Here is a 57,671-nt window from a genome sequence, read left to right on the forward strand (position 1 = left end):
GAGATCGCAGTGTAAAAAAAGCTCAGGGCTCTAAAACTATTCTGCAACAGGGTTTCAAAAGATCGCTAACATCGCCTTTTCGAGGCGTTACAAGCAATTGTTTTTCCGCTCTGCTGATGTTTTCGATGGATTCAATGGACAGGCAGCAGGTAAAACGACGGGATGAAGGGAAGCTGAGTGATTTTGAAATGAAGGCAACACAGTTTGGTGTGGGTGCAACGGTAGGTTTTATCAACAATATCCTCAAGACCCACGCCAATGGCCGGATACTGGGCAAAACCCATCAGGAGGTTTTCAGACAACTGTCAGCCACTGCCGCTAAAAACCCTAAGGTTTTTGCTGCCCAGTTAGCCTATGCAACTGCCATGGGAGGTGTCTTCAATCTGATGTGGAGCGGTACTCTTCAGGCAATGGCTGCTACCCATGAAAAGGTTGCTGAATATTATGCTTCGAAAGATGAAACAGTTCCTCCGGGTTGAGCTGGGATGAATTGAGCATACATTTTTTCGAATACGCCAGAAATGCAACACTTATCAAGATAACCTGTAAAACCCCTGAAAAAATAGTATTATTCCGACAGATTTATAAGGGCAAGAAATTTTCTTTCGGCCCTGACCAGCTTTACTACTATTAATTGTGTGGCTTCCAAGGCAGAGCAGTATTCGAAGCGTGTATCAGCAAACCCTCAGGGAATTTAAAGAGGCTTCTGAAGATGAATCTGTCACCCTACGACCAATGTCGCTGCGATGAAAAGCAATGTAGCATCGGACGCACCTGCAACCTTGTTGCTCTCTTGTTAACCATGGTTCTGATCTCAGGACTGGCTCAGGCTTCTGTCTGAAAGGTTAACAAACGTTTCTGTATCCATCGCCTTTGAAGATGTAGTGATGGGTATAGATTCACTGACAGTCATCGCGCGAATAGCCTTATAATTCACCCTCGATGTACTGAATCAGTTCCCGCCAATATGCTTGATATCGTTCTATACCAGCCGGAAATCCCTCCCAATACGGGGAATATTATCCGACTCTGTGCCAATACAGGCTTTCGCCTGCATCTGATCAGGCCTCTGGGATTCGATCTTGATGATCAACGCCTGAAACGGGCCGGGCTGGATTACCATGAATACGCCAATTTGCAGATTCATGATCACTATCAGGACTTTCTTCGGACAGTGAAACCCACAAGGGTGTTGGCTTTGAGCACCAAAGGCACCACTCGCTATTCGGAACATGCCTTTGAGCCCGGAGACGCTTTGATGTTCGGACCGGAAACCAGAGGCTTGCCAATCGACATTTTGAATAGTCTGCCAAAGGATCAGGTACTGCGCTTACCAATGCTGCCCGAAAGCAGAAGCCTGAACTTATCCAATACCGTAGCCGTTATGGTCTACGAGGCCTGGAAGCAGCTGGAATTTCCCGGAGGGGAGTGAGAGAAGAGTGTGCCGGTCAGTGTCCGGCACTGTTCAGTTCACTATCAGTTAACAGTAGCGTCCTGCTGTTCACGCGCCTGCAGATACAGGGCGTCGAAGTTGACAGGCGCCAGCATCAGCGGAGGGAAGCTGCCACGCAGAACCAGGTTATCTATGGCTTCACGAGCGTATGGGAACAGAATGTTCGGGCAGAAAGCACCCAGCGTACGGTGCAGTTCATCATCACTCAGCCCCTTGACCAGGAAAACGCCCGCCTGCTGAACTTCAGCCAGGAATGCGGTCTCTTTCTCTTCTTCAGTGCCATTCTGAACAGTAATGGTCAGAGACAGTACGACTTCATACATATCATCGTGCAGCAGACGGTTAGTGGTGTTCAGGTCCAGCTTAACTTCCGGCTGCCACTGCGCCTGAAACATTTCCGGAGACTTTGGCGACTCAAAGGACAGATCCTTTACGTAGATTCGCTGCAGCGCAAACTGCGCCTGGTCTTGCTGCTGATTCTCAGCCATTATCATTTCCTTAAAACGTCGGTTCTAAATTCACTTCCCACTTATAATGGGGATAAAAATACCAGTATCAAGTGAGGTTACTAGCAACTCTCAAAAACAGGCTCGCTCCTCAGAAGGTTGAGGAAACGGATCTGTTTTTATCTCAGCAGGTCGTCCAGTTTCCCGGCAGATTCCAGAGCATACAGATCATCACAACCACCTACATGGGTGTCTCCAATCCATATCTGGGGGACGGTGCGCGCACCTGCTTTGAGCGTCATTTCCTGACGAACATCGGGCTTGCCGTCGACGCTGATAGTTTGGTAGCTGACCCCTTTGCTGTCCAGTAGCCTGAGCGCCTGATGGCAAAATGGGCAATAAGCAGAAATATAAAGGGTAACCGGAGCCATTTTTATTCCAGGAATGCTGGCCATGATGCACTCGCCCTCCGGGGAGAGCATCATGGCCTGTTACTTTACTTTTTAACCAGAGGCAGGCTGTCTGCCGTCCAGGTGCCAATTCCACCCTTCAGTCGAACAACCTGCTCAAACCCGGCGTCTTTTAACTGCTTGCCAACGGAGCCACTGTGCTGGCCCATGGCGTCTACGATAACAATCGGCTTGTCTTTGTGTTTGTTCAGCTCACCGATTCGCTCAGCGACTTTGCCAAAAGGCATGCTCATGGCATCAACGATGTGGCCTTTACTAAAATCGGCTTTTTCCCTGACGTCGAGTACTATAGCTCCTTGCTGGTTAATCAGCTGAGTCACTTCCTGAGAACCGACACTCTGACCACCTTTGCGCATCTCGGTAAAGAGCAGCACACACAACAGAGCTGCCAGAGAACCCACCAGCAGAGGGTGGTTACCTATAAATTCAATAATCTGTTCCATACCGAACCAGTACTAATATATGCCTTAACGAGGGGAAAACAGCTTAGCCTCTCACCATTGATGGTGAAAATCGCACCCATTTTCGTGATTAATTGTCGTAATTAATTGCCGTAGGGCGACAAGTATACATTCTGCTAAATAGAGTTACGACTGTGTGCGCTAAAAGAACACGGTAGTGAGCATCAGTGCCGTGGGGCATCAATCAGCATCTTACAATAGAGGAAATCAGGCTTTGACACCAACATCTGTTCTATCCTGCAAATAGTTGATTTCTATCACTCTGTCTCTGGAAACGAGCTGTAAAGCAGGTAGAATTCAAGGCCTTCACCTCTCAAAACAGCCCTGAGCCAAAGATGCTGCTCAATCCGGTTTCTGAGAATAGCTGCAATGTCTCTGAGAGCAGTATTTCAAAGACACTGCTTTTGGCCAATATGCCCAAGGTTTGATCCATGACTGACAAGCGCACCACCACCGCCCTGATCATCCTCGATGGTTACGGTTACCGAAAAGAATCTGACTCCAACGCTATACTGGCTGCCAATACGCCCGTCATGGATCGTCTCCGGAAGGAACATCCTTTCAGTTTTGTCTCAGGCTCCGGCATGGATGTGGGCCTGCCCGATGGCCAGATGGGTAACAGTGAAGTCGGTCACATGAACCTCGGTGCCGGTCGAGTGGTCTACCAGGACTTTACCCGCATCACAAAATCCATTGAGGACGGTGACTTCTTCGAGAACAAAGCGTTTACCGACACTATCGACAAAGCCGTCTCAACGGGAAAAGCGGTCCATATCATGGGGCTGATGTCTCCCGGCGGTGTTCACAGCCATGAAGATCATATCAATGCCATGGTGGCACTGGCTGCCAAGCGTGGCGCTAAAGAAGTGTATGTTCACGCATTTCTGGATGGCCGTGATACACCGCCACGCAGCGCCGAAACGTCTCTGGCAAAAACCGACGCGATTCTGAAAGAAAAAGGTATTGGCAGAGTCGCCAGCCTGATCGGTCGTTACTACGCTATGGATCGTGATAACCGCTGGGAACGGGTGCAGCAGGCCTATGACCTGATGACTCTCGGCAAAGCAGAGTTTTCTGCCAAAACCGCTGTAGAAGGCCTGCACGCGGCTTATGAGCGTGATGAGAATGACGAATTTGTAAAAGCCACTACCCTGGGTGAAAGTCCTGCCACCATTAATGACGGTGATGCGGTTCTGTTCATGAATTTCCGTGCAGACAGAGCCCGTGAAATCACCCGTGCCTTTGTAGAAAAAGAGTTTGACGGTTTCCGACGTACCAAACAACCGGTCATGGCCGGATTTGTCATGTTGACTCAATACGCTGCCAGCATCGACACAATATGTGCCTATCCACCTTTCGAGCTGCCTAATACTCTGGGTGAATACATGGAAAAGCTGGGTAAAACACAGCTGCGTATCGCCGAGACTGAAAAGTATGCCCACGTCACCTTCTTCTTCAGTGGCGGCCGTGAGGAGCCCTATCAAGGAGAAGAAAGAATTCTGGTTCCATCACCCAAAGTAGCCACCTATGACCTTAAGCCTGAAATGAGCGCTCCGGAAGTGACTGACAAGCTGGTCGCTGAGATCAAGAGCGGCAAGCACGACCTGATTGTCTGCAACTACGCTAACTGCGACATGGTGGGTCATACCGGTGTATTTGATGCAGCTGTGAAAGCCGTGGAAGCGGTCGATCAATCCATTGGCAGAGTGATTGAAGCCCTGGATGAAACCGGTGGTCAGTGTCTGATTACCGCCGATCACGGTAACGCTGAGCAGATGGTTAACCCCAAAACCGGGCAGGCTCACACAGCTCATACTTGCGAGCTGGTTCCCCTCGTTTACTTTGGTCCCAAAGCCATTGAGCTGAAAGACGGTATTCTGTCTGATCTGGCTCCCACCCTGCTGGATCTGATGGGTCTCGAACAGCCTGAAGAGATGACCGGTAAGTCTCTGGCAGGCTGATGCTTTCAGAGCATTGGAAAACAGAACAGGACTGGAAGCAGGACGCTACCAGTCCGGGACTGCTATCAGGAAATTGCCAGCAGCTCTACTTCAAAAACCAGAGTGGCGTATGGGCCAATAGCGCCACCCGCGCCCTGGGCACCGTAGGCCAGGTTGTATGGAATAAACAGCTTCCACTTGGAGCCAACGGTCATGAGCTGCAGGGCTTCTGTCCAGCCGGCAATAACGCCGTTAACAGCGAATTCGATAGGCTGACCACGATCCACAGAGCTGTCAAACACAGAACCGTTGAGCAGGGTACCATGGTAGTGAGTGCGAACGGTGGCGTTGGGTCCTGGTTTTTCGCCATTCTCATCACCTGCTACCAGTACTTCATACTGCAGACCTGACTCGGTGACAGTCACTTCATCACGTTTGGCATTTTCAGCCAGAAACTTTTCACCCTCAGCAGACAACTCTTTAGCTTTATCAGCTTCCTGAGCCTGAATGCGCTGGTGCATTTCGTTGAACGCTTCCTGCAAAGCGGAATGCTCAACAGCACTTGGAGCCCCGTTCAGGGAGTCAGCCAGACCGGCCAGAACGGCATCAATGGACAGGCCTTCAATAGGGTTGCTGGCCAGCTGGTCGCCCATTTGACGACCAATTCCATAGCTTACGCGCTCTTCGACACTTTTATATTCAGACATTCAATTATTCACTTTGGGTGAAACTGGTGTAAGCGATTCACATCGCTCAAGGTGACGCCAAAAGCCTGCCTTTTCAGTATTCTCATGGCGAAAGAAGGCCATTGTACCACGAACCTGCCCGACTTCAGACTTAAAACCATAAGTGTTGATAAAACAAGAATGTCGACCGGAAAGGAACTAAAAGCCTGAAACTCCTGTCTAAAATTTGAGTCTTTATGAATTTATAAGGAGTAATTCATGATTATCAGAAAAGTACCCATTTTGTTCGTAGCCCTGTTTACGATAAGCTTCAGTGCCATTCTCCAGGCTCAGGAAGAGCTGGTCTATGTACTCTGGAGCTTGAACTCCCGAGCAGAAATGTATCTGGTTCAGCGTCTGGACAATGACAAACCCAGGGTTCTGGTCTCGATCAAGCGGGACATGAGCATTGACGAGGCTTATCTGGACCATTCCGGAAACATTGCTTCCAAACGAACCCGCAATGTTGTCAAGGCCGGTGGTTATGACCCCTCCCTGAACGCTGCGGCCGTGGCCAGAAAAATGTCCCGGGAAATGCTTGAAGAGCAAAAGCCGGTATTGGCTCAAAGGGGTATAGATCCAGCAAAAACATCCGCTTCATTCCTCTATGCAGTAGCAGGCTTTGATGCCGCCACAGCCAAAGAAGGCGATGAATTGTACATCTTCTTTGACCCGCAGGATGTTATCGACATTCAGAAGCAGGCAGAGACAGCCATTAAAGAGACGTTTCAAAGCGGCGGGATAGCTCTGACTGAAATACAGACTACCCGGGATACCGTCCTGATCGGGGAAGCCATGAAACTGATGCAAGCAGAAGATGAGCTGTTCGTTTTTAAAACCACCTACGATCTGGTGTGCTCCGTGGAACATGGCGAATTAAAAACCGTTGATATGAAAATGCGTTATAAAGATAAAAAGGCGCTTCACGCTGGTAACCTTGACATGCCAATGATTATTCCCAGGCCCAGGCCACCCAAACCACCCAAATCCATTCCCAGTGGTAGCGTTCACAGCATCGGAGCCTTCGCCAGTGATCAATTTTTTTCCAATTTCGAAACAGATTGCAGAGACACATTAGAGAGATGTCAGGCAAAGCTGGCACGATGGGAAGAATACAAGTCCAACCACCAGTTTCAGGAGGTTGCTTTAGACTCATCTGCTTGTCTTGAAGGAACAAAGACCTGTCTGTCAGAGCTGAAAATGAATGCACAAAAGATCCCTGCCCATCTCTATCTGAAACAACACATTGACCCGGAGGCATCACCCAGAGAGTTCTTTGACCGCTATTCCCAGCGCAAGAGAAAAAACGAGCTGGGCCATAGAATCCTGTTACTCAGACTGCAGGACTCACAGGCACCAGCAGCTCTTAAAGATTGGTATGTTGGCCACATGAAAGCCACCATGCAACCTACTCTGGACGAGGTGCAGGAACGTGCTGCAAGCCTGATTGCCAAAGCGGCAGAAAAGGGTAAACCCAATCCGCCCAATGTTTACTTTCTGGGAGAGTACGCCGAAATCATTGAGATTGACTTTGTGAGTACCTTGTTCCGGGAGCGCTTTAAAGAGTGGGGGCTGACCTACTCCTACATCAACAAACAAGAGACCGATCAATTAGTAGCCGCTGGAGCTTTGAAGGCGATGGACTCACTCCGCCAGTCTCATCACTGAGCTCAATAAGCAGGAGAGGTGCCATGTCCATGCAGCTCTCCGGCATTATTCCACAGGCGACTGTTCTCGATAACAGCCACTGATGTGAGTGACGATGACATGACACACTCCACCTTTTTCAGCCGCCTCACCCACCATTCTGGCTGTACTATGCATAAATTGAGGTCCAACTTTTTCCAGAACAGGCTCCGTAAAAGTAGCTTTATGCTGTTGATAAAACAGACTTATTGACAAAAAAGGAACCCACACACTGAAAGTCCAGTCTAAGATTACTGTCCTTATCAGCAGTCAAGAGCGAACCGTGATGTTCAGAAAAGCAGTTCTCCTGTTTGTGGTCCTGTCTTCGATAAGCTTCAGTGCCATCCTTCAGGCTCAGGAAGAGCTGGTTTATGTACTCTGGAGCCTCAACTCCCGAGCAGAGATGTATCTGGTTCTTCGTCCGGGCAATGATAAGCCCGGAGTGCTTCTGGCCTCGATCAGGCGGGACATGAGCATCGACGAAGCTTATCTGGACCATGTTGGGAACATTGCTTCCAAAAGAACCCACACAGCCATGAAGAGCGACGATTATGACCCCTCCCGAAACACTGCGGCTGTAGCCAGAAAAATGTCCCGGGAAATGCTTGAAGAGCAGAAGCTGATACTGGCCCAAAGGGGTATAGATCCAGCAAAAACATCCGCTTCATTCCTCTATGCAGCAGCTGGCTTTGATGCCACCAGGGCCAAAGAAGGCGATAAACTTTACACTTACTATGCCCCACAGGATGTTATCGACATTCAGAAACAGGCAGAAACAGCCATAAAAGAAACCTTTCAACAGGGCGGGATAACTTTGGCTGAAATACTGACTACCCGGGATACCGTCCTGATCGGGGAAGCGATGAAATTGATGCAAGCAGAAGATGAGCTGTTTGTCCTTAAAACCACCTACGATCTGGTGTGTTCTATGGAACAGGGCGAGTTAAAAACCGTTGATATGAAAATGCCTTATGGTGATGACAAGAGGAAAATGCCTTATGTTGATGACAATAGGCTTCCCAATACTGACATTCCTGGCAGCGTCCAGCCCCTTATCCTCATCCAACCGAGACCCGTTAAGAAGCTTCCCAGTGGTAGCGTTTACAGCATCGGAGCCTCCGCCAGTGAACAGTTTTTTACCCTTTTCGAAACAAATTGCACAGACATCATAGAGAGATGTGACGTAACGCTTGCACGATCGGAAAAATATATGTCTGACCATGAGTATAAGGAGCTTGCTTCAGACGCATCTTCTTGCCTTGCCGATGCAAAGTCCTGTCTGGCAGAAGTGAAACTTGAGGCAGGAAAGCTCGCTGCCCTCATTTATCTGAAGAAACACATCGATCCAACAACCTCGGACCAAGAGTTCGTTAACCGCTACGCCCAAGGCAAGAGAATAAACCAGCTGGGCCATAGAATCTTGTTACTCAGACTGCAGGATTCATATCAGGCACCGGCAATTCTCAAAGATTGGTATATTGGCCACATGAAAGCCACCATGCAACCCACTCTGGACGAGATACAAAAACGTGCCGCAGGCCTGATCGCCAAAGCGGCAAAAAAGGGAAAATCCAATCCGCCCCATGTTTACTTTCTGGGGGAGTACGCCGAAATCAACGGGATTGATTTTGTCAATGCCTTGTTCAGAAAGCACCTGCAAGAGTGGGGGCTGACTTACTCCATCATCAATAAAGTGCAAACTTCTCAATTGCTAGTAGCTGGAGCTCTGGAGACGCTGGACTCACTCCGCCAGTCTCATCACTGAGCTCAATAAGCAGGAGAGGTGCCATGTCCATGCATTTCTCCAGCATTATTCCATTCGAGTCAGTTTTCTATCCCTGTCCAGAGCCCAGCAACCGAAATCTTCAGCCAGCTCAACCTGCCCTCTGAAAACCGACTGAGCTTCGCTTCTGAGCGCTTCAACCGATAAGGCAAAATCAGACGACTGTTTTCGATAACGGCCACTAATGTGAGTGAGGATGACATGACTCACTCCACCTTTTTCAGCCGCCTCACCCACCATTCTGGCTGTACTGTGCATATATTGGGGGCCGACTTTTTCCAGAACAGGCTCCGTAAAAGTGGCTTCATGCACTAAAACATCAACACCTTTCATGGCATCTATCAGGAGATCAGGCTGGTCATTATCACCACCAATAATCGCCACCCTGCCTGACCGGAGCGGCTGTCTGACATCTTGAGGATGAACAATACTACCATCTGGTAAGGTGACACTATTGCCACTCTGCAACTCACCCCAAAGGGGCCCCCTTGGCACGTTCAACGCTTCCAGTTTGTCTTGATCCATTGATTGCGTAACAGGCCGCTCCGCAAAGCGATAGGCATAGCTGGGAACGCGATGGGACAGTTCATGGGACGTCACTTTAAAGTGCTGATCCTGAAAGTGAAAGTCCGCTTGATCACTGCGAATAAAATTCAGCTCAAAAGGCATATTACAAACGGCAGCACACTTGAGAGAGTGCCTGACAAAACTCTCTACACCTTCCGGTGCACAAATCGTTAAAGGGTCTTTCCTGCCTTGCATGCTGGCACTGGTGATCAAGCCTGGCAGTCCAAAGATATGGTCACCATGAACATGAGTAATGAAAATACCTGCCAGGCCGGACAGCGTGTAACGGTTCCTGGTTCCCCGATGGCTCTCCATCCGCTGAGAGCTCTCCATCTGCTGAGGGCTCTTCGCCAAAAGTCGCTGCTGAGTTCCTTCACCACAATCGACCAAATACCAGTCTCGACTTTCATCCAGAGCCAGAGCCATTGCGGTCACATTTCTTTCTGCGGTAGGAGAACCTGCCGAGGTTCCCAGAAAAGTAAATTTCATAAAGTTGTCGTTTACCTGCACAGTTTTCCCCCAAAGGGTTCTGCTGTTTTTCTGCTTTTAAAACAGCATAACACGTTACAGGGAACGGAAAATAAATCGGATGCGACCTGAATATAAGTCTCCATCAGTTACTTAATGCCATTTAGGTATGTGAAAGCCTGATTATTCAAGGCATACTGGAACCTCCATCAAAAAAATCAATGGCGCTTGAGTATGAGAATCACGGCTGTAACCCTGATGTTCGCCGTAACCCTGACTCTGTTCAATTTTATGAACAGCAAAACGGCCCACGCAGAATCCGTGGAACAAGAAACTCCCCAGGCTCAGCTGGAGGCGATCAACGTAGACATTGAACATCTGAGAAAACTGCTGGAGAAGCTCAACAAAGAACGCTCATCTGCCGAGAGGCATTTGCAATCCACCGAAACAGAAATGAGCCAGCTGCAAAACTCTATTCGTAAAATAGAACAAGCGCTTGAACAGGGAAAAGCCGACGTAAAAAAGCTTCAAAGCCGTCAGCAGGCGCTGACGGCGCAGAAAAATAACGAAAAGAGTCGCATCGCCAACAGTGTGCGATCCGTTTATCTTGCCAGCCGGGATAACCGGCTGAAGTTACTCTTGAATCAGGAAGATCCGGAAGCAGTATCCAGACACCTGACCTACCTGAGGCATCTCCAGAAAGCTCAGCTGGAAGCTATCGAAGCCTTTGAGAAAACGCTGGTCGATATAGAAGACAACAGGCAACAACAGCAGGCTCTGAATGACAGACTCGAAGGGCAGCAAGCGGACCTTACCCAAAAACAGGACCGTTTGATTAAATCCAGAAGTGACCGGAAACAATTAATCTCTACAATCAACCGTCAATTCAACAGCAATGACCGGGAACTGGACGCCCTCAATCAACAAAAGCAACAGCTGCAAGCGGTATTGGCCCGGCTCGCCGCCAGAAAACCAGCCAGTTCCCCCATCCAACAGTCCAAGGGAAAACTGCCCTGGCCGGTCAAGGGTCGGGTTGTGTATGGTTTCAACCAGCAGCGGCCAGATACCCGAATTCGCTGGCAGGGGGTTCTTATCTCGGTAAAAGCCGGAACCAAAGTCAACGCCATCCATGACGGGACTGTCATTTTTTCTAACTGGCTGAGAGGTTACGGTCAACTCATCATTGTCGACCATGGCAATAACTACCTGTCACTTTACGCACACAACCAATGGTTACTTAAGAAAGAAGGTGATTCTGTTCTGGCCGGAGAAGAGCTGGCACTCAGCGGTCAATCCGGAGGACAGAACGAGCCCGGGGTCTATCTGGAAATCCGACACAACGGTAAGCCCCAGAACCCGGTTCCATGGTTATCAAAATCTTAAGAGAGATCGTAAAACATCGTCCGATAAAAGATTGCAGAAACGATCGGGTGAACCGATAAAACAGAAGGCATCAGGTTTTCTTATCCCCTATTTTTCCGCCGAAACCTGAAGTGGTGACAGACAAAACAACAGCGCAGTCTGTTAAATAAAGCTGCCTATACTTCAATACCGGATAACCCGGGTGCCGGGCCACCGGAGTGCCGGACCACCGGAGTGCCGGGCCACCCAAACCACGGAGATTGTCGCAAAATCAGCAATAGCGGCATTTTCATCATAAATGTGCAGGGAGAATTCATGACAAAATCCTTTTCTACTTCCCGACAGCCAATGCCACAATGGATAAAAGCCGCTGTGTTGGCCCTGGCATCCGGGGTTGCCCTGCAAGGCTGGTCGGCACCGGTTAATCAGGAAGAGAAGCCTGCCCCGGCAGCTGTTGAGCCTGCCAGGCCAATAACCGATGCTAAACCGGCAAAAGAAGAGAAGAAAGGTACACTACCGCTGGAGGAGTTGCGCACCTTCACCGAGGTCATGCAACTGATCAAAACTACCTATGTTGAAGAGGTAGATGACAAAACGCTTCTGGATAATGCCATCCAGGGTATGCTCTCGGGTCTGGACCCACACTCCGCCTACCTCAAGCCAGACGCCTTCAAAGAACTTGAAATCAATACCTCCGGCAAGTTTGGTGGACTGGGTATCGAAGTCGGTATGGAAAACGGTTTTATCAAAGTCATCGCACCCATTGATGACACTCCTGCCCAGAAAGCTGGCGTTCTGGCTGGCGACCTGATCATCAAGCTGGATGACACTTCTGTAAAGGGTATGACTCTGATGGAGTCTGTGGATAAAATGCGAGGCAAGCCCGGAGAGCCCATCAAGCTGACGATTGTTCGTGAAGGAGCTCCCAAGCCCATCACTCTGATCGTCAAGCGCGACATTATCAAGGTGCAGAGTGTCAAATCCTGGATTCTGGAGGACGGCTACGGATACATTCGCATGAGCCAGTTCCAGACTGAGTCCGATAAGGAAGTGGTTGAACACCTCAACAAACTCAAAAAGTCTCAGAACGGGAAACTAAAAGGCCTGGTACTTGATCTTCGAAACAACCCCGGTGGAGTTCTTCAGGCAGCAGTGGGGGTTGTAGACGCCTTTATCAAAGACGGACTGATCGTCTACACCAAAGGACGTGCTCCCAACCCACAGCTGAGCTTTAAAGCCAACAAAGATGACCCTTCCGAAGGTATTCCTCTGGTAGTGCTGATCAATGGCGGTTCGGCTTCGGCTTCTGAAATCGTCGCTGGCGCCCTGCAGGACCATAGCAGAGCCGTTCTTGTCGGTACCGAATCTTTTGGCAAAGGCTCCGTTCAAACGGTAATGCCCCTGAGCAATAATGATGAGAAAGGTCTGAAACTCACCACGGCCCTTTACTACACTCCCAGTGGCCGATCAATACAGGCCGAGGGTATCAAACCTGACATTTTTGTACCAAGAGCTAAAGTGACACCTGAAGAAGACGTATCCGATTACAAGGAAGCGGACTTACAGGGTCACCTCACCAACGGCAATAAACAGGCAAAAAAAGGCAAACAAGAAAAGAGCAAACAAGAAAAAGGCATGCAGCAGAAAGGCAAGCAGAAGGAGGAATCTCGTTCACTGGCCGAGCAGGATTATCAGTTAAGTCAGGCTCTGAATGTTCTTAAAGGTATCCACATCAATGCTATCCGGAATGAGAAAAAGCCCTCCGCGATAGCCAAAGAACCTGAAGAGGCTATGAAGACAGCAACAACTCTTTAAGATTCATAAGAATACAAAAAAACCGTCTGGAGCCATCCAGACGGTTTTTTTGCGCCCTCAAAAATGAGCCAACAAAATATATAGCTATATAGATTCAACGCATTTCAGAACCTGAATTCAATCCCCAGACTTATGACAGGCTGCTCTTTACTGTCAAACTTGGTGCGTTGCAACAGAGTGCTGGCTGTGGACTCTAAAACAGTACTCTCAGCCACCTCAGGCCCTGTGTCCAGAAAAGTACCAACGTCGACACTGAGATCAACCCGTTTGGCATCATCAAGAAGCTTTTTCCAACCAACACCTACATAGGCTCGCTGCCCTTCACCAGAGAAATAGGCCTTACCCAGTTTCTTCGAGTCCCCCGAAAAAGCCCCTGCAGATACCCTGAAGCCGCTCTCAAAGGGGTAATAATCAATCACCAAACCATTTTTTGTCGCAGAGCTATGGGTATCGGGGGCGGAAAAATCATCGCTAACCATCGTATAAGCGCGAAGACCAAAGGCAGGGCTGCTTGCTTCCTGTTGGGCACTGACAACCTCACCGCCCGATTCTGCCGGAATAATGCCGGAATCATCTGCCAGAGTATTTATGGAAAGCATCATACAGACTGCAAAAATTGAAGGACCGCCGTTCATTATCCTTTCTCCGGGAGTCATGATTCGGAACAGGGATCTTCCCCCTATCGTCTCCGGAAAAGCCGAAGCAAGTCAACCATTCAACGAGTGAATCCTGAAATGAGTTCACGAATTTTCCGTCTGATCATCTGACGCCGTTATTGATAAACTATCTTCTCTTCATGAAAAAATTCTCATCGCCCTCATCAACAAGTGTGATGAGAAATAGTTTCAATCGCTCATGACCCTTTAGTTTGTTCCCTCCCGGATCCTGATATGCAAACCGACAACACCCCACAATCTGGCTGCGTACCTCCTTCTGAGATTGCCCGTATGGCAGAAGATGCTGCTGTGGGTAAAACCAAAAAACACCCTGAGGTGACCTTTGTACTGGCCGTTCTGGCCGGTATTTTTATCTCTCTGGCAGGCATGTTTTATACCATCGTTACCACTGGGGCTGAGGGCCTGCCTTATGGTATGGCAAAACTGGTCGGAGGATTGACTTTCAGTATGGGCCTGATGATGGTCGTACTCTGTGGAGCCGAGCTTTTTACCAGTAACACCCTGTTGCTGATGGGTCGTGCCACTCGTCGCCTCAACATTGCTCAAATCACCAGGAACTGGACGCTTGTCTACTTCGGTAACATGACCGGTGCCTTTTTCATGGTCGCCATGCTGATGGGAGTGAGCCAATACCAAGGCGCTCAGGGTGAAGTGGGTATCAACTACATGTATGTTGCCAATGCCAAAATGGGCCATAATTTTATTCAGGCCATGCTGCTGGGTATCCTCTGCAATCTTGTCGTCTGTCTCACTTATTGGATGACCCTGAGCGCACGTTCTGCAGCCGGAAAAATGCTTGCTTGCATGTTACCTGTTGCCTGCTTCCTGGCAGCCGGATTTGAGCACTCCATTGCCAACATGTTCCTGCTCCCCATGGGCTGGCTGATCAAAAATACTGCTTCGCCCGAATTCTGGGCAGCCACAGGCTATAGTGCTGATTATTTCAGCAATATCACGATCTTCAACATGATTGTCATGAACATCATCCCCGCCACCATCGGTAACATCATGGGTGGTGGTGTCATGGTGGGTTTGAGCTATTGGTTTGTTCACCTTCGTGAGCGTGACTGACCCGTCATTCAAATGTGGCTGCATGGAAGCAGCCTCCCTGATCAACCACAATAAGGCGGTAACTCGACCGGCATTTTTTCTGAATGGTGCTACATTATTTCCTAAGTTGACTCAGAGACTGAACAGATGAACGACAAAGATGATCTTTCGTCTCCTCTGCTGGTAAAAGACTTTTTTACCATGAAAACACTGATAGTTGCGTTTTTACAGTCCCTTCTCTCCTAGCGCGTTCCACCTTTTCATAGCAATTCATGGAAGTGTTCATGAGATCTTTTTTAAAATGCTCTGTTGTCCCTGATGGTTATTCCAAAAAACAACACGAACGTTATTCAAAATTAAGATTGCAAATTCTGATCGGGGCTTTTCTTTCTTATTCGGCCTATTATCTGGTTCGGAAAAACTTTGTCATGGTCATGCCCGACCTGATTTCAGAGGGCTATAGCAAATCTGAACTCGGAGTGGCTCTATCAGCACTGGCTCTCAGTTATGGGATCAGCAATCTGCTCATGGGTTACCTGGCAGACCGGATTGATGTCCGTAAGCTAATGCCCCTGTGCCTTCTGGGCTCAGCACTGCTCTCTCTGTTTCTTGGCTTTTCACCGGTGCTCCAGTTCCCACTGATTATGATAGTGATGACCCTGGCCCTCAATGGCTTTATACAGGGTTCAGGATGGCCGTGCAGTGCCAAACTGATTGCCCACTGGTTCGTCAGGCAAGAGCGTGGCACGGCCATGAGCATATGGAATTTGTCGCATAATGTAGGCTGCGGCCTGCTGGGGCCCATTGCCATCCTGGCAGTCACTCTTTTTGGCACCTGGCAAAGCAAGCTCTACTTTCCGGCCTTTATAGCCATCGTCATTGCTATGATGGGGCACCTGCTCCTGAGGGACAGACCTTCTCAGTGTCATTTACCACCGCCTTCTCCGGAGTTGTCGGAGGAGCTGGAGATAGAACAGCACAAAACGTCTTTTATCCGAACGCTCCAACTCTTCGGCCAGCATTGCCTGACAATGCCCCCGCTCTGGATTCTGGCCATTGTTAACGCCTGCACTTATTTCATTCGCTATGGTGTCATTGACTGGGCTCCGGTCTACCTGACAGAAACCAAGGGCTTTAGTTTCAATGCTTCGAGCTGGGCTTTTTTTGCTTTTGAGTATGCTGCTATACCCGGAACCCTTATTTGTGGCTATATGAGCGATAAGCATTTCAAAGGCAAGCGTGCTCCCATGAATGCTCTCTTTATGGCACTGGTACTCATTTCAGTCATTGCCTACTGGAACTCACCACCGGGTGACACCTCTTATGCCGTACTCTCACTGATTTCGACCGGATTTTTAATCTACGGCCCTGTCATGCTGGTACACGTTCATATCATTGATCTGGTGCCTCTCCCCTTTGCAGCCACTGCAGCCGGTTTCTGTGGACTCTTTGGGTATATTTTCGGAGCCACTTCCGCCAACCTGCTACTGGGAAAAGTGCTTGACCTCTATGGTTGGGATGCCTGCTTCCAACTGTTAGCCGGTGCCAGCTTGCTGGCTCTGCTATTACTCTTACTCCTCTGGCTTTGGGAAAACAGGCACCCTGACCCAACCATCGAGTTCAGCACGACGACACCACAACCCATAAGCCTTCCATCAAAATAAATCAGCCATGAGCGACTGAAACAATTTTTCGTTACCCTCAGATGAAAAATTTTTCACGGTAAAAAAGGTCTTCCCTCACTGAAATCCTCAGAACAAATACCCATAACAATATTAAGCACTCTCAACACTGACTAACGCCAAGGCTTTAGGTACACTAATGAGTTAACGCGCAATCAGACCCAACAAGGATTTCATGCGTAACGACTATACAGCGGAAGCCATTGAGGTACTCAGTGGCCTGGACCCGGTTCGCAAACGTCCGGGCATGTACACAGACACGACCCGGCCCAACCACTTGGCTCAGGAAATCATCGACAACAGTGTCGACGAAGCGTTGGCCGGCTTTGCCAGTAAAATCAAGGTTATCCTGCACAAAGACAACTCATTGGAAGTCATTGATGATGGTCGGGGTATGCCTACGGATATTCATCCGGAACACGGAATAACCGGCATAGAACTGATCCTGACCCGGCTGCACGCAGGTGGTAAATTCTCCAATAAGAACTACCAGTTCTCAGGTGGTCTTCACGGAGTGGGTGTCTCGGTTGTCAACGCATTATCGACTCGCCTTGAAGTCACCGTTCGCAGAGATGCAAAAGTATCCCTGATCACATTCAAGGATGGCTACAAAGATCAGGATCTGCACGAGATCGACACCTGTGGCCGTCGCAATACCGGCACAATGGTTCGTTTCTGGCCCGATGCCAGCTACTTTGATTCAGCCAAATTCTCGGTTTCCAAGCTCAGGCATGTACTGCGCGCTAAAGCCGTACTCTGCCCCGGCCTCAACATCGAGTTTGTTGATCACCACACCGGTGATACCGAGGAGTGGTACTACGAAGATGGCCTGACCGACTACCTGAAAGGTTCGACCCAAGGCTATGAAACCCTGCCGCAGGAACCTTTCACAGGTTCACTGCAAGGTGAAAAAGAAGCGGCAGACTGGGCAGTTCAATGGCTTCCTGAAGGCGGTGAATTGCTGACAGAAAGCTACGTCAACCTAATTCCAACCCCCCTTGGCGGAACACACGTCAATGGTTTAAGAACCGGCTTGCTGGAAGCGATTCGCGAATTCTGCGAATTCCGTAACCTTTTACCCAAAAGCGTTAAGTTGAGCCCGGACGATATCTGGGAAAATTGCTCTTACGTTCTCTCTGCCAAACTGGCAGACCCACAGTTTTCAGGTCAAACCAAAGAACGCCTGTCTTCAAGAGAATGCGCTTCGTTTGTTTCCGGCGTGGCCAAAGATGCCTTCAGTCTCTGGCTTAACCAGCACCATGCAGAGGGCGAGCTGCTGGCAGAGCTGTGTATCAACAACGCCCAGAAGCGGATGCGCAAATCCAAAAAAGTAGCCCGTAAAAAAGTCACTCAGGGACCTGCCCTGCCCGGAAAGCTGGCAGACTGCTCAAGTCAGGATTTGAACTACACCGAGTTATTCCTGGTCGAAGGCGATTCTGCAGGGGGCTCTGCAAAACAGGCACGGGATCGTGAATATCAGGCGATTCTGCCGCTACGCGGTAAAATCCTGAACACTTGGGAAGTGGATTCCAGCGAAGTACTGGCCTCTCGTGAAATTCATGATATTTCTGTCGCCCTGGGCGTTGACCCTGGTTCAGACAAACTCGACGGACTGCGCTACGGAAAAATCTGCATCCTGGCGGACGCCGACTCTGACGGTCTGCACATTGCCACTCTGCTCTGTGCACTGTTCGTACAACACTTCAAAGCTCTGGTAGAACAAGGACATATCTACGTAGCCATGCCACCTCTTTATCGAATCGATGTCGCCAAAGACGTTTACTACGCCCTCGATGAAGCAGAAAAAGAAGGTGTACTGGAACGAATCAAGGCCGAAAAGAAACGGGGCAAAGTCAACGTTCAGCGCTTCAAGGGTCTGGGAGAAATGAACCCGTTACAGCTTCGTGAAACCACCATGTCTGCCGACACTCGTCGTTTGGTTCAGTTGACACTGGAAGACTTTGAACTGACCCGTGAAGAGATGGACATGCTGCTGGCTAAAAAGCGGGCTGGCGATCGCAAGAGCTGGCTTGAGGCTAAAGGGGATTTGGTGGAGATTTCCTGAGTGTGGCTCTTATCAAGCTGTTTGTCTTTTGAACGCTGTGACAGGTCTCACAGCCTTCGACTCCTCGTTATACCGGGTCCTGGTATCCCATAAGTCGCATGCATGCTGGATATTAAGCCAGAACTCGGGAGTATTACCTAAAGCCGCCGCCAGTTTGATGGCCAGTGGTGCTGTCAGCACCGTTCTGTCATTCAGAATATTACTGACAGTATTTCTGTGGACGCCCATGGCTTCAGCCAGATCAATAATCTTCAGTTCCATCGGCTCCATGAATTCCATCCTCAGCATGTCGCCTACGGATACAGGTCTTCTCTTGGTTGCCCTCATAGTCTTATCCCTTGTAAGTGTGTGGATCAAGATGTGTGTCTACAGCCACGCCATCTATCCATTTGAATACCAGGCGGTATTGCCTGTTGACCCGGATTGAACACCATTCGCTGAGGTTGTTGGTCAAATGTTCAAACCGGTTTCCCGGCGGTATCCTTAAATCCGATTCTTTGCAAGCTCCATCCAGGATTTGTATTTTCCTGAATAGCACTGATTCAAGCTTTTTTGGTATCCGTTTGTCCTGCCTGTCATCTTCATAAAAGGACTCTAGCCACTTATCTCTGAACTCAACAGACATACATGCCCTTTACGCATAATATTGTTGTGCATTAAAGGTAAACATATGCACAATATGATTGTGCGTCAAGTGCGTTGTGCTCAATCAAGCCCATCTTCAGGTCAAGAATCCCAGAAGGCTATATGGGCATGAGAACTGCCGATGATCTCATTGTTGAACAATTGAACTACGGGACAAAAATCTACACGGAGTAAAATTTTGGGGTTGGGTGATCTGAACCACTCTCTTTGCATGTGCTTGATGGTGCTGTCATCGGTCAGTGCCAGCAGCGTCATACTCATGTGGAATGGCTGAAGTTTCTTAAACAGATAAATAGGGAAACGGCAAAAGACAAAGAGCTGCACCTGATTTGCGACAACTATGCGACTTACAAACACCCGAAGAAGCGAGAGTGGCTGGAAAAACATCCTCGTTTTCATATGCACTTTACGCCAAAAATCAATGAGTTGGGATCGTTTTCTCACCAGCTTATGGTGTTTCCAACAAGTGTTGCCAATCTTGACGATTACATTCATAAAAAAACAGCGCTGTTGAGCCTATCTTAAAACCTCAACAGCCCCTTGAGTAACTACTTGTCAGGATCTTTCCACGCTCCATGGTACAGCCCCTTTTCATCCTTAGACCCAGCTGTACTGCGATGTGCCTCCGGGTAATCATGATTCCACCAATAGACTGAATCATGTTTCGCTTTTATTTCAGTTGGCATAGAACATATGAAACCCTTGATGTGCCACTTAAAATCAGTGAATACTTTTAACTGAATATCTTTATAGAGTTCACCTGGGCATTTTGGCAGTACCAATGTGGTATCTTGTTTTGAATTTGAATTGCCCAGAATGGTATATCCTTCTTTGTCAAGACGATAAGGCCAAACATCGTACCAGCCCAGTTGGTCTGAAGTTATGTCCCAGACAGGAAGGAAATTGATAACCCGGTCTGGATTTTCAAGCTTGATATCTCTTCTTCCATTGACAACAACATAATACTCATTCTCAAGTTGCTTCGAAAGCATTCTTTGAACTGCCTTACGACCACAGTCGTACTGCCATTTTATATCAGGCATCAAGCCACAATAATCAACGACACCAGTGATGGTTTCATTCAATGAAAGTTTATCGCCGACCGATTTCTTGCCAGCTCTGATGCCACCGACAACCTGCAACAGTTGCTTTTTTGTCATTTGACTTAGCTGATAGTGTCTGGCATGTGCTAATAAGAACTTGCTTCCCTTCTTTATTTTTTGTGCCCATTGGTTCTCGAAAAAAGTCTCTTTATTCATAAAATTAAGAGCTAATTTTTTACGAATGAACGAGTAAATCTGATAATCAACAACTCTATAACTTTTATCAAAACCGCACATTGTCTTCAGTATATCCCTATTTAGTCCTGTGTAATCATCTAAATCAAGGCAAAGACTCCCTATGCCATCACTAGCGGATTCCTGCATAGGAATACCTCGTAGGTTATAGCCTATATAAGTTGCAATGCCTACTACAAAACCTCTGTAAAATAACCTTCCAGTCGCTTCATTCACATACCCTCCTGAGCCTTTTAATTTAGCTTTACGCTTGGTTTTTTTCCCGGTTAACTGATCATTTTCATCTAATCGGTGGCTAAAAGCCTCAATCGACTTTTTTAAATTTTTCGAGGCTTCATTATAGTCTCCAAGGAGTTTTTTATGCCGTTTTTTATATTCTGAAACTTCATTTTGAAGCCATTCATTATCTGCCTGCAAATCGGTATACTTGGTATTTGATACTTCCAATTTTCGTTTAATATCGAGTACTTCAAGATCAAGCTGACTAATTTTCTCTTTATACCCATCAATTTCCTCACTCTTATCTTGGGCTTGATCTTGCTTTATTTTTTTTAGTTGTTGCTCCAGACTTTTTAGTTCCTTATCAAGACTTACATTTTTTTCCTCATAGCTTTTAGCCAGCTTATTTAATGACGCAATTTTTTCACCCATTCTCTTATTAGCAGACCGCCTGTCAGCTATCTCTTTATCTTTCCTCGACAGCTTTTTCTCAAATTCATGAAAAAATTGGTTTCGTTGCTCTTCCTTTTTGGCAAGGCTGATTTCATTAGCTTTTAAAGCATCCAAAACTTTTTGTTTCGAAAGCATTAACTCTTGTTCCTTATTATTTAATTCACGGGTCAGTTCATCAATGCGCTCCTTCATCACTTCAATCCTGGCTGACTTGAAATGAGTACTTCTGTGATTTGGCTGTAATGGTAATTCACCTGACCGCCGATCTATGTCGTCTAAAAGCATGCTGAAGAAATAATTCTTTGAGAAAACCGTTTTCAAATAGAGGGCACGATGCCAATGTTTGCCCTGCTTCCGAATAGAGGTATCGCGCTTAGCCGCATCACCGTTTAGCCCCCTGACGATGCTCTCATAAATAACCAGTTCCTCGGACTGGAAAGTGGCCTGTGACCCGGTAAGCGCCATAGCGACATCCAGGCTTGGGAGGTAGGCGTTTATTGACCCGCCTTCAACCGTAAAATCAAACACAAACAGGTTATAGGCTTCAGGATCAGGCCCCTGCCCGGGGAAAGAAAACAACATTTTTTGGCGGGGTTCTGATACTTTAAAACCATCCAGTTTTGTATCCAGCCACTGTTTTAAATCATCTACTTTGTCGTACGCCATCAGAACATCAATATCATTCGTCACAGGCTCGTTATCCTTGAATTTAAGCTGATGTCCAAACCCGTGTTTGGTTATGTACGCTCTTACAGACTCTCCTCCATACAGGCAGCTACCCGTTTTTTTCTCTACACAAAAGGCTTCGATAATATCCTTGAGGCCATCGCGCAAATTAATAATAGTCTGAGCAAACTGACCATATTTATCAGAGCTATCAACGACACGATTAAACATAACTTGCGTCATGGGCACAATGTACTCATCATCACTGCTGCGACAGTGATCAGAAAAAGCAGGTGGATCTGTATCACCTGCAGGGCTCATGGAGTGATTGATATAACGAGCAAGACGGTTACTCACAACCATTGCCCAGTCTTCCGTCGGCTGACGATCTTCAACAGGCAAAACCTGCAGCATGCCTGCATGGCTTAGCTTGCGCATTAAGTCGTAGGCATCCTGAAGAGCGGCTTCGGGTGACTGCCCCACACTCAATCCACTGTTTAAAAAAAACTGCTTTGTTGCCTGCCACAGTAGACTCTCTGCTGATGCGACAGGGGACAAACCGGACTTTTCAGAAAATGGGGAGCCTGCACCTTTGTCCTTATCTTTTTCACCTTCTGCCCCCTCGCCCTCATCCTCCCCGGAACCCTCTGGCTCCCTTTCGTCACTTTTGTTGAGAGTGAAGCTTTCTCCGCTGCTGGAAAACCTGTTTTCCTCCGCAGCTGGACCCAATATATACGACTGTGGAACAGGACCAGCAGAGAAAGCTTGCATGGTCATCCAACCAAAACAATGCTGATTGTCAGAGTAGCAGGCAGGAACCACAGGAGTCAGTCCTTGCAAGCCCAATTCTTGATATGGCCGGAGCATCAAAGCCTTCATCGGTTCAGACATGATATAAGCAGACCAATACCAATTCAGAAACAACCGGCTGAACCCGGCTGTGGTCTTTGCAGAGCTGGCTGCCAGAAGCCGATGAGTCAGCCAGGATGGCACCGTCAATGCAATTTGCAACCCAGACTCATTTGCTTTCTCTGGAGCAATAAGCTGGACAGTTAAACAAGTAGTGGTACTGCCTTCTTTCGGTTCGCTCCAGACAACCTGTTGATAACGCTCAACGTTAATGTCATTGATTTTTTTTATCCAGAAAATGCCTCGATTACTCCCCACCTGGTAAGTGCTGGTTGTGTTGTCACTGTTTGGCAGAATGACCGAGAATACAGTTGTAGTTGAATCTTGTTGCACAACCTGCAGTTCCGCTTTTCCATCACGACTTTTCACGACCGACTGACCGGGTGCAAGCTGCTTATTAAGCTCAGTAACATAGGCCACAAGACTGTGCAGGCTGGCAAAATTATCGTGCTGTATCCGATAGTTTGGATCAGCTTCTGCCAGAGTCAGGTAGCCAAGCACCGGATTGAAGGTTCCAGCCTCAGCAGTGGCAGAATCGGGTATTCTCACGGGGTTCCACTGCGAACCGGAAAATACAAGCCACGAAGCCCATTGCCGTAAGGCATCAATCAAGAGAAAACGGTTCAGCAGACCAGCCGAAATACCGTAAACCCGCATAACAGGGTAGATAACCGGACTACACGACGCGGCAGAACCCTGACAAACTAACGCTGATATCACGATTGCAGACGATACCGCCAGCTGCACAACTGCCGCTGCCCCCACATCTTCAAGGTTTAACGGAAAACTGACAGAGACACCGGGAACAGACAATTGTGGACAATAAGATGAGCTATCTGGAATGGTATCGCCGGACAAATCAGTAGAGCACGCACAGAATACGGCCAGAAATAGCCAGGCCAACCATAAGAAAGGTATACCCGTTTTTATACTCAACAACTTCCACCCCATGACCCATTCAAAGATACCTAATATAGATACTGGGAGGCTGTAGTACTTAAGATGGCTCTGGTGCGGTTCCGATAATGACACCATTCCAAACATTACACGATAGACGCCAATAATGAACGAAGCCATGATCAATCCGGAGATTGTCCACTGGGCGCGAGAACCTAGCGGGATGGCTCCTGCTGATCTGGCAGGAAAGCTAAAACAGAAGCCCGAATAGCTGCTGAGTGGGAGCAGGGCAAAAGTCGGTCCATTTATGCCCTGGCTCAGAAGCTGGCGAGCAAGCTTCGGGTTCCTTTTGGTTACCTTTTTCTTAGAGAGCCTCCTGAAGTGCCTTTGCCCATCCGTGATCTGCGTAAAAGGAGCTTTGTGCTCCCTGCACGAAATAAACAACGGGGTAAGGGGAAGCTGCATCTGACATAAGAAAAAATGATCCTGACTCTACAACACAGGTGAAGCAGCAGCCCCTGCTGTGTTCAAAGTTTGCTAAATCCTTTTGATACTTTATTCAGGAAGCTCTGATAGTCATCGGGGTTCAGCCCCAGTTTCTGCAAGTATTGAATAGTATTATGAACAACTTCTTCAGCAGTATAATCTTCACTGGCTTTGACGTCATGAGGTACAACCTCAATCGGCTCATTTCGCATTCGACGGTCATGGATATATTCGAACCAGGCTTTTAAAAACTGATTAATCAGTTTCAATTCCTGCATATTTTCAGGACAACGGAAAAAGCGAAACTCTATTGTTGCATAAGGATCAATCACCTCGGTTCCCGGAATATGCATCAAAGATATAGCCATATATTTTTCTAACATCATATTACCCGCTTCACCGAACATCTGTTGCAAAGGGGCCATTTGCACAAAATGACTATATATTTTTGCAAACTGTTTAAGCTTATCCAATTTTTCTGAGTCCGTTAGCCAATCGCCATTCACGACTTCATAATTGAAAGCAGCCAATTTTTCATTATACGTGGCAATCATCCAATTTATCCGTTCAATGGCTAACTCTCTCATATCAGAATAATCAGAAAACAATTTATACCATTGACTTTCATTATTCTTAACAATTCGATCATTATTACCGAACGCCCTGAGTAGATAAGAATTGCTCTCAATCTCCCTCTGTAATTCCAGTAGAACAGCGGGGTTACCGTGCGTAGCAGAGAGCGCATCAACATGTTTGTGGCCAGAAGCATGATCTATGAGTTCATCTTTAATCATTGAGTCAACCAATTCAAAAACTTTTTCTAAAGCATTGTTCGCATCGGCGTCACCATCATGGTAAGGCGTACAATTAAACTCAAGCCATTTCCTATAATCTAAAAAAGGAGTCACATAGAAGTGTCCATCAAAAGTAAAGCTTCCAGAATCACAGCTTGCCTCATTTGCTCCTAATCTTTCCATATGAGCTCTTACTATCTCAAGATAATAGTAACTTGGCCCACCCCATTGTTCAGCTTTAGAAATCAAATCATATTCCAACTCTTCACCAAATTTGAGATCAATAGAGTTGTTAAGTGGAATACTCTGTCCAGCTGCATCTGGCTTTTCTTCAAACATATCATGAAGAGCATCTAACCAGCGTCTTTCAAATTTCGATGCCATGACTTCTTTATTAAAAGTCATTCTAAGTTCATCATTAATTCTCAGGGCAGCAATAATGGCATTCTTGCACTCATTACATTCAACAGTATTCTTTCTTATCTCATCAAACAGTTCTTTCTTGTAGCGATCGATAAATCTCATAAACTGATCATATTCTGAAAAATAGCCATCTCCAAAAAGAATCCTTTCAAAGAATTGAAATGTCTTATGCCCAACTAATCGATAGTCCCTGCTATCGTCATAGCCCTTGAAGTTCTCATAAAGGTAATCGGACAATAACTCTCCAAGATAATAATTTTTATCATATCTATTTGACACCTCAATTTGTCGATGAGCAAATATCTCTGACAATACTGAATCTATTATTTCGACTCGTTCTTTACTAATTGTTTGGCCAGAACGATACTTATCTGCCTCGTCACTATAAATAAATTTCTGATCTCTTAACAATCCTTCCGTGAATAATATAAAATCTACAAATATTTGTTTAACATTATTTTTGGTAGTGGCGTAATCAGTATAAATACGCAAAAAACCTTTTTTCTTCCACTTCTTATGTCCGATGACTCTTTCGATGGATAAATCATGCTCCCTGGCCAGTGTATTAACAGTATCTAAAAAATGCCCGGCTGCCTCCTGAGGTGACAAGTCCGATACATCAAAGTTAAGCTCTGCATCCTTATCTCTCTTGCGCTTTCCAGATTTCACCCGCGATGATGCCTGTTGGTTTTGCCCCCTGGCCTGTTCACTATTTTGTTCAGGTACCCTATCACCTCTTTCACTCGCTGCTCCCTCTTTTTTTGAATTACCGAGGCTGATAATTCCGTGTATGTCACTTGTATCAACTTTCAAAAAAACATTGTTAGCAGTACCGAGTAATAAAGGTAAAAAAACATTCAAGACAGATGCGCTATTGTCATCCTCATTTTTTTCATGGCCTGGCTGGTAGAAATTATCCTTTTCTTTTTTAGACACACCTGTATTCTTTTTGTAATCGAGTTCCTGGAACTCTTTTGTCACTTTGTTTGTTCTACTTTCAAGAAAGGGGTCTTTCCAGCCTTTAAAAATCGCTATTTCTTTTTCCTTAAAAGCATCAACTAACATTTTATCAGCACTATTTTTTTCAATAGGAACCATTTGAGAAAAAGACTTCCCATTAAGCGCCGGAGTTAAGACTTTATGATGATTATCATGAGAAAGTGAGCCAAAAGCTAGCACGTGCGAAGCATTCAGAAACAGGCAGCAAAAAAACATCAATAATTTCATAGTAAGAAAATTCCATTTTTAGTCATTTTTTAAAATTTAATAATTCGTATAATGCCTCTTCAGTAATCCCTGTCGCTATGTCTGTTAAAGAGCATGCTCAAGACCTACAATTGAACACTCCAATTATTAATAAGTGGTACTTTTGTACACATTACAGTACTAAAAGTTATTCACAGCATTCTTTAGTTATTCAATTAACTGCATCCAAAAGTAGTAATGGATTAGCTATTAATCAAGCGTACTGAGAAATACTCTTTCGGCAATAAGTATCTAACTAACCAACTAGCCAGCTAGCAACCTATGTCTAAAAGGAACTTCAACCTGATTTTAAGGTCAAACGATCAAGCAGTTTCAATGCAGTTCTTCGAATGACAGGAGAGAGATTGACTATGGATGGTCATATTGGTGTGGAAAAAAGCAAACGCATTCTTGCTAGTGAACAGCTTAATAATAACGTGCCAGCGAGGAAGAGAGCAAAGCTGGATTCATTGTCAAAGGTAGACATCTGCTCTGATGTCACTACCGAATTCAATAGATCGTTTCCTCAGATTACCTTTCCTGACAAAGCGAGAACCGTATCCCCAACAGATACCTCGTTCCGTAAGACCTCTAATTCCTTCGATTTTCGTTTTGTCGCCAGCGATGATGAGGTTCGACAGCTGCTAGTGACCCAGACCATCGACGAAAATCGCGATGTCACACTTATCTCCCACCCCGATGACCTCTCACAGGCTAATCTGGTGAGCCGGTTGAACATTGCTGACGATGGTCGCCACACTCTGCTAGCGGGCAAGCTGTTTGAAAGTCCACAGCCATTAACCCTGGTGATCGATATCCGCAAGCTCACCAGCGAGGATCTGCCCAAATTTAACGATCTGCTGGACCCGGCTACCCCCTGTCTGTACGACAAAGTCAGCCAGAAGAAACGCCCCCTGGCCGAGCATGTTTCTCTGCTGGTCGTGGCAGACCCTGCACAATTGGCATCGGTTGGCCAAACTGAAGACTCCCCGGGAGCCGTCACTTCGGGAGCCGTCGCTTCGGGAGCCGTTGCTTCGGGAGCCGTTGCTCCGGGTGCTGATTTCTGGCGGAGAATTAATCGGCCGGGAAATACCTGGCAGTTCGACCCACAGACTGGCAATGACCAAGCGATGGACTTCAACAAAGTCCATCCTGTATTGGCTGAATTCCCCAGCACCGAAAGTGCTACGGAAAGTGCTATGGATGAAAGTGATACTGTTCTTATTGATTGTCACTGGCATAGTCATTGGCGACAGTTGCTGCTGGGTGGCCCCGGAGTGGATAAACAAGGGCGAATCCGGCATATTCCCGGCAGGCTTGAGTCGTTGAGTGCCGGTCAGAGGGTGATTCTGAAAGGGGCTAACTGGCAGGATCTGGCCTTTGAACAGACGATTCGGCAGATTCTGGTTCAAAAGTGTTTTGAGAGTAATGGCAAGATCTGTCAGTTACCCGAGGATGTTCAGTTTTATCAAATGCCGGTAGGGAAGAACGAGCTTCATTCACTGTTCAGGAGCATTTCTCACTCTGGTAACGCACCACGAAACCCGATCATCATCAACCAGAGTAATATTGCCGAATGGCTGAACCCGATTGCCATTGCCCCAGAGGGCTATGCAGTTCCCAACAACTCTCTGTTGGAACAGGTTCGGGCAGGTGGTGTCGTCACCGTCACTTCTCCCCTTACAGAGGCACTCTGGTTTCGTTTGCTGGGTTCACTGCAGACGATACGCGAGACCACTGGCCTGGAGCCCCGACTTCAGATGGCTCATTCAAAACGGCAGCCAAAAGCACTGGGATTGACAGAAAACGATGAGCACTCAATGAGCGATCAGGCCGCCTTTAAGACCATCACGTATCAGCAACAAGCCCAGGCCAGTCATTGGATCAATGATCTCGAAGCACCTTTGGTGATTCAGGTCAATGAACAGACCAGCCTCAGTCAGCTATTTGATAATATCCATGTCACCTCGGAACAAAAGGCGCATTTTGGTCGGCGTCAGAGTGAGTTGCAGGAGGCATTAGCCGCTGGCAAGCCAGTAGTATTGCGGGGTCTCGAAAGTAATCCAACACTCCAACAACTTCTGGAACCCCTGGCTGTCGGGCAACCTCTGTTGGTTAATGGCCAATTACAAGCCTACCCACAAGCTCATGTCACCCTACTCTGGCCTGAGTCTGCGAAAAGCACATCTTCAGTATTCAGTTCGATGATCGCCGCAGGGAAACCGTGTCCTGAGGTCGATATCTGGGATATCAATGGGGGCAGGCATGATATCTCCCGGGCTGAGCTACCTGAACAAGCACTTCACCAACTTTACGAAGCGTTTAAAACCGTGCCTCCCCACCTTTGTAACCCTCTGCCTGAACTGACCGAAGGGTTGTTGAATAACCTGATACTGGCTGCCCGGCGCGCGCAGCAGGTTGACCAGTCCCCACAGCTCCTGCCCCGCCATTGGCGCAAGGCCATCAATAGCGTTGTCACCCATGGCACCCGCCAGAATCCGACAGTACATGACTTTATGAAAGTGGCCTGTTGGCAGTTACTGCCGGATGCTACTAATGAGCCGGATGAGGATCAAACCGCCTTGGTAGACACGGATCAGTTAACTGCCATCATCAACAGTGCCCCGAGGTTGGATAGAGCGTTTGTGGATAAGAACCTATGGCCACTGGCCAGAGCGTTTGACCCAACAGTACTTAAGGGCCGAAACTCTGAAGGATTACAACTGTTCTACGAACATCCATTCCCATGGCAGGGTGGAAAAGAAGTCATGAACAGGCTCTGTGCCCTGATCGTGGCTCTTGTGCCTGAACAACATCGAGAGGCAATGGCGTACCAGTTGGCAGTTGATCCGTCGGAAACAGAGCTATATCAACGCTTTGGCATCAGGCCATCAAGACAGATTAAACGTTTGCAAGATGCGCTGGCTTCCGGCTGGCAGCTGGCTTTGCCACCAGGGCAGACCCGATACGATGCTATTCACGCTCTGGCCACCGACTGTTTTCACATAGCCAGAACAGCAAATTCTGACACAGCAGCTATTGAACACATAGAAAAACGACTGTCTGAATCACTGGAATGGCAGGGTTCTGCCGATCAACCCTTGTCAGCACTGGCTCACGATCTTTATCACGGCGAGATGAACCAAAAGGATCGTGAAAGCCGTCGATTATCCCGACTCCATGACCGGTTGGCGGACTCTCCCGTTATATTCCTGCAGGGGGAAACCGGCACCGGGAAAAGTTACTTTTGTGCCAGAATGGCAAAGGCTTCGGGACAGGTTTCGGTGATGTCACTTGGACCTTCTGACAGTGAACAGACCCTGATGAAACGCTGGCAGTGGCAAGAGCACGCCGACGGTGACCGCTCTATGGAACAGCAAAACCGGATGCTGATGGAATGGGCCGGGACACCCGACAAAGACGGACACTATCTTACTCTGGTTCTGGATGAAGCCAACCTGGCCAAAGCCGGATTACTGGCGTCACTCAACGGCTTATGGGAACCGGAACCCTGCATCTATGTGAATGGCCACCCTGTCAAGGTCAGCTCAAAACACCGGGTGATTCTCACCGGTAACCCGGATCATTACGCCGGGCGCCAGCTGGACCCGGCTCTGAAAGAGAAACTGCCCGGGGCTTACTACCCACCTTTGGACCGGGCCTTCCTTCGAGACAGGGTGGTGGAACCGGCCCTGGTCAGACAGTTACAACGGCATCTGCCAGAACACCAGATAAATACCGTTGCGCAGAGTGCCGTCGAAAGTGCGATGACACTCTGGCAATATTATCAGGAGCTGTTGCCAGAGCATGTCTTTACCCCCAGGGATTTGACCGATATCTGCAGCTGGGTCGGTTGGTATCTGGATTGTGCGCTACCGGCAAGCGACAGTGTTACCGTTAAACACATAAATGGTTTAATCCAGCAAAGTTTTCGGGATGTACTGGGTCCCGAAATCAGCGAGAGTCATCAGGATGCCCTGTCAGTACTGGAACTCTGGTTTGCTGCCCGTTTCGACTCGGACAATACACTGAGCGACAGAGTTCATAACCAGACCACCCTGCAGCCTTTACAGCAGGCCTTCAAAACATTCACCGAAGAAACCCAACCTGACTTTGATACCTCCGGGTCGGCAGTCAATGAGCTGGTGCAACGACTTGGACAGGATTTAAGCCGCTGTCAGCAGGCTTATCATCTCGGCAGAAAACACGACGGTCGTCAGGCGACGCTGGTTGAAGGTCCGGCTGGACGAGGTAAGGATGCCACTCTGAATCTGGTGATTCAAAGCGTCAAAAAGCAGGCTGAGCAACGGGGAGAATCCATGCCAAAGGTATTCCCCCTGAATGCCTGTGATTGTTCCTGGGACAAAGTGTGTGAAAAGATCCAGACGGCAAAAGTCCATGGCGGCATCGTGGTTATTTCGGAAATGAATCTGATTGACAGCCAGCACCTGGAAGGTGAGTTAAACGACACTCTGGCCGGTGATGCTCATCCGGGCTTTCACCTGTTTGCCACCACCAACCCACCCGATTACAGCGGGCGAAAACCGTTATCACCGGCGCTGAAAGGACGTTTTCGACATTTGCCTATCCGGCAGTACAGCCCGGAAGAATTGCAGACCATTGCTGAGAAAGTGCTGCCGCAGAACGTGCAAGGGAAAATTCTGGCTAAACAGCTGACTGAGCAACATTGTCGTTTGAGGGCTGACCTGCAACGGAAAAAACTACCGTTGCAACCGACCAGCCTTGACTTACAGAACGTGGCCAGAGCCGTCGTCCGGGCGGGCGATTTTACCGAAAAAGGACTTCACCAATGCCTCAATCGGCACTACCGGCTTTTTCTGATGGCGGCCGGGATATCGCTGGAGGCACTGCCAGAGTCATCGGCTCTTGTCACGGCTCTTACCATGAGCAGGGGTGAGCTTGATTCCGGGCTTTGCAAATGGTTGAACCAAACGGTATCGGGTATTGATCGTCCCTGGTTGATACGCCGCAGTGATCTCAACAGTATGGATGAAAAACGCCATGAAATTCGTATTAAAACAGATCTGGGTGAAGAGGAAGCCAGAACGGAAATTCTCAAGGGAATGGCTCGGGCAAAATGGCTGACATCCGGTCTTTCCCCAGAGCCAGAAAGGTCGGACAACATTCTCACCGGGGCACTCTACCGGTACTGGCAGCAACGCTGGTTTGTTCGTCATTTTGGTTCTGTGGGCGTGGACGCCAATAGCGTATTTCCCCTGACGGAAGAACAGCAACAAACGCTGAAAATGCCGACTTCCGAGCCTTATCTTCAGGAAATTGATCAGCGGATAAGCGCATGGGACGCCAATGCAGTTCAATGGTGGCCCGCGTTTTGGCAGCAGACAAGTAATCTGCCGAACCCTCGGGTTGACGATTGTATTAACAAAGCGCCAGCTATGGGCGGTGATAACACGCCAGAAACATACAATCCGGAAGTCCTGGGGAAATGGGCTCCGGCACTGGACCAGAGAACAAACTATGAGAGCCTGCCGGTTCCAACATCCATGGATTATATAGTTTTTAATAGTTCCAGACACTCTTCCCGTATGTATCGGTGGTGGGCAAGGGATATTTTTGTGTCTGCTAAGGGTGATGTCAAAGAGATCGTTCTTAATAATAGACACATTCAGGAGGTCGAAGCCCTCCTGCCGGTTCGGTTACCGGGGCGTGATCAGGCAGTGGCATTAGCCAGCGATCAAACGCTGGGAACCGTGGAAATGTTATCGAAAAATGGTCGGTACGCATTGCCAAGCCTGACGCCTGACGACTATATCGTGGCCCTGCGAATAGAGCCCGATTTGCCATTTACCCTGGTCAGAGACCAATATACCGGGCTTCACACACTGACTGTTCCTGAGACCAAAGCCGATCAGAGTCTTCGAGTGACTTATGTCGTAGAACCCAGGGCAACGGGCAATAAAACACCTGCTAAACGAACCCGACCAACACTTTTGGACACCTATTGTTCAGAAGGTATGAAAAAAGTACTGCACGAACTGTTTCAGAACATTGGCGAGCAACCATCCGAATTAAAGGTATCACTGCAAAAAATACAGAACGCTAAAAACGCAAAGCAGCAAATTAAAGCGATCACGGAGTATTGCGAACAGTTTTCCGGTAAGGCTAAACCCAGGCGCAAGAAAAATTTCTTTAAATTCCTCGTAACCAAGCGGCAAGGTAGCTGTCGTCATCGTGTGCCTGTTTTCATTGCCTTTTGCCGTTATTTCGGGATTCCATGCCGACAAATTGATAACCGTGTCCACTGCTTTGCCGAGTATTCCCTGGATGGAGGGCAAACCTGGAAATCGGCGGATTTGGGCGGAGCAGATGCAGAGATAATAGAAATCACATCTCACTTCCAACCCATCAGAAGGGTCAATGTTTTCAGCACTGAGTCAAGGAAGATAAAGGCTCTCCTGAAGGACTTTCTGAAACGAGCTGATTCAGCACAACAGCAAATTCTGGCTAAAGCCTGTGGCATGAGTCTGGCGGAGCTCAACAAAGCCCTTGAGACGAACAGTGCATTACCAGAAACCAATCTGAGAATTTCCGAAATAGTCAGGAACCTTTGGGAGGAAAAAGATCTAACCCGTTTTTCCATGGGCGTCGCACTGCTAGAGTCGCTGGAGACACAAGCATTTGGTTATAACGAGAAGCAATTGGTCGGCGATGACGGGTATAACCCGATGTCGGAGGCCGTCAAACACATATTGTCTAACAGTGATAAAGATCAGGTCACTGAACAACTCAAGTTGTTGCACTCAAAAATGTTTGTCCAGTGGGGAGCGAACCCTCTGCTATGGTTGGGTTCAATGGAGAAAATACTGAACGGCAGTGACTTGGCCAGACCTTCGTTTCTTCGCTTCGCCCTTGAAGCCCTTAAATCAGGCTGGCTTGATCCGGTGCCGAACTACTATGAGCATATTACAGGGGCCTTTCAACATCATCAGCTATTGCTGCATCTGGAACGCATCGATGAACTGAAGATTGAAGCCGCTCATTGTCTGAAAAAGTGGTACAGGGAATTCTTGTCCAGGGAAAAAAATAGCCAGGCATGGCGGTTGGCTTATAAAAATTTCCGTCAGAGAAAAGGTGATGTCTTTTTTGTCACTCACTGTCATGATGGGTTTTCGCGATCCCTTGAAAGTAAAATCGCCAGCTCATCGCTCCAGGCCGCCTGGACGGACGAACCTGAAGGCGTTCCGAATATAGAACGAATGCTGCTTCACCACCCCGCATTTCAGAGGCTAATTTCCGGCAAAGCGAGCCATCGTCCGGTAATTATTATGGGGCAACCTTCCTGGTGCGACACGATGATTAATGAAAAGGTCGAAGCCCTGTTTCTACTAAAAGTTGAGAGCAGGCCGAACTTGAAGCAGATATTGGAAAAAATCAATCAACGTGAGTCAGCGCGAAAACAAATCTGCGATGCTTTGAAAAAATCGGAAACTCAGAATTATCGTGCAAACTTTATCAAATCTGTCCCCCCTGAAGAGCGACTTCCTTTGCATAATGAAATAGACGAATGCAATCGGGCGATTCTGCAGGCCTTCAGTCATTACCTCTATGGAATGACGCACTCAAACGGCGGTTGCCTGACGTATTGTTGGGCCGACGCTTCCAACGAGGAGTTCATGCTTACAAATACATATGGCGCTCATGATCCATCCTCACCAGAAGAGCTGTATGCCATGATGTCTACCATTGATGACTCTCCCGGGTTTCAGGAAGCGGTTAAGGATGACTACCTGCGGGAGGCACTCAACGCCAGTGATGCCCTGGTACTCAGATCACATGAGCTAACAACCATTGCCGAAGAGTTTTTGAGCAGCGTGAATTTGAAGTCGATTTTTGATTCATTGGATACGTGACCACTGTTTGGTCATGTTGAATTTTTCGAGGTCGGTGACTTCCTTCAATAGTCACAGATGTCCATTCAAATGGAACTTTCATCTTATCTGAAGGTCAATTGGTCAAACCATTTCAATACAGTCCTTCATTATACAGGTGAGAAATTGACTATGGATGGTCGGATTGATGGGGTAATAAACAAACGCACTCTTGCCAGTGAGCAGCCTCATAGTGGCATGACAGCCAAGAGACCAAAGCTGGAGCTATCGTCAAAAGTAGAAATCTGCTCTGATGTCACTCCCAAATTTAGTAGACCGTCACTTCTGATTACGTTGCCTGATAAAGCGAGAACCTTATCCTCAACGGATTCCTCACTCTCCGGGCCCTCTCATTCCTTCGACTTTTGTTTTGTCACCAGTGATGATGAAGTTCGACAGCTTTTATTGGCCCAAACTGGCGATAAACTTCGGGATGTCATCCTTATCTCCCATCCCGATGACCTCTCACAGGCTAATCTGGTGAGCCGGTTGAGCATTTCTGACGATGGTCGCCACACTCTGCATTCAGGCAAGCTATTTGAAGGGTCACAGCCACTGACTCTGGTGATGGATATCCGAAAGCTCACCAGCGAGGATCTACCAAAATTTAACGATCTACTGGACCCGGATAATCCCTGTCTATACGACAACGTCAGCCAGAAGAAACGACCTCTTGGAGAGCATGTTACCCTGCTTGTGATGGCAGACCCTACACAGTTGGCATCGGTTGGCCAGCGTGACGACACTCCCCGAGCCGCCGCCCCGGGTGCTGATTTCTGGCGACGAATTAATCGACCGGGAAATACCTGGCAGTTCGACGCACAGACCAACGATGACTCATCAATGGACATCAACGAGGTTCCTCCGTTATTGGCTGAATTCCCCAGTGCCGAAAGTGCTATGGATGACGGTGATACAGTTCTGATTGACTGTCATTTGCACACTAGCTGGCGACAGTTGCTGCTAGGCGGCCCCGGAGTTGATAAACAGGGGCGAATCCAGCATATCCCCGGCAGGCTTGAAACATTGAGGGCTGGACAACGGGTGATTCTGAAAGGGGCCAACTGGCAGGATCTGGCCTTTGAGCAGTCGATTCGACAGATGCTGGTGCAAAAGTGTTTTGAGAGCAATGGCAAGATCTGTCAGTTACCAGACGATGTTGAGTTTTATCAGATGCCGATAGGGAATAACGAGCTACATTCACTGTTCCAAAGCCTGTCACACTCTGTTAGCGCAGTGAAAAACCCGATCATCATTAACCAGAGTAATATTTCCCAATGGCTAAACCCGATTGCCATTGCCCCTGAAGGCCATGCAGTCCCTAACACCCGTCTGTTGGAACAACTTCAGGCGGGTGGTGTAGTCACCGTAACGTCTCCCCTCACCGAGGCACTCTGGTTTCGTTTACTGGGTTCACTGCAGACGACTCGCAAGACGACCGGTATGGAGCCCCGGCTTCAGGTGGCTCATACAAGACGGCAGCCGAAAGCTCTCAGGCTGGCAGAAAACGATGAGCACTCGATGGCAGATAACACCGCCTTTGAAACCATCACATATCGGCAACAGGCTCAGGCCAGTTATTGGGTCAATCATCAGAAGTCGCCTTTGGTGATTCAAGTCAATGAACAGACCAGTCTCAGCCAGCTGTTTGATAATATCTATATCAGCTCGGAACAAAAGGCACATTTTGGACGACGTCAAACTGAGTTGCAGAAGGCATTAACCTCTGGCAAGCATGTCCTATTGCGAGGCCTGGAAAGCAATCCAACCCTTCAACAACTTCTGGAACCCCTGGCTGTTGGACAACCTCTGTTGATTAATGGCCAGTTACAGGCCTACCCGAAAGCTCATGTCACCCTACTCTGGCCTGAGTCTGCGAAAAGCCCATCTTCGGTATTCAGTTCAATGGTTGCCAAGAGTAAACCGTGTCCTGAGGTCAATATTTGGGATATCAACGCGGTTAAGCATGATATCCCCCGGGCGGGGCTGCCAGAACAGGCACTTCACCAACTGTACGAGGCGTTTACTAGTGTATCTGGCCACCTTTGTAACCCTCTGCCTGAGATAAGCGAAGGGTTGTTGAACAACCTGATTCTGGCTGCCCGGCGAGCACAGCAGGTTGACCAGTCCTCACAACTCCTTCCTTGCCACTGGCGCAAGGCCATCAATAGCGTCATCACCCATGGCACCCGGCAAAATCCGTCAGTACGTGATTTTATGAAAGTGGCTTGCTGGCATTTACTGCCGGATGCTCATAAGACGTCGGATAAGAATCAAACCGCCTCGGTAGACCCGGATCGTTTAAATGCCATCATCAATAGTGCCCCAGTGTTGGATAGAGCGTTTGTGAAGCAGAACCTGTGGCCACTGGCCAGAGCCCTTGACCCGGCCGTCTTTAAGGGCAACGAATTTGACGGATTACAACTGTCCTATGAATGTCCATTTCCATCATCCCGGGCTGAAGGAGAATCTCTGGATAGGCTCTGTGCCATGATCGTGGCCCATGCTCCTGAACAACAAAGACATGCAATGGCGTATCAGTTAGCAGTCGATCCGGCGGTAGCAGAGCTGCATCAACCCTCAGCCATCAGGCCATCAAGACAGATTAAACGTTTGGAGGATGCGCTGGCTTCTGGCTGGCAGTTGCCATTACCACCGGGGCAGACCCGATCCGATGCCATTCAATCTCTGGCCACCGATTGTTTTTACATCGCCAGAACAGCGAATTCTGACGCCGCAGGCATCGAGCACACAGAAACTCGACTGTCTGAATCACTGAAATGGACGGGCTCCACCGACAAGCCCCTGTCAGCACTGGCTCATGATCTTTATCACAGCAAGATGAGCCAGAAGGATCGCGAAAGCCGTCGATTATCCCGACTCCATGACCGGCTTGCGGACTCTCCCGTTATATTCCTGCAGGGGGAAACCGGCACCGGGAAAAGTTACTTTTCCGCCAGAATGGCAAAGGCTTCAGGACGGGCTTCGGTTATTTCCCTCGGGCCTTCTGACAGCGAACAAACCCTGATCAAACGCTGGCAGTGGCAAGAGCACGCCGATGGCGACCGCTCTATGGAGGAGCAAAACCGGGCGCTGATGGAATGGGCCAAAACCCCGGCCTGCGAAGACGAAAAAAAAGACGGACACCCTGTTGGAGAAAAATATGTCACCCTGATTCTGGATGAAGCCAATCTGACCAAAACCGGATTGCTGGCATCACTGAACGGCTTATGGGAACCGCAACCCTGCATCTATGTGAATGGTCATCCTGTCAAGGTCAGCTCAAAACATCGGGTGATTCTCACCGGTAACCCGGATCATTATGTCGGGCGCCAGCTGGACCCGGCCCTGAAAGAGAAACTGCCCGGGACTTACTACCCTCGCTTAGACAGGGCTTTCCTTCGGGACAGGGTGGTGGAACCAGCTCTCGTCAAACAGTTACAACGGCATCTGCCAGACCAACCAATCAACACTCTTGCACGCAGTGCCACTGAGAGTGTGATGATACTGTGGCTATATTATCAGGAACTGTTACCAGAGCATGAGTTTACCCCCAGGGATTTAACGGATATCTGCAGTTGGGTGGGGTGGTATCTGGATTGTGCGCTACCCGTAAACGACACTGTTACCGGTAGACAAATAAACGGTTTGATCCAGCAAAGTTTTCGGGATGTACTGGGTTCCGCAATCAGCGAAACTCATCAGGATGCCCTGACAGCACTGGAAATCTGGTTTGCTGCCCGTTACGAACCGGACAAGACCCTGAGCGACAAAGTTCATATCCAGACCCTGCGGGATATACAGCAGGCCTTCAAAACGGTCACCCAACGAACCCGACCTGACTTTGATACCTCCGGATCGGCAATCTGTGAGCTGGTGCAACGGCTGGGACAGGATTTAAGCCGCTGTCAGCAGGCTTATCATCTTGGCAGAAAACACGACGGTCGTCAGGCGACACTGATTAAAGGTCCGGCTGGACGGGGTAAAGATGCCACTCTGAATCTGGTGATTGAAAGCGTCAAACGACAGGCCCAGCAACGGGGAGAATCCATGCCAGAGGTCTTTCTCCTGAATGCCTGTGACTGTTCCTGGAACAAAGTGTGTGAAAAGATCCAGACGGCAAAAGTGCATGGCGGGATCGTGGTTATTTCGGAAATGAATCTGATCGACAGCCAGCACCTGGAAGGTGAGTTAAACGATATTCTGGCCGGAGACGCCCATCCGGGCTTTCACCTGTTTGCCACCATCAACCCACCTGAGTACAGCGGGCGAAAACCGCTATCACCAGCGCTGAAAGGACGTTTTCGACATTTGCCTATACGGCAGTACAGCCTGGCAGAATTGCAGACCATTGCTGAGAAAGTGTTGCCGCAGAACGCGCAAGGGAAAATTCTGGCTAAACAGCTGACTGAGCAACATTGTCGTTTGAGGGCTTACCTGCAACGAAAAAAACTACCGTTGCAGCCGACCAGCCTTGACTTACAGAATGTGGCCAGAGCCGTCGTCCGGTGGGGCGATTTTACCGAAAAAGGACTTCACCAATGCCTCAATCGGCACTACCGGCTTTATCTGATGGCGGCCGGGATATCGCTGGAGGCACTGCCAGAATCATCGGCTCTTGTCACGGCTCTTACCATGAGTAACGGTGAGCTTGATTCCGGACTTTGCAAATGGTTCAACCAAACGGTATCCGACGTTGATCGTCCGTGGTTGATACGACGGAGTTATCTCAACAGTATTGATGAAAAACGCCACGAAATTCGTATTAAGGCCGAGCTGAATGGAGAGGAAGCCAGAGCCGAAATTATCAAAAGCGTGGCCCGGATCAGATGGCTGGCATCCGGTCTTTCCCTGAAGCCGGATCAGTCGGACGATATTCTCACTCAGGCACTTTACCGACACTGGCAGCAACGCTGGTTTGATCGTAAGTTTGGCGAGACGGGCACGGACGCCAACAGCGTATTTTGCCTGACGGAAGAACAGGCACTGACACTGAAATTATCCGTTTCTCAGCCTCATCTTCGGGAGGCTGAGAAACGGATAGAGGCGTGGAACTCCAATGCAGTTCGATTGTGGCCCGGGTTTTGGCATCAGATAAGTGACCTGTCGAACCACTGGGTTGACGATTCTGAAAAATACAAACCGGAAGTCGAAGAGAAACACGCTCCGGCACTGGACAGAAGAACGAAATATGAGGGTCTGGAGCTCCCAACAGTTTGCGATTATAAAATTTTTAATACGCAGAAATATCCTTCCCACATGTATCGCTGCCAGGTAATAGATACTTATGTGACTGCTAAGGGTGATGTCAAACTGATCGAGATTAGTGATCAACACATTCAAGGGTTCGAAACCCTCATGCCAGCCCGGTTACCGGGGCGTGATCAGGAAGTGACATTAGCCAGCGATCAAACCCTGGCAACCTTTGAGGTGTCACCGAAAAATGGTCAATATGCCTTGCCCAGCCTGACGCCTAACGACTATATCGTAGCCCTGCGTATAGAACCCGACCTGGCATTTACTCTGGTCAGGAACCGATATACCGGGCTTCACAGACTGTCTATTCCTGAAGCCAAAGCTAACCAGAGTTTCCAGGTGGCTTATATCCTGGAACCCAGAGGATCAGGCGAAAAAACACCTGCTAAAAAAGCCCTGCCAGAACGATCATTACATTTTGACACCCACTGTTCAGAAGGTATGAAAACAGTACTGAACAAACTGTTCAGGAACACTGACCAGGACCAGGGGATTTTGTGGAAAATAAAAAGCGCTAAAGACACGAAGCAAAGAATTGAAGCGATCACGGACTATTGCCAGAATTTTTCCGGTGAGGCTCAACCAGAACGCTGGATGAATTTCTTTCAATTCCTCGTAACCAGACGGCAAGGTAGCTGTCGTCATCGAGTGCCTGTTTTTATTGCTTTTTGCCGTTATTACGGGATTCCATCCCGGCAAGTTGATAGCCTTATTCACAGTTTTGCCGAGTATTCCGGGGATGGAGGCCGAACCTGGGAGTCAGTGGATTTGGGTGGGGCGCCCCTGGAGCCGACTGAAATCACATCTGACTTCCAGACCACCAGGAAGGTCTGTGCTTCCGGCACTGAGTCAAGGAATATCAAGGATCTCCTGAAAGATGTCCTGAAAGGTGCTGATTTAACACAACAGCAAATTCTGGCTGAAGCCATTGGCATGAGTCTTGAGGAACTGAAGAAAGTTCTGGAGACACACAATGCACTACCGGGCACAAATCCAAGTACTTCCGACATGATAAAGAACCTTTGGAAGGAAAAAGATTTAACCGGTTTTTCCGTGGGTGTCTCAATGTTGGTTTCCATGGGTCTCTCAATGTTGCTGGAAACAGAAGCACTGGGCAATGACGATCAGGAATTGGCCGACGATGAGACTGACGGTGATGAACATATCTATAAGCTGATGTCAGAGGCAGTGAGAGAAATATTGAGCAAAAATGATGAAGATCAGGTCAGTGAACAACTCAAGTCACTCCATTCAAAAATCATTGATCAGACCGGAGCAAGCCCTCATGAGTGGCTTCGCTCAATAGTAGATATACTGAAACACAGCGACCTGACCAAACCTTCGGTGATTTACTTTGCCCGTGAAGCCCTGAAATCGGGTTGGCTTGATGCAGTGACAACCCCTGAGGGCCATAGCCTGGACGCCCACTGGCATCATCAGCTATTGGTGCGCCTGGAAGGCATCGATGAACTAAAGGTTGAAGCCGCTCATTGCCTCAAAAAGTGGTATAAGGAATTATTGTCCAGGGGAAAAAATAGCCAGATATGGCAGTCGGCTTATCAATACTTCCAAAAAGAAGAAGGTGGCCCCTTGTTCATCACTCATGATCATGAGGGGTTTTCGAAATTCCTTGAAAATAAAATTGCCAACCCATCTTTACAGACCACCTGGACCGACGAACCCAAGGGCGTTCCGAATATAGAACGAATGTTGGTGTACCATCCCGCATTTTCGCAGTTAACCTCAAGCAAGGCGCACCACCGTCCGGTGATTGTTCTGGGGCAGCCTGACTGGTACAGGACCATGATTAATCAAAAGGTCGAAGCCCTGTTAGCTGAGAACAGCCCGAACCTGAAGCAACTGTTGGAAAAAATCAATCAAGATGAAGCAGTGAAAGAACAACGCCCCAATGCTCTGCAAGCATTCGACAGTCAATGTGATCTTGCGCAAAAACCTGATATCGAAGGCAAGTACAAACCCATTTTAGAGTCCCTTGAACTGCCACTGAAGAACCCAACCCTTGTTGATGATTTAAAATACAAAGCCGTGCAATCGATTCACCAGGCCTTCACTCATTACCTGTATAGAGTGACGCACTCAAAAGGCGGATGTTTAACCTATTGTTGGGTCAAAGCTGCCATCGGGGACTCCACGGAGACAGACTACTATGGCGCTTATGATCCGTCTTCACCAGAAGAGCTGTTTCTCATGATGTGTAACATTAATAGCTCTCTATCGTTTCAGAACTCTGTTAAAGATGCCAACTTACAGCAGGCACTCAACGTCAGTAACGCTCTGGTGCTCAGGTCCGACGAGCTGACGACCATTGCAGAAGAGTTTGTGAGCAGCGTGAATTTGAATTCGATCTGTGACTCATTGGTACAAGCCCGGACAGTATTTTTTGCAAATGACCATTGTCCATGAATCTTCCATGAGACCATCGCATTTGCGATGGTTGCGGACAGCTATCCAAATGAAACTTTCATCCTATTTGTAGGTCATATAACTAAACACTTTCAATACAGTCCTTCGGATTGCAGTACGGAGATTGACTATGGATGGTCAGATTGGCAGAACAACAAACAAACGCATTCTTGGCAGTGAGCTGCCTCATGGTGGCGTGCCACCCAAGGCGGCAAAGCTGGAGTTATCGTCAGAAAAGAAGGTGAAAATCTGCGCTGAGTTAACCTCGAAACTCACTCTGTCATCACCTCCGATTGTGTCGCCTGACACAGAGAGAGCCGTATCCTCAACAGATTCCCCGCTCTCCGGGGTCTCTCATTCCTTCGACTTTCGTTTTGTCGCCAGTGATGATGAGGTTCGACAGCTTTTAGTGGCCGAGGCCAGCGACGAAAATCGTGATGTCACACTTATCTCCGATCCCGATGACCTCTCGCAGGATAATCTGGTGAGCCGGTTGAGTATTTCCGGCGATGGTCGCCACGTTCTCCGTTCAGGCAAGCTGTTTGAAGGTCCAAAGCCACTCACTCTGGTGATGGATATCCGCAAGCTCACCAGCGGGGAACTGCCGAAATTTAACGATCTACTGGACCCGGATAACCCCTGCCTATACGACAAAGTCAGCAAGAAGAAACGCCCTCTGGGAGAACACGTTGCCCTGCTGGTTCTGGCAAACCCTGAACAGTTGGCATCGGTTGGCCAGCGTGACGACGCTCCGGGAGCCGCCGCTCCGGGAGCCGCCGCTCCGGGCGCTGATTTTTGGCGGCGAATTAATCGACCGGGAAATACCTGGCAGTTTGACCCACAGACCGGAAACGACCAGGCGATGGAGATCAACGAAGCTCCCCCGGTATTGGCTGAATTCCCCAGCGCCAAAAGTGCTATGGATGACGGCCATACCGTCCTGATTGACTGTCACTTGCACAGCAACTGGCGACAATTGCTGTTGGGTGGCCCCGGAGTGGATGAACAGGGGCGAATCCAGCATATTCCCGGCAGACTTGAGTCATTGAGGGCAGGACAAAGGGTGATTCTGAAAGGAGCCGACTGGCAGGATCTGGCCTTTGAGCAGGCGATCCGGCAGATGCTGGCGCAAAAGTGCTATGAGAGCAACGGGGAAATCTGTCAGTTACCTGACGATATTCAGTTTTATCAAATGCCGGTAGGGAAGGACGAGCTTCAGGCACTGTTCCAAAGCCTGTCACGCTCTCTTGAAAAAGAGCAAGCACCACAAAACCCGATCATCATTAACCAGAGTAATATCAGGGAATGGCTGAGCCCGATTGCCATCGCCCCGGAAGGCCATGCAGTCCCTAACACCTGCCTGTTGGAACAAGTTCGGGCGGGTGGTGTCATCACCGTAACGTCTCCCCTCACCGAGGCACTCTGGTTTCGTTTACTGGGTTCACTGCAAACGATTCGCGAGAACACAGGTCTGGAGCCCCGACTTCAGGTAGCTCATTCAAAACAGCAGCCGGAAGCTTTGGGATTGGCAGAAAACGATGAGCGCCCCGTGAGAGATCGGGCCATCTTTAACAGCGTGACGTATCAGCAACCTGCTCAGGCAAGCTATTGGATCAATAATAATCAGAAAACATCCCTGGTGATTCAGGTTAATGAACAGACCAGTCTCAGCCAGCTTTTTGACAATATCCATATCACCTCGGAACAAAAGGCACGTTTTGGCCGACGTCAGAGTGCGTTACAGGATGCATTAACCTCTGGCAGGCCAGTTGTATTGCGAGGACTGGAAAGTAATCCAAACCTTCAGCGGCTTCTGGAACCTCTGGTTATTGGGCAACCTCTGTTGGTCAATGGTCAATTACAGGCCTACCCTCAAGCTCATGTCACCCTGCTCTGGCCCGAGTCTGCAAAAACTCAATCTTCGGTAATCAGTTCAATGGTTGCCACAGCAGAACCATGCTTTGGTGTCGATATCTGGGATATCAATGGGAACAAGCATGATATCCCCCTGACTGAGCTGCCCGAACAGGCACTTCACCAACTTTACGAAGCGTTTAAAACCGTACCTGGCGACCTTTGTAACCCCCTGCCTGAACTAACTGAAGGATTGTTGAATAACCTGATACTGGCTGCCCGGCGGGCTCAGCAGGTTGATCAGTCACCACAGCTGCTGCCCCGCCACTGGCGCAAGGCCATCAATAGTGTCATCACCCACGGCACCCGGCAGAATCCGTCAGTGCGGGATTTTATGAAAGTGGCCTGTTGTCAGCTACTGCCAGATGCCTATGAGAAACCGGATGAGCATCAAACCGCCTCGGTTGACCCGGATCGGTTAAATGACTTCATCAATAGTGCCCCGCAGTTGGATAGAACCTGTGTGCAGCAGAGCCCATGGCCACTGGCCAGAGCCTTTGACCCGGCAACCTTTAAGGAGACTCGATTTAGAGCATTAGAACTGTCCTATAAAAATCCATTTCCATCTTTTTGGACTAGTGAATCATTGGATAAGCTCTGTGCCATGATCGTTGCCCATGTCCCGGAACAACAACGACAGGCAATAGCCCATCTGTTGGAAGTTGATCCAGCGGCAGCAGAGCAATATCAAACGTTAGCTATCAGACCCTCAAGACAGATGAAACGTTTGGAGGATGCACTGGCATCTGGCTGGCAGTTACCTTTGTCATCAGGACAGACCCGATCCGATGCCATTCAGGCTCTGGCCAACGATTGTTTTCATATTGCCAGAACAGTCAATTCCGACGTAGCAGGCATTAAACACATAGAGAATCGACTGTCTCAATCACTGGAATGGCAGGGTACTGCTGATCAGCCACTGTCGGCACTGGCCCATGATCTTTATCACGGTCTGGTGGATCAGAAGGATCGTGAAAGCCGTCGATTATCCCGACTCCATGACCGGCTTGCGGACTCTCCCGTTCTGTTCCTGCAAGGAGAAACCGGCACCGGCAAAAGTTACTTTTCCGCCAGAATGGCAAAGGCTTCAGGACAGGCTTCAGTGATTTCCCTTGGACCTTCTGACAGCGAACAAACCCTGATGAAACGCTGGCAGTGGCAGGAGCACGCCAATGGCGACCGCGCTATGAAGCAGCAAAACCGGATGCTCATGGAATGGGCCCGGACAACACACGACAAAGACGGAGAATATGTAACCCTTATTCTGGATGAAGCCAACCTCGCCAAAACGGGATTACTGGCGTCACTGAATGGCCTGTGGGAGCCGCAACCCTGCATCTATGTGAATGGTCATCCTGTCAAGGTCAGCTCAAAACACCGGGTGATTCTCACCGGTAACCCGGATCATTACGCCGGACGCCAGCTGGACCCGGCCCTGAAAGAGAAATTGCCGAGGGCTTACTACCCTCGCCTGGATCGGGCTTTCCTTCGGGACAGGGTGGTGGAACCGGCTCTGATCAAGCAGTTACAACGGCATCTGCCGGAGCCTCAAATAAACGACATTGCACACATTGCCACCAAGAGTGTGATGGCACTCTGGCAATATTATCAGGAACTGTTGCCAGAGCATGAGTTTACCCCCAGAGATCTAACGGATATCTGCAGCTGGATGGGTTGGTATCTGGATTGTGCACTACCGGTAAGCGACAGTGTTAACTACAAGCAAATCAATGGTTTGATCCAGCAAAGTTTTCGGGATGTGCTGGGTTCCGAAATCAGCGAGACTGATCAGGATGCCCTGACAGCACTGGAAATCTGGTTTGCTACTCGTTACCACTCGGACAACACCCTGAGCAACAAAGTTCATCACCAGACCACCCTGCTGCCTATACAGCAGGCCTTTAAAAAATTCACCGAACAAACCCGACCTGACTTTGATATTTCCGGATCAGCAGTCCATGAACTGGTGCAACGGCTTGGACAGGATTTAAGCCGCTGTCAGCAAGCTTATCAGCTCAACAGACAACACGACGGACGTCAGGCGACGCTGATCGAAGGCCCCGCCGGACGGGGTAAGGATGCCACGCTTAACCTGATCATTGAAAGTGTCAAACGGCAGGCTGAGCACCGGGGAGAATCCATGCCAGAGGTCTTTCCCCTGAATGCCTGTGATTGTTCCTGGGACAAAGTGTGTGAAAAGATCCAGACGGCAAAAGTGCATGGCGGCATCGTGGTTATTTCAGAAATGAATCTGATCGACAGCCAGCATCTGGAAGGTGAATTGAACGATATTCTGGCCGGCGACGCCCATCCAGGATTCCATCTGTTTACCACCATCAACCCACCTGAGTACAGCGGGCGAAAACCCTTATCACCGGCGCTGAAAGGGCGTTTCCGGCATTTGCCTATCCGGCAGTACAGCTCGGCAGAATTGCAGACCATTGCCGAAAAAGTGCTGCCGAAGACCCTGCAGGGGAAAATCATCGCTGAACATCTGACTAAGCAACATTGTCGTTTAAGAACTGAACTGCAACGGAAAAAACTGCCGTTGCAGCCGACCAGTCTTGACTTACAAAATGTGGCCATAGCCGTCATCCGAGGGGGCGATTTTACCGAAGACGGACTAAACCAATGTATTAATCAGCATTACCGGCTTTATCTGATGGCTGCTGGGATATCGCTGGAGGCATTGCCAGAGTCATCGGCTCTTCTCACGAGTAATGCTGATCTTGATTCTAAACTTTGCAAATGGTTCAACGAAACGGTATCAGACATTGATCGTCCATGGTTGATACGAATCGGTGATCTCAACAGCATTGATGAAAAACGCCACGAAATTTGTATCAAGTCTGACCTGAGTGGAGAGGAAGCCAGAACCGAAATCATCAAGAGGGTAGCTCAGGCCAGTTGGCAAGCATCCGGTCTTTCCGTGAAACCGGGTGAGTCCGACGATATTCTCACCCAGGCGCTATACCGACACTGGCAGCAACGCTGGTTTGATCATAAGTTTGGCCAGACTGGCGTGGACGTTAATAGCGTATTTCCCCTGACGGAAGAAGAAAAACAAACGCTGAAATTATCAGCTAACCAGCCTTATCTTCGGGAGGCTGATCAGCGGATAGAGGCATGGAATACCAATGCCGTTCAATGTTGGCCTGTATTTTGGCATCAGATGAGTGATCTGCTGAGCCATCTCGTTGATGATTATATTGACGAAGCACCCGTAATTGGCAGTGATAACGATTCTGAACAATACCTGCCACAAGTCCACGAAAAACAGGCTCCGGCATTGGATCAGAATACGAACCATGAGCCACAACCTGTTAACGAAGCGTTGACTATTGGCACTGATGAAGCGCCTGAAAAATACATTCCAGAAGCCCACGCGGAAATGGCTCCGACATTGGATCGGATAACAAACTATGAGAATCGGAGTAAGCCAAAACGTAACGAATATATAATTTTTAATAGCCAGAGACATCTTCCCAGCTTTTATCGGTTTAGGGCAGAGGACGTTTATGTGTCTGATAAGGGCGAGATCTCAAGGATCACTATTAATGATCTTCATATGCAGGGAGCCGAAGTCCTCATTCCTGACCGGTTACCAGGGCAAGACCAGGAAGTGACATTGGCCAGTGACCAAACACTGGCAACCTTTGACTGGACATCGGACGATGATCAATGTGAATTGCCCGACCTGACGCCTAACGACTATATCGTAGCCCTGCGCCTCGAGCCCGATATGAAATTTACTCTGATCAGGGACCGATATACCGGGCTTCACACACTGTTTATTCCAGAGGCCAAACCCAACCAGAGTATTCAAATTGCTTATGTCGTAGAACCCAGAATAGCGGTCAGAAAAACACCTGCCAGAGGAGCCGGACCATCGCGACCAACACGTTTTGATGCCCGTTGTTCCGAAGGTATGAAAAACGTACTGAAAAACCTGTTTGACGTCAATCGCCAACAACCAGCCGATGTAAAGGTGCTTTTGCAGGGAATACAGGACACTACAAACACGAGGCAATGCATTGAGGCGATCGCGCACTATTGCAAACAGTTTTCTGGCGATGCTGAACCAGGGCGCTATGAGAATTTCTTTCAATTCCTGGTAACACGGCGACAAGGAAGCTGTCGTCATCGTGTGCCTGTTTTTATTGCTCTTTGTCGTTATTTTGGCATTCCATGCCGACTAATTTCCAGCCGTATCCACGCCTTTGCAGAGTATTCCCCGGATGGAGGCGAAACCTGGGCACGAGTGGATTTGAGCGGATCATCTGTCGAGAAAACAATCATCAAATCTAACTTCCAGCCCATCAGAGAGGTCAGTGGCTCTGGCGCTGGGTCAAAGAAGCTTAAGGATCTCCTGAAAGGGGCTGATTTAGCACAACAGCAAGCTCTGACTGAAGCCTATGGTATTAGCCTTGAGGAATTGAAGAGAGCCATTGAGACAGGTGGTGCATTGCCAATAACCGATCCGAGCACATTCACAATAGTTAAGAAGCTTTGGGAGAAAAAAGATTTACCTGAGTTTTCCATGGGTGTCTCAATATTACTGGAGACAGAAACATTGAGCTATTCCGAGAAGGAATTGGTCGGCGATGTCTATGACCCAGGCAGGCGTAAGTATAAACTCATGTCGGAGGCGGTAAAAAAAATATTGTCCAACAGTGATGGAGAGCAAATCACTGAACAGCTCAAGCTACTCCATTCAAAAATGATTGTTCAGGCCGGAGCAAGCCCTCACCAGTGGTTGAGTTCAATCATCGAAATACTGAAGGACAGTGACTTAAACAAGCCTTCGATTATTCGACTTGCCGATGCAGCCCTGGAATCGGGTTGGCTAAATCCGTTGCCGACCGACGAGAGGCGTATTGTAAACGCCTTTGAGCATCATGAACTATTGTTGCGTCTGGAACGTATTGATGAACTGAAAGTTAAAGCCGCCCAATGCCTGAAAAATTGGTATAAGGAATTGTTGTCCAAGGAAAAAAATAGTCAGCAATGGCAGTCGGCTTATGAAGAATTCCAAAATAAAAAAGGTAATGTCTTGTTCGTTACTCATTGTCATGATGGGTTTTCGCCATTTCTTAAAGCTAACATTACCGATCCATCTTTGCAGACCGCCTGGACAGACGAACCTGAGGGCGTACCGAATATAGAACGAATGCTGGTGCGCCAGCCTGCCTTTGAGCAATTAACCTCGGACAAGGCGAACCACCGTCCGGTGATTATCCTGGGGCAACCTTCCTGGTCCGGCAGCACAGTGTTGTATGAAAAGATCGAAGCTCTGTTGCAAATAAAAGCTGAGAGTAGCCCGAACTTGAAGCAGTTATTGGAAAAAATCAAACTACATCCCCTTCGGGTATCACCGAGGGACATGAAGCTTCTGAATGATTTAAAAGGAAAATGCCTGCAAGCAATTCAGCACGCCTTCAGTCATTACCTGTATGGAGTGACACACTCGAAAGGAGGTTGCTTAACCTATTGTTGGGGTGATGCTTCCGTTCTTCCATACGGTCATCAGGATGTCTTTGATAAGCCTGATCCATTCCTGTTGAAGATGCTGCACCATTTTCATATAAAACACTTCAAAGGCAGTCACTTATCGTTTGCTTCGGGCGAGGCTCCTGCCCCGCTTGACGATGGTCGGAACAACTATGGCGCTCATGAGCCATCCTCACCGGAAGAGCTGTATGCCATGATGTCTGTCATCAATAGCTCTTCAGAGCTTCAGACATCTGTTATGGATGCCCACTTAAGGCAAGCACTCAACGCCAATAACGCTCTGGTGCTCAAATCCGATGAGCTGACAAAAATTGCCCAAGAGTTTTTGAACAGCGTGAATTTGAATTCCTTGTGTGATTCATTGGGTACATGGCCATAGTTTGTTCATGACGAGTATTTCGAAATCAATGATGTCCTTCAATGGTTACGGCTAACTATCCAAATGGAACTTTAGGTCTTTCTTAAGGTCATATTATTAAACACTTTCAATACAGTCCTTCAGATTGCAGTAGGGAGATTGACTATGGATGGTCAGATTGGTAAGGCAATAAACAAACGCGCTCTTGGCAGTGAGATGCCTGATAGTGCCGTGCCAACCAAGGCCGCAAAGCTGGAATTACCGTCAAAAAAGAAGGTGGAAATCCGTGCTGAGCCAATCTCCAAACAAACGCTATCATCACCTCCGATTGCATCGCCTGATAAAGAGAGAGCCATATCCTCAACAGATTCCTCGCTCTCCGGGGTCTCCCATTCCTTCGATTTTCGTTTTGTCGCCAGTGATGATGAGGTTCGACAGCTTTTAGTGGCCGAGACCGGCGACGAAAATCGCGATGTCACGCTGATCTCCCATCCCGATGACCTCTCACAGGCTAATCTGGTGAGCCGGTTGAGTATTTCCGGCGATGGCCGCCACACTCTGCGTTCAGGCAAGCTCTTTGAAGGATCAAAACCATTCACCCTGGTGATCGATATCCGCAAGCTCACCAGCGACGAACTGCCGAAATTTAACGATCTGCTGGACCCGGATAACCCCTGCCTATACGACAAAGTCAGTCAGAAGAAACGCCCCCTGGGAGAACATGTTGCTCTACTGGTTCTGGCAAACCCTGCACAGTTGGCATCGCTTGGTCAGTGTGATGACGCTGCGGGAGCCACCGCACCTGGGGCTGATTTCTGGCGACGAATTAATCGACCGGGAAATACCTGGCAGTTCAATGCTCAGGCCAATAATGACCCATCGATGGCTATAGACAGAGCTCCTCCGTTAAAAGCTCCTCCGCTATTGGCTGAACTCCCCTGTGCCGAAAGTGCTATGGATGACGACAATACCGTTTTAATTGACTGCCATTTGCACAACAACTGGCGACAGTTGCTGCTGGGCGGCCCCGGAGTGGATAAACAGGGGCGAATCCGGCACCTCCCCGGCAGGCTTGAGTCTTTGATGGCCGGACAACGGGTGATTCTGAAAGGGGCCAACTGGAAAGATCTGGCCTTTGAACAGACGATTCGACAAATGCTGGCGCAAAAGTGTTTTGAGAGCAACGGAAAGATCTGTCCATTACCCGACGATGTTCAGTTTTATCAGATGTCAGTAGGCAATGACGAGCTTCGTTCACTGTTCCAAAGTCTGTCACAACCAGCTGACAAGGGACTTGATAAACCGCACACACCACGAAACCCGATCATCATTAACCAGAGTAATATTAGCGAATGGCTGAACCCGATTGCCATTGCACCGGGTGGCTATGCAATCCCTAACATCTGCCTGCTGGAACAAGTTCGGGCAGGTGATGCAGTCGTCGTGACTTCTCCGCTTAGCGAGGCGCTCTGGTTTTGTTTACTGGGCTCACTACAGACGATTCGCGAGACGACCGGCCTGGAGCCCCCACTTCAGGTGGCTGATTCCGGACGACAACCGAAAGCGCTTGGATTAGCAGAAAACGATGAGCATCCAATCAGAGATCGTGTCGTCTTTAATACCGTCACTTATCAACAACCTGCCCAAGCCAGTCATTGGATAAACGATCAGCCGCAAGCATCTCTGGTCATTCAGGTCAATGAACAGACCGGCTTCAGTCAGCTGTTTGATAATATTCATATCAGCTCGGAACAAAAGGCGCATTTTGGACGACGTCAGAGCAAATTGCAGGAAGCATTAACCGCTGGCAAACCGGTTGTATTTCTGGGACTCGAGCGTAATCCGACACTTCAGCAGCTTCTGGAACCTCTGGTTGTCGGGCAACCTCTGTTGGTGAATGGCCAATTACAGACCTACCCGGAAGCTCATGTCACCCTGCTCTGGCCTGAGTTTACAAGAAGCCGGTCTTCCATATTTAATTCGATGGTTGCCATGGGTAAGCCGTGTCCTGAGGTCGATCTCTGGGCTATTAATGCCCTCAAACACGGAATCCCCCGGATTGAGCTGCCAGAACAAGCGCTTGATGAACTTTACGAAGCATTTAAAACCGTACCTCTCGACCTTTGTAACCCTCTGCCTGAAATGACCGAAGGGTTGTTGAATAATCTGATACTGGCTGCCCGGCGAGCACAGCAGGTTGACCAGTCCCCACAACTTTTACCCCGCCATTGGCGCAAGGCCATCCATAGCATCATCACCCATGGCACCCGGCAGAATCCGTCAGTGCGTGATTTTATGAAAGTGGCTTGTTGGCGGTTACTGCCCGATGCTCATGAGAATCAGACCGCCTGGGTAGACCCGGATCAGTTAAATGACATTATCAGTAGTGCCCCACGATTGGACAGAGCGTCTGTGGAGCAGCACCTTTGGCCACTGTTCAAAGCTTTTGACCCGGGCGTATTTAAGCCATTAGAGCTGTCCTATGAAAGTTCATTGCCATGGGAGGATCGAAAAGAAATTCTGGACAGGCTCTGCACCCTGATCGTGGCCAATGCGCCCGAACAACAACGACAGGCAATGGCGTATCAGTTGGCAGTCGATCCGGAGTCAACAGAGCTCTATCAATCCTTAGCCATCAGGCCTTCAAGACAGATTAAACGTTTGCAGGATGCACTGGCTTCTGGCTGGCAGTTGCCTTTGCCACCGGGGCAGACCAGATCCGATGCCATTCACTCTCTGGCCACCGATTGTTTTTACATCGCCAAAACAGCGAATTCCGACGCAGCAGGCATTGAGCACATAGAAAATCGACTGTCTGAATCGCTGGAATGGACGGGTTCCACCGACAAGCCCCTGTCAGCACTGGCTCATGATCTTTATCACGGCAAGGTGGGCCAGAAGGATCGTGAAAACCGTCGGTTATCCCGACTCCATGACCGGCTTGCGGACTCCCCCGTGATATTCCTGCAGGGTGAAACCGGCACTGGCAAAAGTTACTTTTCCGCCAAACTGGCGAAAGCTTCAGGACCGGCTTCGGTCATTTCCCTTGGACCTTCCGACAGCGAACAGACCCTGATGAAACGCTGGCAGTGGCAAGAGCACGCCGATGGCGACCGCTCTATGGCGCAACAAAACCGGTTGCTGATGGAATGGGCCAAGACACCAGACGACAAAGACGGAGAATATGTCACCCTGATCCTGGATGAAGCCAACCTGGCCAAAGCCGGATTGCTGACATCATTGAACGGCTTATGGGAACCGGAACCCTGCATTTACGTGAATGGTCATACCGTCAAGGTCAGCAAAAAACACCGGGTGATTCTTACCGGTAACCCGGATCACTACGCCGGGCGCCAGATGGACCCCGCCCTGAAAGAGAAATTGCCCAGAGCATACTACCCCCGCCTGGACCGGGCTTTCCTTCGGGACAGAGTGGTGGAACCGGCTCTGGTCAGGCAGTTACAACGGCATCTGCCAGAACAGCAAATAGACGACATTGCACATATTGCCACCGAAAGTGTGATGACACTCTGGCGATATTACCAGGAACTGTTGCCAGAGCATGAGTTTACGCCCAGGGATTTAACGGATATCTGCAGCTGGGTGGGATGGTATCTGGATCGTGCGCTACCCATAAACGACAGTGTTACCGATAGACAAATGCACGGTTTGATCCAGCAAAGTTTTCGGGACGTACTGGGTGCCGAAATCAGTGACACCCATCAGGATGCCCTGTCAGCACTGGAAATCTGGTTTGCTGCCCGTTACGAACCGGACAACACCCTGAGCGACAAAGTTCATCACCAAACCACCCTGCATCATATACAGCAGGCCTTCAAAACATTCACCCAACAAACCCGACCCGACTTTGATACCTCCGGATCGGCAGTCTCTGAGCTGGTGCAACGGCTGGGACAGGATTTAAGCCGTTGTCAGCAGGCTTATCATCTCAACAGGAAACACGGCGGTCGTCAAGCAACACTGATTGAAGGCCCCGCCGGGCGTGGTAAAGATGCCACGCTGAACCTGGTGGTTAAAACTGTCAAACGGCAGGCTGAAGAACGGGGAGAATCGACGCCAGAGGTCTTTCCCCTGAATGCCTGTGATTGTTCCTGGGACAAAGTGTGTGAAAAGATCCAGACAGCAAAAGTGCATGGCGGCATCGTGGTGATCTCGGAAATGAATCTGATCGACAGCCAACATCTGGAAGGTGAGCTGAATGATATTCTGGCCGGTGACGCCCACCCGGGCTTCCATCTGTTTGCCACCATCAACCCACCGGAGTACAGCGGGCGAAAACCTTTATCACCGGCGCTGAAAGGACGTTTCCGACATTTGCCGATCCGGCAGTATAACCCGGCAGAATTGCAGACCATTGCTGAGAAAGTGTTACCACAGACCCCGGAAGGGAAAATCATGGCTAAAAAGCTGACAGAAGCACATTGTCGATTAAGGACTTACCTGCAACAAAAAAACCTGCCGTTGCAACCGACCAGTCTTGATTTACAGAATGTGGCCAGGGCCGTTATCAGAGCAGGGGATTTTACTGAAAACGGACTTCGTCAATGCCTCAATCGGCACTACCGGCTTTATCTGATGGCCACCAACCTGTCACTGGAGGAACTGCCAGAGCCACCGGCTCTTGCGGTGGGTAACGGAGCGCTTGATCCTGAAATGAGCCAATGGTTCTACCAAACGGTATCCGGCATTAATCGCCCGTGGTTTATACGACACAGTGATCGCGACAGTATTGATGAAAAACACCATGAGATTTGTATTAAAACTCGTCTGGATAAAGAAGAAGCCAAAACAGAAATCATCACGAAGTTGGCTCAGGCCAGGTGGCAGAAATCCGGTCTTCCCCAGAAGCCGGATGAGTCGGACGATATATTCATCCGGGCACTGTACCGACACTGGCAGCACAGCTGGTTTAACCGTCATTTTGGCCAGACGACCGTGGACGCCAATAGCGTATTTCCCATGACGGATGAAGAGGAACAAACGCTGAATATGCCGACTTCCCAGCCTTATCTCCGGGAGGCTGATCAACGGATAAGCGCATGGAATTCCAATGCCGTCCAGTTATGGCCTGGGTTTTGGTATCAGATAAGCGGTCTGCCGAACCATTGGGTTGGCGATGATATTAACAAAGCGCTGGCTGTGGACGGTGATAACGCTCCTGAACCATACAATCCTGAAGTCCTCGAGAAAGAGGCTCCGGCATTGGACCGGAGCACGAACTTTGAGGCCCGGAAGGTTACAGAGTCCGGGGATCATATAATTTTTGATACGTATGAGGATATTTCCCATATGTATCGGTGCTCAGTACTGGATATTTATGTGACTGCTGAGGGTCATATCAAATCGATCAATCTTAAGGATATACACATCAGGGGGGTCGAAACCCTCATGCCTGACCGGTTACCCGGACGTGACCAGACATTGACATTAGCCAGCGATCAAACGCTGGGAACCCTGGACGTGTCATCGGACAACGGTCAATATGCATTGCCCAGCCTGAAGGCTAACGATTATATCGTGGCCCTGCGTACAGAACCCGATTTGCGATTTACCCTGGTCAGGGACAACTATACCGGGCTTCACACACTGTCTATTCCTGAGGCCAAAGCCAACCAGACTATTAAAGTGACTTATGTCGTAGAACCGAGAGAGCCGGGCAAAGAAACACGTGTTAAACAAACCCGACCTGCAACAGATTTGGACACCTACTGTTCAGAAGGCATGAAAAAAGTACTGAACAAAGTGTTTACGACCATTGACCAACAACGCTCAGCCAAAGTACGGGAGCTTTTGCAGGCCATAAAAGACGCTAAAGACACTGATCAACGAATCAAAGCGATCAAGGCGTATTGCGAACAGTTTTCCGGTAAGGCTAAACCAAAGCGCCATGCCAATTTCTTTGAATTTCTGGTAACACGGCGGCAGGGTAGCTGTCGTCATCGTGTGCCTGTTTTTATTGCTTTTTGTCGTTATTTCGGGATTCCATGTCGGCAGGTCGAGAGCTTTGTCCACCGCTTTGCTGAGTATTCCGGGGATGGAGGGCAAACCTGGGAATCAGTGGATTTAAGTGGGGCACCTGTAGTGACAGTAAAAACGACTAGTGATTTCCAGCCCAACATAAAGATCGAAGACTCCATGGCTAAGTCAAAGAAGATCAAGGCTCTCCTGAAGGATTTCCTGAAAGGTGCTGATTTAACACAACAACAAACTCTGGCTAAAGCGTGTGGCGTGAGCCCGGAGAAACTGAACAAAGCCCTTGAGACAAACAGTGCATTACCGGAAATTAATCTAAATATTTCCAAAATAGTCAAGAACCTATGGGAGGAAAACAATTTAAGCAGTTTTTCCGTGGGCGTCTCATTACTGGTGTTGCTTGAGACAAAAGAATTGACCAAGGACGAGATATTATTGCTCAGTATTACGACTGATATAGGTGGGAATGTCTCTGAACCAATGTCAGAGGCAGTAAGAAAAATAGTGTCAAACAACGATGAAGATCAAATCATTGAACAACTTAAGTTACTTCATTCAAAAATGATTCTTCAGGCCGGAACAAGCACTGCCCTCTGGTTGAATTCAATGGTGGATATACTGAAAGGCAGTGACTTAACTAAACCTTCGGTTATTCACTTTGCCAGCGAAGCCCTGAAATTGGATTGGCTGGATCCACCGTCGACCGATGATTTGAATAGGGTCAAGATCGATGAGTATCACCGGCTATTGGTAAGCTTGGAAGCTGTTGATGAACTGAAAGTTAAAGCAGCCCACTGCCTGAAAAAGTGGTACAAGGAATATTTGTCCAAGGAAAAAGATGGCCATATATGGTTGTTATCTTGTGCACACTACCAAGAGGAAGAAAGTAGTACCATGTTTGTCACTCATGGTCATGATGGGTTTTCGCCATTTCTTAAAAGTGCAATAGCCTGCTTATCTTTACAGACTTCCTGGTCGGACGAACCTGAGGGCATTCCAAATATAGAGCGAATGCTGGTGCAGCAGCCTGCGTTCAGGAAGTTAAACTCAGGCAGGGCGAGCCACCGACCGGTGATTATCCTGGGGCAACCTGCCTGGGACAGCACAGTGATTAACGAACAAGCCGACGCTCTGTTTCAACGAAAAGTTGAGAACAGCCCTGACCTGAAGCTGTTATTGGAAAAAATCAAATTGAAGTCCTCTGAGGTGTCCTCGGAGGATCAAAGGCGTTTAGATGATTTAAGAGACAAATACCAGCAAGCGATTCAGCAGGCCTTCAGTTATTACCTGTATGAAGTAACACACTCAAAGGGCAGTAGTTTAACGTATTGTTGGGCTGAAGCTTCCATGTGGAAGTCCAAAATGAAAAATTTCTATGGCTCTCATGAGCCATCCTCACCAGAAAAGTTGTTTGACATGATGTCTCATATTAATAGCTCTTTATCGTTTCAGAATTCTATTAATGATGCTTACTTACGGGAGGTACACAATGCCAGTAACGCTCTGGTGCTCAAATCCCGTGAGCTGACAAAAATTGCCGAAGAGTTTTTGAGCAGTATGAATTTGAATTCGATTTATGACGCATTGGATGCGTGATAACCATTGGGTCATGATGAGCT

24 protein-coding genes and 1 pseudogene (1 of these 25 only partly in view) are annotated in these 57,671 nt (G+C 48.6%); 15 read left to right on the forward strand and 10 right to left on the reverse strand.

Going from position 1 to position 57,671, the window contains the following annotated elements; translation table 11 throughout:
- A protein-coding gene (locus KBW69_RS13855) for a hypothetical protein (RefSeq protein ID WP_257281224.1) crosses the window boundary here: on the forward strand, positions 1–479 show its 3' end. The gene continues 559 nt to the left of window position 1, outside the view; 479 of the gene's 1,038 nt are visible here — the last part of the coding sequence; the start codon falls outside the window, past its left edge; its stop codon occupies positions 477–479.
- A 488-nt stretch (positions 480–967) separates the two neighbouring features.
- Positions 968–1,432, forward strand: coding sequence for a tRNA (uridine(34)/cytosine(34)/5-carboxymethylaminomethyluridine(34)-2'-O)-methyltransferase TrmL (trmL, locus tag KBW69_RS13860; RefSeq protein ID WP_257281225.1), 465 nt, complete (start codon positions 968–970; stop codon positions 1,430–1,432).
- 44 nt (positions 1,433–1,476) lie between these two features.
- On the opposite strand, the gene secB is transcribed toward trmL, so the two are convergent.
- From secB to KBW69_RS13875, 3 genes are all read right to left on the reverse strand, one after another.
- Positions 1,477–1,941 (reverse strand): protein-export chaperone SecB, encoded by a 465-nt coding sequence (secB, locus tag KBW69_RS13865; RefSeq protein WP_257281226.1) that lies wholly within the window; start codon positions 1,939–1,941, stop codon positions 1,477–1,479.
- Positions 1,942–2,078: 137 nt separating this feature from the next.
- The gene (grxC, locus tag KBW69_RS13870; RefSeq protein ID WP_257281248.1) at positions 2,079–2,330 is read right to left on the reverse strand and encodes a glutaredoxin 3; all 252 of its coding nucleotides are present in this window, start codon (positions 2,328–2,330) and stop codon (positions 2,079–2,081) included.
- 65 nt (positions 2,331–2,395) lie between these two features.
- A complete protein-coding gene (locus KBW69_RS13875; protein ID WP_257281227.1) occupies positions 2,396–2,812 on the reverse strand; it encodes a rhodanese-like domain-containing protein in 417 nt (138 codons plus the stop codon).
- A gap of 449 nt (positions 2,813–3,261) precedes the next feature.
- On the opposite strand from KBW69_RS13875, the gene gpmI reads away from it, so the two are divergent.
- Positions 3,262–4,791: a 2,3-bisphosphoglycerate-independent phosphoglycerate mutase gene (gene gpmI, locus KBW69_RS13880; RefSeq protein WP_257281228.1), complete on the forward strand. Its 1,530-nt coding sequence runs from the start codon at positions 3,262–3,264 to the stop codon at positions 4,789–4,791.
- Positions 4,792–4,856: 65 nt separating this feature from the next.
- Here gpmI and KBW69_RS13885 read toward each other — a convergent pair whose 3' ends face one another.
- On the reverse strand, positions 4,857–5,477 hold the full coding sequence (locus tag KBW69_RS13885) for an FKBP-type peptidyl-prolyl cis-trans isomerase (RefSeq protein WP_257281229.1): 621 nt from the start codon (positions 5,475–5,477) through the stop codon (positions 4,857–4,859).
- Between the two features lie 237 nt (positions 5,478–5,714).
- On the opposite strand from KBW69_RS13885, the gene KBW69_RS13890 reads away from it, so the two are divergent.
- Both KBW69_RS13890 and KBW69_RS13895 read left to right on the forward strand, forming a co-directional pair.
- The gene (locus KBW69_RS13890) at positions 5,715–7,163 is read left to right on the forward strand and encodes a hypothetical protein (protein ID WP_257281230.1); all 1,449 of its coding nucleotides are present in this window, start codon (positions 5,715–5,717) and stop codon (positions 7,161–7,163) included.
- 304 nt (positions 7,164–7,467) lie between these two features.
- On the forward strand, positions 7,468–8,946 hold the full coding sequence (locus tag KBW69_RS13895) for a hypothetical protein (RefSeq protein WP_257281231.1): 1,479 nt from the start codon (positions 7,468–7,470) through the stop codon (positions 8,944–8,946).
- A gap of 45 nt (positions 8,947–8,991) precedes the next feature.
- Here the strand turns inward: KBW69_RS13895 and KBW69_RS13900 are convergent, their stop codons facing one another.
- Positions 8,992–10,020: an MBL fold metallo-hydrolase gene (locus tag KBW69_RS13900; RefSeq protein ID WP_257281232.1), complete on the reverse strand. Its 1,029-nt coding sequence runs from the start codon at positions 10,018–10,020 to the stop codon at positions 8,992–8,994.
- 213 nt (positions 10,021–10,233) lie between these two features.
- Here KBW69_RS13900 and KBW69_RS13905 point away from each other — a divergent pair, with 213 nt between their 5' ends.
- The gene (locus KBW69_RS13905) at positions 10,234–11,382 is read left to right on the forward strand and encodes a murein hydrolase activator EnvC (RefSeq protein ID WP_257281233.1); all 1,149 of its coding nucleotides are present in this window, start codon (positions 10,234–10,236) and stop codon (positions 11,380–11,382) included.
- 294 nt (positions 11,383–11,676) lie between these two features.
- The gene (locus tag KBW69_RS13910) at positions 11,677–13,176 is read left to right on the forward strand and encodes a S41 family peptidase (protein WP_257281234.1); all 1,500 of its coding nucleotides are present in this window, start codon (positions 11,677–11,679) and stop codon (positions 13,174–13,176) included.
- A 104-nt stretch (positions 13,177–13,280) separates the two neighbouring features.
- Here the strand turns inward: KBW69_RS13910 and KBW69_RS13915 are convergent, their stop codons facing one another.
- Positions 13,281–13,778 (reverse strand): hypothetical protein, encoded by a 498-nt coding sequence (locus tag KBW69_RS13915; RefSeq protein WP_257281235.1) that lies wholly within the window; start codon positions 13,776–13,778, stop codon positions 13,281–13,283.
- A gap of 288 nt (positions 13,779–14,066) precedes the next feature.
- Here KBW69_RS13915 and focA point away from each other — a divergent pair, with 288 nt between their 5' ends.
- From focA to parE, 3 genes are all read left to right on the forward strand, one after another.
- A complete protein-coding gene (gene focA / locus KBW69_RS13920; RefSeq protein WP_257281236.1) occupies positions 14,067–14,924 on the forward strand; it encodes a formate transporter FocA in 858 nt (285 codons plus the stop codon).
- A gap of 263 nt (positions 14,925–15,187) precedes the next feature.
- Entirely contained in the window at positions 15,188–16,567 is a 1,380-nt protein-coding gene (locus tag KBW69_RS13925; protein ID WP_257281237.1) for an MFS transporter, read from the forward strand.
- 193 nt (positions 16,568–16,760) lie between these two features.
- Positions 16,761–18,650, forward strand: a complete 1,890-nt coding sequence (gene parE, locus KBW69_RS13930; protein ID WP_257281238.1) for a DNA topoisomerase IV subunit B — start codon at positions 16,761–16,763, stop codon at positions 18,648–18,650.
- Between the two features lie 12 nt (positions 18,651–18,662).
- On the opposite strand, the gene KBW69_RS13935 is transcribed toward parE, so the two are convergent.
- Together KBW69_RS13935 and KBW69_RS13940 are read right to left on the reverse strand one after the other, a co-directional pair.
- On the reverse strand, positions 18,663–18,977 hold the full coding sequence (locus KBW69_RS13935) for a HigA family addiction module antitoxin (RefSeq protein WP_257253663.1): 315 nt from the start codon (positions 18,975–18,977) through the stop codon (positions 18,663–18,665).
- Between the two features lie 4 nt (positions 18,978–18,981).
- Positions 18,982–19,275 (reverse strand): type II toxin-antitoxin system RelE/ParE family toxin, encoded by a 294-nt coding sequence (locus KBW69_RS13940; RefSeq protein ID WP_257281239.1) that lies wholly within the window; start codon positions 19,273–19,275, stop codon positions 18,982–18,984.
- Positions 19,276–19,547: 272 nt separating this feature from the next.
- Here KBW69_RS13940 and KBW69_RS13945 point away from each other — a divergent pair.
- A pseudogene (locus KBW69_RS13945) lies at positions 19,548–19,709 on the forward strand (IS630 family transposase); the annotation flags it as partial.
- A gap of 134 nt (positions 19,710–19,843) precedes the next feature.
- Here the strand turns inward: KBW69_RS13945 and KBW69_RS13950 are convergent.
- Together KBW69_RS13950 and KBW69_RS13955 are read right to left on the reverse strand one after the other, a co-directional pair.
- Positions 19,844–24,202, reverse strand: a complete 4,359-nt coding sequence (locus KBW69_RS13950; protein WP_257281240.1) for a hypothetical protein — start codon at positions 24,200–24,202, stop codon at positions 19,844–19,846.
- A 62-nt stretch (positions 24,203–24,264) separates the two neighbouring features.
- Entirely contained in the window at positions 24,265–26,667 is a 2,403-nt protein-coding gene (locus KBW69_RS13955; RefSeq protein ID WP_257281241.1) for a hypothetical protein, read from the reverse strand.
- 389 nt (positions 26,668–27,056) lie between these two features.
- Here KBW69_RS13955 and KBW69_RS13960 point away from each other — a divergent pair, with 389 nt between their 5' ends.
- The 4 genes from KBW69_RS13960 to KBW69_RS13975 all read left to right on the forward strand — a co-directional run bounded on the left by KBW69_RS13960 (position 27,057) and on the right by KBW69_RS13975 (position 57,648).
- Positions 27,057–34,577 carry an AAA family ATPase gene (locus tag KBW69_RS13960; protein WP_257281242.1) on the forward strand — a complete coding sequence of 2,507 codons (7,521 nt, stop codon included), beginning with the start codon at positions 27,057–27,059 and terminating at the stop codon, positions 34,575–34,577.
- Positions 34,578–34,727: 150 nt separating this feature from the next.
- Positions 34,728–42,275 carry an AAA family ATPase gene (locus KBW69_RS13965; protein ID WP_257281243.1) on the forward strand — a complete coding sequence of 2,516 codons (7,548 nt, stop codon included), beginning with the start codon at positions 34,728–34,730 and terminating at the stop codon, positions 42,273–42,275.
- 130 nt (positions 42,276–42,405) lie between these two features.
- Positions 42,406–50,079, forward strand: coding sequence for an AAA family ATPase (locus KBW69_RS13970; protein WP_257281244.1), 7,674 nt, complete (start codon positions 42,406–42,408; stop codon positions 50,077–50,079).
- A 144-nt stretch (positions 50,080–50,223) separates the two neighbouring features.
- Complete coding sequence (locus KBW69_RS13975) at positions 50,224–57,648, forward strand: AAA family ATPase (RefSeq protein ID WP_257281245.1); 7,425 nt, start codon at positions 50,224–50,226, stop codon at positions 57,646–57,648.
- Positions 57,649–57,671: the final 23 nt, after the last annotated feature.

Source organism: Endozoicomonas sp. ISHI1, assembly GCF_024606225.1.
Classification (GTDB): domain Bacteria; phylum Pseudomonadota; class Gammaproteobacteria; order Pseudomonadales; family Endozoicomonadaceae; genus Endozoicomonas_A.

Bases quoted from the DNA above. Each gene is read 5' to 3' on its own strand.
- KBW69_RS13970 (WP_257281244.1), top strand. From the start codon at position 42,406: ATGGATGGTCAGATTGGCAGAACAACAAACAAACGCATTCTTGGCAGT.
- KBW69_RS13895 (WP_257281231.1), top strand. From the start codon at position 7,468: ATGTTCAGAAAAGCAGTTCTCCTGTTTGTGGTCCTGTCTTCGATAAGC.
- KBW69_RS13925 (WP_257281237.1), top strand. From the start codon at position 15,188: ATGAGATCTTTTTTAAAATGCTCTGTTGTCCCTGATGGTTATTCCAAA.
- KBW69_RS13935 (WP_257253663.1), bottom strand. From the start codon at position 18,977: ATGAGGGCAACCAAGAGAAGACCTGTATCCGTAGGCGACATGCTGAGG.
- gpmI (WP_257281228.1), top strand. From the start codon at position 3,262: ATGACTGACAAGCGCACCACCACCGCCCTGATCATCCTCGATGGTTAC.
- KBW69_RS13950 (WP_257281240.1), bottom strand. From the start codon at position 24,202: ATGCAGCTTCCCCTTACCCCGTTGTTTATTTCGTGCAGGGAGCACAAA.
- KBW69_RS13900 (WP_257281232.1), bottom strand. From the start codon at position 10,020: ATGAAATTTACTTTTCTGGGAACCTCGGCAGGTTCTCCTACCGCAGAA.
- trmL (WP_257281225.1), top strand. From the start codon at position 968: ATGCTTGATATCGTTCTATACCAGCCGGAAATCCCTCCCAATACGGGG.
- KBW69_RS13890 (WP_257281230.1), top strand. From the start codon at position 5,715: ATGATTATCAGAAAAGTACCCATTTTGTTCGTAGCCCTGTTTACGATA.
- parE (WP_257281238.1), top strand. From the start codon at position 16,761: ATGCGTAACGACTATACAGCGGAAGCCATTGAGGTACTCAGTGGCCTG.
- KBW69_RS13905 (WP_257281233.1), top strand. From the start codon at position 10,234: ATGAGAATCACGGCTGTAACCCTGATGTTCGCCGTAACCCTGACTCTG.
- KBW69_RS13960 (WP_257281242.1), top strand. From the start codon at position 27,057: ATGGATGGTCATATTGGTGTGGAAAAAAGCAAACGCATTCTTGCTAGT.
- KBW69_RS13965 (WP_257281243.1), top strand. From the start codon at position 34,728: ATGGATGGTCGGATTGATGGGGTAATAAACAAACGCACTCTTGCCAGT.
- KBW69_RS13915 (WP_257281235.1), bottom strand. From the start codon at position 13,778: ATGATGCTTTCCATAAATACTCTGGCAGATGATTCCGGCATTATTCCG.
- KBW69_RS13875 (WP_257281227.1), bottom strand. From the start codon at position 2,812: ATGGAACAGATTATTGAATTTATAGGTAACCACCCTCTGCTGGTGGGT.
- grxC (WP_257281248.1), bottom strand. From the start codon at position 2,330: ATGGCTCCGGTTACCCTTTATATTTCTGCTTATTGCCCATTTTGCCAT.
- KBW69_RS13975 (WP_257281245.1), top strand. From the start codon at position 50,224: ATGGATGGTCAGATTGGTAAGGCAATAAACAAACGCGCTCTTGGCAGT.
- KBW69_RS13885 (WP_257281229.1), bottom strand. From the start codon at position 5,477: ATGTCTGAATATAAAAGTGTCGAAGAGCGCGTAAGCTATGGAATTGGT.
- focA (WP_257281236.1), top strand. From the start codon at position 14,067: ATGCAAACCGACAACACCCCACAATCTGGCTGCGTACCTCCTTCTGAG.
- KBW69_RS13940 (WP_257281239.1), bottom strand. From the start codon at position 19,275: ATGTCTGTTGAGTTCAGAGATAAGTGGCTAGAGTCCTTTTATGAAGAT.
- secB (WP_257281226.1), bottom strand. From the start codon at position 1,941: ATGGCTGAGAATCAGCAGCAAGACCAGGCGCAGTTTGCGCTGCAGCGA.
- KBW69_RS13955 (WP_257281241.1), bottom strand. From the start codon at position 26,667: ATGAAATTATTGATGTTTTTTTGCTGCCTGTTTCTGAATGCTTCGCAC.
- KBW69_RS13910 (WP_257281234.1), top strand. From the start codon at position 11,677: ATGACAAAATCCTTTTCTACTTCCCGACAGCCAATGCCACAATGGATA.